Here is a 56,942-nt window from a genome sequence, read left to right on the forward strand (position 1 = left end):
GCGGCCGCGACCCTGAAACTGGAACCGTTGCTCGACCGTTACCCCCGCGAATTGTCGGGCGGCCAGCGCCAGCGTGTCGCGATTGGCCGTGCTATCGTCGGAAACCCGGATGTCTTCCTGTTCGACGAGCCGCTGTCGAACCTCGATGCCGAACTGCGCGTGCATATGCGTTCCGAGATCGCCGCCCTGCACAAGCGTCTTTCCACCACCATGATCTATGTGACGCATGACCAGATCGAGGCAATGACGCTTGCCGACAAGATCGTGGTGCTGCGCGACGGGCGGATAGAGCAGGTGGGTTCCCCGCGGGAGCTTTATGAACGGCCGTCGAATGTCTTCGTCGCGCAGTTCATCGGCAGCCCCAAGATGAACATCCTGCCTGCCGCCGATGCGCCGTTGCTGTGTGCCGGTCTGGCGGCTCCGCAATCAGCCGAAACGCTCGGTATCCGGCCGGAACATCTGACGGTGGTGGAACCGCGAGATGGCGTTCTGCGCGGGACTGTGAGTCTCTGCGAATATACGGGCGCGGTGACGCTGCTGCATGTCCTGCTGCCCGATAACCGGATTTGCCTGGTCCTGCATGATGAGGGGGAGGTCCCCGCCGTCGGCGGCGAGATCGGTCTTTCGGCGGAGGCATCGAACATCCATTTCTTCGACGGGCAGGCTCAAGCCATCAGAGCCTTGCCCCATTGAACCGCAGTTCGCGCCGATTTCCGGGACTTGGCTCATGGCTATATGACACGGAAGAAATGCGTGCCATCGCGATCAAGTTGCGCCACGAGGCCATATTCCCATTCGAGATAGTCCTCCATGGCTTGACGCGGCGCGTCCGTGCCCTCGTAAGGACGGCGATATCTATCGATGCGAGGAGATGCCAAGCGTTCCTCGCCCTCTATCACCGGTAATCCCTTGGCCAACCATCTGCCGGTGCCGCCCTCGAGGACGTATACCTCGGAGGAGGTGAGTGCCTGGATGTCGGCAGCCGCGAATTTGGCCAATGTGCCGGAGGCGCAAGTGACCACAATTCGCTCGGCGGCCCCGATGGCTTTGAGCGCATGTTCGATCTGCGCGCGCAGAGCCCACCAGGCGCCAGGAATGTGACCTTTGACATAGTTTGCCGAACTGCCGACATCGATGACGAGCGTGTCTCCGTCGGCCAGCCATTTTCGAAGGGCATCCGGTGAAACGGTGGCTGCGGATGGGGCTGGAATGGTATTCGCCCGATCATCGTCGCGCTCGCTACACTCGCTGTCGTCAACGGGGGTGATGACATATGTCTCCCAACCCATTTGCGAAAGCCATGATGCCGTCATGTCGGCGCGGGTGCCGTCATCATCCGAAAGCAGAATAAGCGCGCCGCGAACCGGAGCGGTATGGTCGGTTTCCTGCACAAGCTGTCCGCCAGGAACGTTCACGAACCCGGGCAAGTGACCACGCTGATATTCCTCGGAAGGTCGCACGTCGATGCGGTAGACGGTGCGATCCGGGCTTGCCAAACCCTCCGCCTCTTGCAACGAAATGCGGCGGACGCCGGCGCGCTCCGCCACTGCGCGGGCATCTGCCCGTGCCAGCGTGCGTGCGTGGGGCGAGGCTTCAGGAAATTGGCGCGTTGCCCCCCGATCCAATGTCAAACCTGCAAGCGTCCAACCGATCGTGCCGTTACGCAGGCCAGCAACCGGATTCGGGATACCCGCATTGATCAAGGATTGTGTCCCGATAATCGAGCGTGTCCGTCCCGCGCAGTTGACGATCACGGTTGTGTTCGGGTCGGGGGCAAGGTCGCGCACCCGAAGCACAAGTTCGGCTCCCGGCACCGACGTACCTGTCGGAATACTCATCGTGTTGAACTCGTCGAAGCGACGCGCGTCCAGAATGACGGGAGGCGTTTCGGAAACGATCAGGCGCCGCACTTCCTCGGCCGGTAGCAAAGGTGTGTGGCGGTGCGCTTCGACGAGTTCTCCGAAGGATTTCGACGGCACGTTGACATCGATAAAAGTTTCATAGCCCGCTTCTTCCCAAGCGGCGAGGCCACCTTCGAGCAGATGGACGTTGCTGTATCTCCAGCCGGCGAGTTTGAGCGCGGCAAGCGGCGCAAGATCGCGATATTCGTCCTTGCCGTAGAGCACGATCAGAACGTCGCGGCGGGGAATGCGTCGAGGAACGTCGAGCTCGAGTTTTCCGAACGGGAAGTTCGCGGCCCAGAGCGGGTGGCCTTTGGCAAAGGGGTCCTCTTCCCTCAAATCGGCGAGCAGGATTTCCCGCCTTGCCAGCAACTCGGCGCGGACCTGAGCCGGAGAGAGCGTCGGGAAAGCCGGGGAGGCGGCGGCGGGCGAAGACAATATTTGGTTCATTGCATGCGCTCCGGTACGAAAGAGATGAGATGGCACATCAGAAGAATGCGCCCGTCGGCGGCAGGCGCCCGCTCAGGAGATTCTGGCCGAGCAGACGTTCCTTGTAGAGCCGGGGATTATGCGAGGCGATGACCTTGATATTGCGCCAATGCCTGTCGAGCGCCCCCTTTTGCGATACGACCGAGCCGGAGCCTAGGTCGATCAGCCAGCCGGCAATCTGGGGTGCAAGATCGTCGATGACGACCTTCGCTTCCGCAGCCGACAAGGACGCAGCCAGAACGGCATCGTATTCCGCTGCTGTTCCATGGCTGTCCCATGCATGCTGGAGACTGGCGATCGTCCGGTCGATCGTCGCCTCGATCGAGGCTGCATAGGCTCTGATCCGCCCAAGATGCGCCTGTAGAACAGGTTCGTCGGCGGGATGGTCTGCCTCGCCGTGATAGAAATTGCGGCCGCGCGTGCGAAGCACATCCACCGCATCCAGTGCAATCCGTCGCGCCACGCCGGCAATGCAATTGGTGAGATAGACCTGATGGAAGGTGAAGCGCCAGGGTGCTGCGCCTTCACGCGGCGGCGGGTCTTGAGGATAGACCTGCTTGGCCGGAATGGTCGCCGCATTGAATTTCGCGGTGCCGGAGCCGGTCAGCTTCTGGCCGAAGCCGCCCCAGTCGTCGTCTCCGTCGACACCATCTCCGCGATAGAGAACATATTGCACCGCCGCGTTCTCGCGGCTTTCGACGGCAAGGCCGACGAAGGCGTCGTTGTAGAGATTGCCGGTCGCATAGACCTTCCGCCCGGAGCCGCGATAGGCCTGCAGGGCATCATCCCATTCGATCCGCGACAGGACCTTCGACGACAGCGCCCCGGCGGCGGTGGCATCGCTGTCGGCAAAGCTCAACCCGACCGTCTTGCCCTCGGCGGCAAGCGCCAGCACATGGGCATGAAACGGATGCCCCGGCTGGCGCAAGGCTGCTTCGACTTGCCAGAGATGGTTGCGGAAGGCGTGCGCGATGTTGGAATCGGCTGCGGCCAGATCGCGCGCGACGGAAAACAGCTCAGACAGCGAAGCTCCAGCACCGCCGGCATCTTTCGGCAGGCGCAGAGATCCAATGCCGAGCGCCTTCAGTTCGGCGATCTCTTCGTGGGGAAGGCGGCGATCCACTTCCCGCTCGACCGCCGTCTTTGCGATATGCTCGATCGCGGGTGCGAGGCCGAGCGATGATGCGTAAGGTGAAACGAGCCGGAGGGAGGCCCCTCCGAATTTGCTGATATCAGACATTCAGTACAATTCCTTGAACGCTCAGACCGCGGCCGCAAGCCCGTTCCGCGCCTTGGCATCGAAACGCGGCAGGCCGAGATTGTCGCGAAGAGTCCGGCCTTCATAGGCGCTGCGATAACGGCCGAGCTTCTGCAAGACCGGGATGACCTCGTCGGCGATCAGGTCGAGGCCGGTGGGCTGCACGTCGATGTTCAGATTGAAGCCGTCCGCACCCTTCGTGTCGATCCAGTGAAGCATGTCCTGAGCAAAGCCTTCTGGTGTGCCGACGAAGACGCGATGGCCGCCGGTGATGTTCGAGAACAGCAGTTCCCGGATGTTCCAGCCGTTCTGACGTGCTTCCTTTAACATTTCCGCGCGATGCCAGCGCGAGGCGATCGGCACCAGGGATTCGTTCGCCTCGCTTTCGGCGAAGGGGATTGGCGCATCGAGATCGGAAAGAAGCGACACATCGACGGCCATATGCCGCGCCAGCTCTTCGCGGAGCGCGATGGAATCGAGACGGTCGTCCAGGCTGCGCTTGTGGCGCTTCGCCTCCTCCTCGGTCGAGGCAAGGACCGGAAACAGTCCAGGCATGACAAGCAGATGATCGGGGTCGCGTCCGAAGCTTTTCGCCAGTGTCTTCACCTCGGAATAGAAGGCGCGCGCGCCTTCGATGATCCGCTGGCCGGTGAAGAGCGCATCGGCATAGCGCGCTCCGAAGGCGCGGCTGTCGGAGGATTGGCCAGCTTGGAAAATCACCGGCCGGCCTTGCGGCGTTTCCGGTACGGAAGAAGCGCCCCGAGCGGAGAAATGCGTCCCCTTGAAGTCCAGCCGGCGCAGCCGCGACGGGTCGAGATAAACCGTGCTATCCGGGTCGCCGACCAAGGCTTCCTCGGGCAGGCTGTCCCAGAAGGCGGTGACGATCTGGACGAATTCCTCGGCGCGTTTGTAACGCTCCGCCTGGTCCCAGCCTTTTTCCGCTCCATAGGCGTCGAGGGCGGGGGGATTTTGGGAGGTGATGATGTTCCAGGCCGCGCGGCCGCGGCTCACATGGTCGATCGAGGCGATCTGTCGGGCGATGGTATATGGATGGCCGAAGAGCGTCGTCGTGGTGCAGACGAGCCCGACATGTTCGGTATGTGCTGCCAGATTGGCGACGAGAACCGCCGGATCGAGCGCCCGCCACGGACGGGTATAGGCTTCGCTGACCAGGCCGCCCGGATTGTCGGCCAGAAAGATCGCGTCCATCAACCCGCGTTCTGCCGATTTCGCAATCGCGGTGAAATGATCGATGTCGGTCGAAAGATGACGCTTGTCTTCGAATGTCTTCCAGGCAGCATCGTGCCGGCCGGAAGCCAGGACGTTCACGCCGAGACGGATATGTTGCCGTGACATCTACATTCCTTCCTTATACCTGGACGCTATAGTCGGCGACCTTCAGATGCGACTTGATGATCTTGCGGTCGGCGAGCCAATCCGCGGCGCGCTGGAACTGGGCGATGAACTCGGCGTCTTTCGGCTCGTAGAATTTGTTGATCCGCTTCAGACCGGCGAGGTAATCGCGCACCTCATTGGCATACTTGCCTTCCGCCTGCGCGATCCGTTCGGATTCGGCGGCATTCTGTGACTGCCACTCGCCTTCCTTGTAGTAGGCGTCGAGGACGGCGCGCACCAATTCCGAGTTCTCCTCCGAGAACGTGCGGGTGGACACGAGGGAGCTGTAGTCGATCAGGAAATCGAGATCGGTGCCCTCGTTGAAGATGTCCTTGGCATCGTTCTCGAAGCGGGAGATGTCGACTCCGGGCGACCACATCGACCAGGCATCCACCTTCCCCTGGGCAAAAGCGGGGGCTGCGTCCGGAGGATTGAGATAGACGAATTCGACCTTGCTGGTGTCGATGCCGTTCTTTTCCAATGCGGCGACGACAAGAAACTCGCCGAGGCCAGCTTTGTTGACGGCGACCTTCTTTCCGACCAGATCCGCGACGGTATCGATGCCGCTTGTTTTCTTCACGATCACCGCCGTCGAACGCGGCGAATAGACATTGAAGGCATTGAAGACGAGTGGCGAGCCGGCCAGCATGGCGGCAAGCGCGGGCGTCGTCGATCCCCAGAAGCCGAAGTCGGCGCTGCCGCCGACCACGGCCTGCAGCGAAGGCGCATGGTTCGGGAAGGGACCGACCCATTCGACCTTGATCCCCTTGTCCGCAAGCTCTTTCTCGAGGACGCCGCGCTGCTTGGAAATGAGGGGAATACCGCCGCGGCCCCAGCCAAGACGCACGATATCTGTATTGCGCGTCAGCTTCTTCGGTTCTTCGGCGAGCGCGGGTGTCAACTTCGATGCCGCGGCGCCAGCCAAAAGCAGGCCACCCGCCTGCAAGAGGGCGCGGCGGTTCGGTTGGTATTTGGTCATGGAGATATCCTGGGTTTGGATTTGGTTGAAGGAAGGGTCAGTGCGTTGTCACGCCCAATTCGTCGAGGAGCAGCGGCCTCAGTTCGCCCGGAGCATGCTCGGCGGGCCGGTAGGAGGCAGCGATCTGTCCGGAACGCATGACAAGAATGCGGTCGGCGAGGACGACAGCCTCATCCACATCATGGGTCACGATCAGTACGCCCGGGCGATGCCGGGAGACCAGTTCGCGGACAAGCACATGCATCTTGATGCGGGTCAGCGCATCGAGCGCGGCAAACGGTTCATCAAGCAGGAGCAGTTTCGGATCGCGTACCAAAGCCCGAGCAAGCGCGACGCGCTGCGCCTGTCCGCCGGACAGATTGCGCGGCCAGTCGTCTTCCCGCCCGGCAAGCCCGACTTCCCCAAGCGCGCGTGAGGCGCCGTCTTTGCCGATCGCCTTTTCGTTGCCGAGCGCGACGTTCTCCCAGACCGAGGCCCAGGGGAGCAGGCGATGCTCTTGGAAAACCACCGCCGGTCGGCCGGGTGCTTCGATGCGCCCCGCATCCGGGGCATCGAGGCCGGCAAGGGCGCGCAACAGAGTGGTCTTCCCGCAACCGCTTTCGCCAAGAAGGGCGACGAACTCTCCCTTTCGTATTGTGATATCCAGGGACTTGATGACCAGACGCTCACCATAGCGCCGCTCCAACCCGGAAACGGAAACGGCCAGCGGCACGTTGAGAAACGGATCGCTCTCTGCCGGTGCGTTGATGGCAATCGACTTGGCAATGTTGACGAGCTTGTTCATCAGCGTGCTCCCTTTGCGAAATTCGGATGCCAGCCAAGCAACCTGGTTTCGAGCAGGCGCGCGAGCGCATCCGCACCGACGCCGATGACCGAGTAGATGATGATCGTCAGAAGGATCACGTCGGTTTGTAGGAACTCACGCGCGTCCATTGCCAGGAAGCCAATTCCCTTGGTGGTCGCCAGCGTTTCGGCAATCACCAGGGCTAGCCAGGCATGCGCCAGCGCATAACGGACACCGGTCAAAATGGAGGGCATGGCGCCCGGAAGAATGATCCGTCTGACAATCGCCGGCCAGTTCATACCGGTGACTTTCGCCAGTTCCATCAGTTTCGGATCGATCTGTCGTACGCCCAGAACCGTGTTGATGTAGATCGGGAAGAGAACGGCGAGCGACACGAGAAAAATCTTGCCGCCTTCATCGACGCCGAACCAGACGATGACCAGGGGGAGCATCGCCAGAAAGGGTATGGCACGGATCATCTGGATTGAACGGTCGAGAAGGGCATGCGCGAGCGGCGAAAACCCAACCGCGACGCCCAACGCGAACCCGATGCTGCCGCCAATCGCGAAACCCGCTGTGGCCCGCAGCAACGACGCCCCGAGGTGAACGAACAGTTCTCCTGTTATCGCAAGCTGCCAGCCGGTTTCGGCAACCCGGCTTGGAGCAGGCATCACCTGCGATGCGATCAACCCAAGCCTTGATGCGGCTTCCCAAAGGCACAGAAGCAGAAGCGGCGCCAACCAGGACAGCACCGAATACAATGTCGCTTTCCTGATTGCGAAGCCGGAGCGGCTATCGGCGGAAAAATCCTGCAGAGGCGAACTGATTTCAGCCATATCCCCGTCCCTTGATTGGAGTATTAGCCATAAACACTATCGATTTAGTAGAGATTTGGATGATAGGCCGTTCTGAACTTCGCGTTCAGTTGGAAAAGTTTGATGCGTGCTATTGGGGCCGCTGGGGAACAATTTTCCACGGAAGCGGAATTGCAGGTCGTTCGGCCGTCATCGCCGGCAGCCGGCCGTTCACCGGATTCGAGCGGTGCGGTTTTCTCGCTCCGACAGCCTCTTCACTCGACTAGAGCCGACGGTATCGTTGCGGGATAGAATTGCATCGGTTCAGATACGGTTCCCAGCATCATGGCATAGACAGCCATCGGCGGCGCGGCGCAATGCCGGGGGTTGCTTCAGGTCACCGGGAGAGAAGCATTCATGAAATGAGGTAAGCATCGTGCTTAAGCAGTTTTCTCACTCAACTCAGGCTGCCGACGGCCGATTTGCGTGCGTCTGGAAAGGTGCCGTTAACCTTTATTTTTTACCTCATTGATGCACCCACCTGTCTCGTATTTCGTCGGTCCCCCATGCAGTTCTCCCGTAGCAATTTTCAAAAGAGTTCTGGTTCGTCTCAGCCTGACGATGGTGAAGAGGAGACGGCGCCGGAGGTGTATTTCCCACGCCCGCCGTCGGTCGATCCCAATCAGGTGAGCATCGAGGAGGCGCCTTGGCAGTCCGCCTTTACGCTTGCGCCAAACGTAAGATTCACCCGCACGCCAGAAAGCGCGCTGACTCGCGCAAAACATGGTGGCGAGCAGGTTGAAGCCCCCGCAGAACAACGCTTCATCGAGATGTCGTCGGACGTTTATCTGACCTCCGCGTCTGGCCGGTACGCAGCCAATGAACAGCCTCCCGCCGGCGTGATTGCCGAGCTGGAACAAATTGCCTCCGTCATGCGGCAAGCGGTAGTCGAGGAGCGGGTAGAGATCGTAGAGGAGAGCAGCGAATTGGCCAGCGAAGCCATCACCATCGATCAGGTTGAGCCGGCTGTAATGACACGTCCGGAATTGGCAATCTCGGACCATGCCTTCTGGGAGGTCATGCCCTTCGATATCGAGGTCGAGGAGGCGACTGCTGCTGTCGAGAAAGCCCCCGCCCCGGCACATGAGGCGCCTCGACGCCTGCTCGATTCCTCCGTCAACTCGGTGACGGCCCTTTATCGCGAAGTCGCGCAAAGCGCTCGGCCCACCGCGGTGGCGACAAGATCCAGAAGCATCCAGCCGATGCCTTCATTCCGGCCTGCACCTGTCCAGCCATCGGCGCCGGCAGTCCTGTCTGCTGTGCGTGAGCCGGCGCCGGCCATGCAAACCGTTTGCCCCACCCTGGAGACCACTACGGCGACGGAACTGCCGCGACCCCGGCCTCGGGTTCCCGTGGTCGCGGAATATGAATTCCCGCCGATTTCCCTGCTTCAGCAGCCGGTGGGAGACCGCGGCCAGGCCATGCAGCCAGATGCGCTGCAACAGAGCGCCGGTCTCCTCGAAAGCATATTGGAGGATTTCGGCGTCCGTGGCGAAATCATAGACGTCCGCCCCGGTCCCGTCGTCACCCTCTACGAGTTCGAACCGGCTCCGGGAGTAAAATCCTCCCGGGTCATCGGCCTGGCAGACGACATCGCCCGTTCGATGTCGGCGCTCTCGGCGCGTGTTGCCGTGGTACCAGGCCGTAACGTCATCGGCATTGAGCTCCCGAACGCAACTCGTGAGACGGTCTATTTCCGCGAACTCATCGAATGCGAGGACTATTGGGAGACGAAGCATCGCCTCGCGCTCTGCCTTGGCAAGACGATCGGCGGCGAGCCGGTGATCGCCGAACTTGCCAAAATGCCACATCTGCTCGTCGCGGGCACGACCGGTTCGGGCAAGTCGGTTGCGATCAACACCATGATCCTGTCGCTCCTTTACCGGTTGCGCCCGGAAGAATGCCGGCTGATCATGATTGATCCCAAAATGCTCGAGCTTTCCGTCTATGACGGCATTCCGCATCTTTTGACGCCCGTCGTCACCGATCCGAGAAAAGCCGTGTTGGCGCTGAAATGGGCCGTACGCGAGATGGAGGACCGCTATCGCAAGATGTCCCGCCTCGGCGTCCGCAATATCGACGGTTACAATCAACGAGCGGCGCAGGCGCGGGAAAAGGGCGAGGTCATCACCGTTAGCGTCCAGTCGGGCTTCGACCGCACAACAGGTGAAATCGTCTACGAGGAGCAGGAACTCGATCTTTCGCCGATGCCCTATATCGTGGTGATCGTCGACGAAATGGCCGATCTCATGATGGTGGCCGGCAAGGATATCGAAGGCGCGATCCAGCGGCTGGCGCAGATGGCGCGCGCCGCCGGCATCCATCTCATCATGGCGACCCAGCGTCCGTCGGTCGATGTCATCACCGGCACCATCAAGGCGAACTTCCCCACCCGCATTTCCTTCCAGGTGACCTCCAAGATCGACAGCCGCACCATTCTCGGCGAACAGGGCGCGGAACATCTCCTTGGCCAGGGCGACATGCTGCACATGGCCGGCGGCGGACGGATTTCCCGCGTCCACGGACCCTTCGTCTCCGATGCGGAAGTGGAACAGGTCGTCCGCCATCTCAAGACGCAAGGACAACCCGACTATCTCGGTACGGTGACCGAGGACGAAGGCGAGGGCGACGAGGAGGGCGCGGTTCAAGAGGCCGTCTTCGACAAGGGCGCGATTGCCGGCGAGGATGGCGACGAGCTTTACGAGCGGGCGGTCAAGATCGTCATGAAGGATCGCAAATGCTCCACCTCCTATATCCAGCGTCGCTTGTCGATCGGCTATAACAAAGCCGCCTCCCTGGTCGAGCGGATGGAGCAGGAAGGCCTGGTCGGTCCGGCCAACCATGTCGGCAAGCGCGAGATCATCAGGGGACCGGGCATGGCCGTTCCGGACGATACCGAATGATGGGGCAGACGCGCCGACTGTGAAGATAAAGCTGCCGCTCTGTCCATCTCGCCCGTTGGCAGTCAAGGAATGAGCGGCCGCTCCATCAGGCCTTCAGCCAGTCGGGCGCCAGCCGGACATATTTGATGGCTCGGCGATGGAAGGTGAAGGCAAGGTGCAACGTGCCGTCCTGATCCTCCAGAAGCACCGGATAGGAAAGCTCCTTATTCTGGCCGTCCACCGAGTTGTTCGAAAGGCACGTGCCGGGGCCCTCTTCCACCAGCTTGCGGACGGGAAAAGTTCTTCCGTCGTCCGATGAGAAGCAGAGCGTCAGCGGTGCGCGCGGCACGCCCCAGATGGGCTCGATCCCGCCGTCAGAATCGGGCCGGTCGTCCTCCTCACCGAGTTCGTCATAAAGGGATGCGCGCCGGTCTTTGGAATAGGCGGTGGAGATTGGGTTGCAGAGGAGCGCAATCCGACCATCCCGCAGGCGAATGGCATTGATGGAGGAATTGTTGTTGGGAACATCCGTCGCTTCCGGCACGCTCCAGGTTTCGCCGCCATCCTCGCTCGTTGTTCGATAGACGAAATCGGCTTGCCGCCGGCGGAAGAAGGCTGCCATTTTCGAGCCACCAAGGGGCACGATTGTCATGTGCACGCAGCCGAGGGACTGCGGCACGTGAACGACGCGCCAGGTGATGCCCTTGTCGTCGCTGATCGCCAAGGCCGCCGTGTCGTGGCTGCCGTTCCACTTGGCTCCGTCCTTCGCCTTGCACAGGAAGAGCGGCAGGAGAAGCGCGCCGTCGCCTCGGCGTGCGATCGGCGCGCGAATGAAGGTGCCGCGCGGCAGTGGCAGAGTTTTCGAGCTGCCGGATGTCACGCTTTCGCTGGCAAGACGCAGCGGGCGAGACTTGACCTCGCTCCCCTCCTGGTTTCCCGAAACCTGCGAGGTATGGAAGAGGACGAGCCCGCCATCATCATCCACCCAGAGCACCGGGTTCTGCTCCGAGCGCGCGGGATCATCCGTCACTTGCGATGGAGCAGTCCAGCGGTCGCTGCCGGGGATCAGCCGAGTGACGTGGATCGAAATATCGGATTTGCCCTCGAGCGTTCCCCCGAACCATGCACAGCCGAGGTTGCCGTCCGGCAGCCATGCCAGGAAGGCGGCATGATTTTGAATTGCCGGGGAGGGAAGGAAAGCCTCAGAGCGCCCGCCGCCAAGATCGGTAATCACCCCGTTCATCCGACCCTCGATTTCCTCCGGGGACATCGTTCTCTCCTCCTCAAATCGGACGCTATGATGGGGAACATCTGCATTATCCCAAATGTTGTCAAGTTGGAATTTCATGTCTATGTCGACGCCTACTACTTTTAATCTATTGGAAAACATGGATGAAAATCCAAAATCTGTCACCGGGTAGTGCTTGATGAATGACGATTTCATGTTACCAGTTGACATGTTGGCAAGAAAAACGTCAATCTTGGCGCATTGGAAAATGGAGGTTCAGCGGCAAACCGGCCTGCCGGCACAAATTTCTCGCAAGAGCACCGGGTGACGGCAGTCCACATCTTTACAGGGTGTCAAGCCGCGGCAGCCGCGGAGGAAGCCATCGTCCATAAGAATAATCGCGCTCGCCGCAGTGGCGATGATCGACGATGACGCGCATATCTTGCCGGTGGCCTGATCGACAGGTTTTCCGGCGAAAGCTTTGGTGTTAACCCGCCGTGATCAGGGAGGATCACTATGAAACGCAGTCTCATGTTATTGGGCGCCGCTCTCCTGAGTGCCGTTCACCTAGCCATGCCGGCATCGGCGCAAAACGCCTCCAGGGACGTCACCATCGTTCTCGGCGAGGGCGTCGACCTCATGGAGCCGTGCATGTCCACCCGCTCGAATATCGGGCGCGTGCTGCTGCAGAACATCAATGAAACCCTGACGGAATTCGATGTCGTCGGCGACAAGGGGCTGATGCCGCGGCTGGCGGAAAGCTGGGATCAGCAGAACGACAACACCTGGCGCTTCCATCTGCGCAAGAACGTCAAGTTCTCCAATGGCTCGGATTTCGACGCGGAGGATGTAAAGCATTCGATCGACCGCGCCATGAGCAAGGATCTGAGCTGCGAGACACCTCGCTATTTCGGCTCGACCAAGATCACCGCGACCGTGGTCGATCCTTCCACGATCGATATCACCGCCGAGCCGAAACAGGCGATCCTTCCCCTTTTGATGTCGATCGTGACGATCGTACCATCCGACACGCCGGTGGAATTCGTCCGTGACCCGATCGGCACCGGCCCCTACAAGATGACCGCGTGGAATGTCGGCCAGAACATTGTGCTCGAGCGTCGCGGCGATTATTGGGGTGATGCGCCCCAGGTGGAGAAAGCCACCTACGTCTTCCGCACCGATCCGGCTGTCGCGGCAGCCATGGTGCAGACGGGTGAGGCCGACATCGCGCCGAGCATTTCGGTAACCGACGCCACCAATGCGGAGACCGATCAGGCCTATCCCAATTCGGAAGTCTTCTACATGCGCATCGATCAGGGCAAGCCGCCCCTTCAGGACAAGCGCATCCGCGAAGCCCTGAACCTGGCGATCGACCGGCAGGCCTTCGTCGGCACGCTGGTCCCGGCCGAGACCACGCTCGCCACCGCCATGGTGCCGCCAACGACGCTGGGCTTCAACAAGGACATCAAACCCTGGCCCTTCGATCCTGAGAAGGCCAAGGCGCTGGTAGCCGAGGCGAAGGCCGATGGTATCGCCGTCGATTCCAAGATCACGCTGATCGGCCGCAGCAATCTCTTCCCGAATGTGCTCGAAGTGATGGAAGCAATCCAGAGCATGCTCACCGATGTCGGCCTCAATGTCGATCTGCAGATGTATGAGGTGGCCGAGTTCGAAGACATCTACGGCAAGCCCTTCGCCGAAGACCGCACCGCGCAGCTCGTTGCCGCGCAGCACGACAATGCCCGCGGCGACCCGGTCTTCTCGATGTTCTTCAAGTATCACAGCAACGGGCCGCAGTCGGGCTTCTCCGATCCGAAGGTCGACCAGATGATCGAGGAGGCGACGGCTGCGACCGGCGAAGACCGCGCCAAAAAGTGGTCCGAGTTGTTCGCCTATCTCAACAACGATGTGGTCGCGGACGTGCTGCTCTTCAATCAGGTCAGCTTCGCCCGCGTCAACCCGCGCGTGGCCTTCAAGCCGACGATCGCGACCAACAGCCAGCTGCAGCTGTCCCAGGTCGGCTTCAAATAAGCGTAAACGGAAGGCGCGGCGGTCCGCTGCGCCTTCCTTCTGCATGAGGAGAAGGCAATGCGAAAACTCATTCTCGGCCGGGTTCTCTCGAGCTTCTTTTCGCTCGCCGCATTGGTCGTAATGGTGTTCTTCCTGTCGCGACTGACGGGCGATCCCGCGGCCCTATTCCTGCCGAGAGAGGCGACGCAGGAAATGCTCGACAATTTCCGGCGCCTGCACGGTCTGAACGATCCGCTGATCGTGCAATTCGGCCGCTATGTCTGGGATCTCCTCCATCTCGATTTCGGTCAGTCTCTACGCCAGGCCCGCCCGGCGATAGATGTTGTTTTCGAAGGCTTTGCCTGGACCTTCCAGCTCGCCGCCATCACCATTGCGCTCGTCTCCATCGCCGCGATCGTGATCGGGTCACTTGCCGCTTTCCGGCCTGGCGGCATATTTGACCGCTTCGCATCCGTGGTCTCTCTGATCGGGGCGTCCGCTCCGGACTTCTGGGTGGCGATCGTCGCCATCGTCGTTTTCGCCGTCAATTTCGCCTGGCTACCGACCTCTGGCACAGGAACCGTGTGGCATTGGATACTGCCGGTAGCCGTCCTGTTCATTCGTCCCTTCGGGCTCATCTTGCAGATCGTCCGCGGGTCGATGATCCAGTCCTTCGGATCGCTCTATGTGAAGACCGCGCGGGCAAAGGGCGTGGGCAATACGTCGATCATCTTCGTTCATACGCTGCGCAACGCCATGCTGCCGGTAATCACGGTGATCGGGGACCAGGCAGCCGCCATGCTCAACGGGGCGGTGATCATCGAGACGATTTTCGGTTTTCCGGGTGTCGGCAAGCTGATGATCGATTCCATCCTGCAGCGGGATTTCAACGTCGTGCTCGCCGCGATCATGGTGACCGCGCTTGCAATCTTCGTCATGAATCTCCTGATCGACATCGCCTACGCGATCCTCGATCCGCGCGTCCGGACCTAAGGCCATGACCATGACCCAGACTCTGCCGGGAACCTCAACGCAAGCCGAAGTCCAGCAGAAAGGCCGGATCAGGGGTGTGCTCGGCATGCTTTGGCGAGACAAGTTCGCCCTTGCCGCGACCATTTTCCTGTTGGTCGTCATTTTCTGCGCGGTGTGCGGCCCCATGCTGATGGGGGATGCCGCGCTGAGCCAGAACCTGCGCGGCCGCAACGCCCCGCCCTTCAGCATTGCGAATGGCTGGTTCTATGTGCTCGGATCGGATTCCCTCGGCCGGCCGCTACTTCCGCGCGTCGTGGTGGCCGCGCAGAACACGATGCTGATCGCGGCAGGTGCGGTGCTCTGCTCCTCAATCATCGGCGCGCTGCTCGGCCTGGTGGCGGGTTATGCCTCCAGTCGGGTCGGCAATGTCATTCTGCGCCTGGCGGACGTGATCATGTCCTTCCCCTCGCTGCTGCTTGCCGTCGTCGTGCTCTATATCCTGGCGCCTTCGGTGGGAAACCTCGTCATCGTGCTGGCGATCACGCGTATCCCTGTCTATCTGCGCACCACCAGGGCGGAGGTCATGGAGATCCGCCAGCGCATGTTCGTAGAAGCGGCCGAAGTCATGGGCGCTTCGCCGGCGCGCATCGTCTTCCGGCACATCCTGCCGATGGTGATCCCGACGCTGGTGACGATCGCCACGCTCGATTTCGCCTTCGTCATGCTCGCGGAGAGTTCGCTTTCCTTTCTCGGCATCGGCATTCAACCGCCGCAGATCACCTGGGGCTTGATGGTGAGTCAGGGCAGGCAATATCTTGCGACCGCGTGGTGGCTGGCCTTCTGGACAGGCCTCGCGATCATTCTCACGACCATGTCGCTCAACCTTCTCTCCAACTGGATGCGCATCGCGCTTGACCCCACGCAAAGATGGCGTCTCGAGATCGGAGGAAAGTCCAATGGCTGAGCATCTCTTGGAAGTCCGTAACCTTTCGGTCCAGTTTCATACCGCCGGCGGTACGGTCAAAGCGGTAAGCAACATAAGCTGGTATCTTGATCGCGGCGAGACGCTCGCCATTCTAGGTGAAAGCGGGTCGGGCAAGTCGGTCTCCGCTTCCGCCATCATGAACCTGATCGACATGCCGCCCGGCGAGATAACCAACGGGCAGATCCTCTTCGAGGGCAGGGACCTGCTGACGATGCCGATCGGCAAGCGCCGGATGATCAACGGCAAACGCATAGCCATGATCTTCCAGGATCCGCTAGGCCATCTGAACCCCGTCTATACCGTCGGTTGGCAGCTTGTCGAAACCATGCTCGTACATGGCGCCGGAAGGGACGAGGCCGAACGCCGGGCGCTGGAATTGTTGAAGCGTGTCGGCCTTCCCTCGCCGGAAGCGTCAATGAAGAAATACCCGCATCAGTTTTCCGGAGGTCAGCGCCAGCGCGTCATGATCGCGATGGCGCTTGCCATGAAGCCGGACATCGTGATCGCCGACGAGCCGACCACCGCCCTCGACGTGACCGTTCAGGCCGAAGTCCTCTCGCTGCTCGATGAACTTCAGAAGGAAACCGGCATGGGCCTGCTCCTCATCACCCACGATCTGGGGGTGGTCGCGGAGGTCGCCGATCGCGTCGTGGTGATGAATGGCGGTGAGATCGTCGAGACGGGAACGCCGAGCGAGGTCTATCACAACCCGCAGCATCCCTACACGAAGAAGCTGATATCCGCTGCGCCCGGCCGTGGCGCGATGCACGAACCTCAAGGCCGCGGTGAGGCGCTGCTGAGAGTGTCCGGCATGGAAAAGGCCTACGGCGCCTTCAAGGCTTTGGATGGAGTATCTTTCGACCTCCAGCCGGGAGAAACCATGGCGGTGGTCGGCGAGAGTGGCTCGGGCAAATCGACGCTGGCCCGGTGCCTGCTTCGGCTGGAGGAGGCCGATAGCGGCCAGGCGCTCTGGAAGGGCCGCGATCTCCTGTCCATGTCGCGCAAGGAGCTCTTCGGCCTGCGTCGGCAGATCCAGATGGTCTTTCAGGATCCGACCCAATCGCTCAATCCGCGCATGTCCGTTTACGAGCTGATCTCGGAGGCCTGGGTCATTCATCCCGAAATCCTTCCCAAGGCCCGATGGCGCGAGCGTGTCGACGAATTGCTGGCGCAGGTGGGCCTCCTGCCCGAGCATGCCCGCCGCTATCCTCACCAGTTCTCCGGTGGCCAGCGCCAGCGTATCGCAATCGCCCGTGCGCTGGCGCTCGAGCCCCAGCTCATCATCTGCGACGAAGCGGTATCGGCCCTCGACGTCTCGATCCAGGCGCAAGTGATCGCGCTTCTCGACAAGCTACGCCGCGAATTGAAGATCGCCTTCATCTTCATCGCGCATGATCTGCCGGTCGTCCGGGATTTCGCCGATCATGTCATGGTGATGAAGTCGGGCAAGGTCGTGGAGCGCGGTACGGCCCGCCAAATCTTCGAAAGCCCTCGGCAGGATTATACGAGGCGGCTTCTGGCTGCAGGTCTCGATCCGGACCCTGAGGTGCAGCAGCGTCGCCGCCTGGAGCGTGAGGCAATTATCGCCTGAGGATAATGGCTTTCCAGCAGAAACGGCGCCTGTGGGGCGCCGTTTCACATGAGGCTTGCTCTTCAGGCGCGATAGGCCGTCCTGTAGATCGCCAGGATATCGCTGACAGCGAGCTCACGCGGGTTGAAGTCCAGAAGGCGGCGGATGGCGTGAGCTTCTTTCGCCATCGTCTCCAGATCGCTTTCAGGCACGCCGTGGGAAGACAGCGCCATGTTGAGGCCGAACCCCTTGCAGAAGGCCTGGGCGCCTTCGAGGACATCATGCGCGGTATTCGCCTCGAAGCCCAGTGCCTGACAGACCAGTGCCGTCTTCTCCGGCACGGCCTCATGATTGGCCGCGAGAACATGCGGGAAGATCAATGCGTTGGCGACCCCATGCGCGATCTTGTGCCGGGTTCCAAGCGGATAGGAAATGGCGTGCCCCGCCGTCGTGTTGACCGGGCCAAGGCAGACACCGCCGTAGAAGGCCGCAAGCGAAAGCCCAGCCCGGGCCTCGATATCGCTGCCGTTTCTGACGGCGCGGGGCAAGTACCTGCCCACGAGCCGGATGCCTTCGAGAGCATAGGCATCGATGAGCGGGTGGGAACGCTTGCTGGTGAAGGCCTCCACGCAGTGGGCCATGGCATCGATCCCGGTCGCGGCCGTTATCATGGGCGGTACGGTCATCGTGAGAACCGGATCGATGATCGCGAGATCCGCCAACATCTGCGGGCTTTCGGTGGCAACCTTGTTCATGGTCGCCGGATCGGTGATGAGCGCGCGGGTACCCACCTCGCTGCCGGTGCCCGCGGTGGTGGGGATCTGGATGAGCGCCATCCGGCGAGGGCTCGCGCGGTTTAATCCGGAAATATCGTGCAGCGATTTTCCAGACCCGCACAGCACGGCCACCAGCTTGGCCAAATCCATGGCGCTGCCGCCGCCGAAGCCGATCACCGCATCGGGAGCGCACGCCTGCGCTGCCGCAACCGCTTCCATGAGATTCGGCAGGTCGGGTTCGGGCATGGCCTTTCCGAATGTCGTGGCGCCTGAAATCCCCAAAAGATCCGTCCGGGTGGCATTGAACGTATCCGACACGATAAAGGGCCGGGAAATTTTCTTCTCCGCCAGCCATGAGGCCAATGTCGCGATTGTCCCTTCTCCGAAGCGCACCATCGCAGGTCGCAGCATTTCGAGCGGTCGACTGATTGCCGTCATTATGTCCTCGCATCCCTGATATCGCGTAATCACTGTCGATTGCGTTTGCAGCGGCTGCCGGCAATCTCCCGAGATTTCTCATTTGCTCCAAGCCTGGGTGAAATGAAAAGATTTGTCAATTAGTATTGAAGAGCCTTGCGCAATCTGCTTCGAGCGGCGCCACATCGCAGATTGTGTGGTTGGGGAGGTCCATTAAAAATATCAATAAATCAACATGATGGTGGATAATTCCAGGTGGTTCTCCAGGGGTTTTGTCGCTGGTAAAGCTGTCTTGGGAGCTCCGTAGCTGGTAATTTCTGCGCTTACAATGTTGACAACTTTACCAGAAGGCGCGAAGGTCCCTTAGGCAGCCGGCCGGATTGGCGGTCCGGCCTTTTTTCAATTGGCCGAAATGGAAAAACTCTTCCGCAATCGGCGACTGCGATTTGATAAACCTGGGAGATCCTATGGCTCATAGCGAAACCTTCGTTGCGCTCGTCACCTGCTTCAACGACGATGAAACGGTCAACTTCGAAGCGACGCGCACCCAGGTCCGCCGGCAGGTTGCCGCCGGCAACAACATCATGTGCGCGGGCACCAATGGAGATTTCTCTGCCCTAACTTTCGAGGAGAAGGTCAGGTTGACGGAGGAGGTGGTGGACGAGGTTGCCGGTCGTGCCAAGGTCATCGTCAATGCCGGGATGCCCGCGACTTTCGAAACCAAGCTGCTCGCAAAGGAGTTTGACCGCATGGGCGTGGACGGAATTGCCGTCATCACGCCGTTCTTTATCGCCTGCACGCAGGATGGCCTGATCCGGCATTTCTCCTCGGTCGCTGATGCGGTCGCGACCCCGGTCTATCTCTACGACATTCCGGCGCGAACCCAGAACCATATCGAGCCGGAGACCGCGCGAAAGCTTGCCGGACATGGCAATATCGCCGGTATCAAGGATTCGGGCGGCGCGCAGGAGACCCTGGAGGCCTATATGGCCATAGGCCGGGATGTGGAGGGGTTCGATGTCTATTCCGGCCCGGATCACCTGGTGCTCTGGTCCTTTGAGCAGGGCGCCAAGGGTTGCATTTCCGGTCTTGGCAACGTCATGCCTGAAGTCCTCGCCAGTATCAGCCGGGCTTTCAACGCAGGCGATGTTGCCGAAGCGCAGCGGCAGCAGGAGATTTTTGCCGGCTTTCGGAAGGATCTCTACGGCCTCGGCTATCCGCCGGCGCTGGTTAAACGCGCGCTCTATCTGATGGATCATTCCGTCGGCGCCAGCCGCCAGCCCGCGCTTTTGCCAGATCCGGAACAGGACCGGAAGATCGCTGAGATCCTGCGGAAATATGAATTATTCGCCGGTACGGCGGCGTGAGCGCTGTCGTTGCCACTATATCACCCGGTTTGAAATATCGGCTCCTCGTGAGCTGCATCCGCCCCTACAGCAAGCCGATCAGGCCTCAGCCTGTCCGGTTTCCTCTGCATCATTGTCCATCGCGAGATTGATCATGCTGCCGCCGAAAAGTCGGTCGCGGGAATTACGTATGTGCTGAAGCATTGCCTTTTCAGCGCCGCCGGCATCGCGTGCCCGGATTGCTTCATAGATCGCGCTGTGTTCGGCATAAGCCTGTTCAAGCCCGCGTGGACCATCGGACATCAGCGACTGTCCATGCATCTTCATGCCGACCTGGATGTGTTCGCGAAGAGCCCGTAGCGAGGTTTCGTAGAAGTGATTGTTCGATGCGTGGATGACCGCCATGTGGAAGGCATAATCCGCATCCTCGCGATGCTTGAACGAGCCGGTCGCCGCATCCAAGAGATCGAGCGCCTCCTTGATTTTCCGCAGCGCTGTCCGGTTGTGGCGAAGTGCTGCATGATAGGCGGCGTCGGTCTCGATGGTGATCCGGAATTCGTAACAGCGCTGAATATCGGCGATCGTTTCCACCCGGGCAAAGCCGAGTGCCGCCTGCTGGGGCTTGCGCACGTAGCTGCCGGCCCCCTGTCGCGAATAAAGCAGGCCTTCCTCGCGCAAGCGCTCTAAAGCGTTGCGCAAAACAGGCCTCGAAACGCCGAATTCCTCGGCAAGCGCGAGTTCTGGCGGCAGCTTCTGGTTGGCCGGATACTCGCCATTGACGATCCGGCTGTAAAGGAGATGGTAGATGCGATCACCGAGCGACGAGCGTTGTTTAGCCCGCTCCGGTTTCGCTGCACGTTCTTGCGAAGTGGTCGTCATGGTTCGCTTTCAGCTGCCGTGGAAATATCTTCCAACGATTCTACGGAAGATGCCAATCGGAGAAGGGTATCGGCATCTCCGAACCCGCCGGATTTTGTAATAATTCTCGTGGTTTTGCCACGGAGGACGGCGCTCGCAAGGGGAACGCCGGGAAGAATCTCGTCAAGAACATCGAGCCGCTCGACGCCGAGGCGCTCCAGAAGCGCGTTGGCGGTTTCTCCGCCACAGGCGAGCAGGGTTGCAGGTTGCGTCGTCTCGATGAGAGCGGAAATTCCATCGGCGAACAAGCCGCCCGCGAGCTCGGCCGCAACAGCGGCATTTCCGGAGGTCATCTTCGCGATCGTCAGGTCCGATCCGGGCTCGGCTCCCGCCGGCACCCGTCCATTCTCGGCGATCAGGAAGCCCACGTCCAGCTTTGAGCAAAGCCTTTCGACCTGCGCCTCTGTGATGGGGTCCCGCGAGCCGATAACAAACAGTGCCGGACGCGGAAGCCGGATTTCCGAAGGTGCCTTGCCATGCGGTTTCAGGTGCCGGGCCAATGCCGCGGCAAGTCCGCGCGCCCCGACAAATAGTGTCGTCTCGGAGCGCGCGAGGCCAACGCAATGAACGAGATCCGTATCGCTCTTTGCCTCGGGGATGGCGAGGGGCATTTCCGTTTCGGCAACACGGGAGGCCACGGAGATTGGCTCAATGACGCCGGTTCCCGTAAGATATCCATCGGTAACAAACCGCCCCATCTCCGGAATGGCCGGCGAGACGAGAAGGCAGGTCCGGCCTGTGCCCTCGGCCAGCAGGCGGGCTTCCAGCCCGACGTGACCCTTCAGGCGGGAATCCACCTTCTTGAAGATGTAATCCGGAAAGGGAGGTTCGAGCGCGGCAAGAACGGCGGCGATCGCATCCCGCGCCTGGTTTTGGCCACCTTCCCGCGAGCCGGTGCTGACTGCGCAGACATCGATATCGGACAAGTCGGCCGAGACTAGGGCTTCCGGATGCCGAAGGACGCAGCAGCGCATGCCGCGGGCCGCGAACATTACCGCGGAATCCAAGGCTCCTGTCAGATCGTCTGCAACGATGAGCGCGAGCAAGCTTCCGGTTCCTCCATGCAGGTAAACATGTAAACAGAAAATGCCTTCGGTTCAATCCTAGAGAGAAATCGTCGATTGAGAAAGCCTTTTAATTCAGGAGGTATTTTTAATCGCTGGTTCGAATTTTTCGACCGTTGAAAAGTTGACAAGTTAAGAAAACTGCTGCCAATAAGAAGGATAATAGGAGGAATGTCATGACCCAGGATACGTCACGCGCGCCGATCGCCATCACGATGGGAGATCCTTCGGGCGTGGGTGCCGAAGTCATCGTCAAGGCAATCGCCGATATTCCAGTAGGCAAACGGGGTGGCTTTGTCGTCATAGGCGATGCCGACACCGTGGAGCGTGCGGCCAAGGTCTGCGGCGTGGATCTTGCTTTCCATCGATATGGTACTGTCGGCGCTTCCGGCAGTCTCGCGCTGCGCCACGTTTCGGTGGAGGGGCTTCCGGGTGAATTCGGAGTTCTTTCCCCTCGATGTGGCGAGGCAAGCTTCCGCTATATCGAAGCGGCGGTCCGAATGGCCGAGGCAGGGGAGGCTGCCGGCATCGTCACCGCCCCTATCAACAAAGAAGCGCTCAATGCGGCGGGCCATCACTATGATGGCCATACGGGCATGCTAGCGGCGCTGACCGGCTCCAAGTCCTCTTGGATGCTGCTTGCGTCCGAGCGCCTGAAGGTCATCCATGTCTCGACCCATGTGTCGCTCCGCACCGCGATCGAGCGGGCAAAGCCGGAACGAATTCTCGCGACCATCCGCACCGGACATGAGCACCTGAAGCGGATGGGCTACGACAATCCACGAATTGCCGTCGCCGGCATAAATCCCCATTGTGGCGAGAGCGGCCTGTTCGGGACCGAGGACGATGATTCCATTCGTCCCGGAGTTGAGGCGGCAATTGCGGAAGGCATCAATGTGGTGGGGCCGATCTCGGCGGATACGGTCTACCACCGCGCCTATCAAGGCGCTTTCGACCTCGTGATCGCGCAATATCACGATCAAGGCCATATTCCGATCAAGCTCGTTGCCTTCGACAGCGCCGTCAACGTTTCGCTCGGCCTTCCGATCGACCGGACCTCGGTCGATCATGGGACGGCCTTTGATATTGCGGGCACCGGCAAAGCCAATCATGTGAACATGCTGGCCGCGCTCGACTACGCGGCACGCCTTGCCGCCAACCGGCAGCACAGGGCCGCGGCATGAGTTTCGCGGCAAGGCTCAGAAACCGCGAGCGGATCGTCGGTTATTGGACGCAGCTCCCCGTGCCGGCGGTGCAGGAGCGGATTGCGCGTCATGGCTATGACTATGTCTGTTTCGATGCGCAGCATGGTTTTCTGGATTACCAGGCAGTTCTCAATGGGCTGATCGCCATCGACGCCGGTGCCGCACTCGGCAAGAACGATTGCGCCGGGCTGGTTCGTGTGGCGGCAAACAACGTGGCCTTGATCGGCCAGGCTCTCGATGCTGGCGCGCGGGGTGTCATCGTGCCCTTGATCGATACCGCCGATGAGGCGCGCGCCGCCGTCCGGGCCTGCCGTTTTCCACCCTCGGGTCTGCGTTCCTACGGGCCTATGCGTGCGGGCCTTCGCTCGGGACCGGAAACGGACAGAATGAACGATGAGGTTGCCTGCATCGTCATGATAGAGACCGAAGAGGGCCTTAAAAACCTTGAGAAAATCTGCTCCGTGGACGGTGTGGACGGCATCTATGTTGGCCCGGCCGACCTGATGCTGGCGCTTGGCGGCCGAACGATCGGCGATTCCGAGAAGGCTGCCGAATTCGAAGACGTACTTACCCGGATTGCGGAGGTTGCCGCGAAGGCCGATATCGCCGCAGGCATCCATACAAGCGCCGGCGATCTTGCGGCGAGACGGCTTGCCGAGGGCTATACCTTCGCCACCATCTCCTCAGACCTCAACCATATGGACAAAGCGGCTGCAGATCATTTGAAGTTCGCGCGAAATTGATGTCCGCCAGACCGGGGCCCAGCCGTGACCGATCGGGCCAAGCTGGTCGGAACCCTGCACCAGAACCTGCCGGAATTTGTCGGAAACAATCGTGCCGGAAAGCGGGGCGTAAGCCGAAATCAGACTCTTGGCAGTGGTGATGAGATTTGGCGTCATGCCGTAGAGGTCAGGACCGAACATGATACCGAGCCGACCGAAGCTGGTCACGACTTGCGCCGGTACGCAACTATACTCAGACTCTCAACACTCATTCCGTGATATAGGCCCGCCTGAATGTCAATCTCCGGGCCTTGATCCGGAAGTCGCCCAGGCGCTGGTCGAGAAAGCCCGCCAGGCGGGGAGCGAAGGTTGAATTTGGACTCAGATTATCGATATGGTATCTAGAAACCTAATCTAGAAAGGGATGCGCCATGAGTCTGAGCATCAAGACGGAGGAAGCCGATAGGCTGGCGCGTGAGTTATCCCGCCTTACCGGTGAGACCATGACCGAGGCCATCACCAAAGCCATGCGGGAGCGGCTGGAGCGCCTGCGCGCCGAGCAGGCGGCTAATAGCGATTACGTCGCACGCATGAAGGCTTTCGTACGCGAACGCACTGACCGCTATGATCGTCGTCCGGTTACCAAGCGGGAGTGGGATGAAGCGGTCGGAGACACGCCCGAGGAACTCGGCTTTTCTCGATGATTGTCGTGGATTCATCCTCCATCATCGCGATCATGTTTGATGAGGCGGAAGCGCCTGCCTGTATGACCGCACTTCAGAAGAACGGTCCACGTCTCCTCTCGGCAGTGAACTATGTCGAAGCTGGTACTGTCATGGCGGGCAGGATCAGAAGTGGGGATCGCCACAAAGCGATTGCTGATCTGCACGCTTTCCTGACCGACTTCGACATCGACATCGCCCCGGTCGATGACCGCCTGGCCCGCGCGGCGATGAAGGCGAGGATCGACTATGGTCAGGGGTTCGGCACGCGCGGTGGGCTGAATTTCGGCGATTGCTTCGCCTATGCGCTGGCAAAACAGTATTCCGCCCCATTACTCTATGTCGGCAACGATTTCGCATTGACAGACATTCAATCGGCTCTGGAGCCATGATCTAGCCGGCAGGAAAACAGAGGCGGTGGACGATGAGGATGTCATCGCCGCTCCCGTGACGACGTCTCCTGGATCATGCCTCAGGTCGTCATGCTTCCGTGCGCCTGGCTGACTCGCTCCGTTCCACACGGGAGGCCGACGAAACATCCTGCGAATTACCCGTGCATCGGCTCAGCATGAGGCGCATGACGTGCCTTCAATCGGCGACCGCGTCCGGAACCACGACAAGCTTTCCGACGAAGTTCTTGGCCATGAAGTCGCTCTGGGCCCGGTGGAAATCCGAAAGCCTGTAGATCCCTCCGACGAGCGGGCGGATCTTGTCGCTTTCGATGTAACCGACGAGCCGGCGGAAATCGGCACGGCTTCCCTGGCTGGAGCCGTGTAGCTCGAGTTGTTTCAAGTACATGGTCCTCAAGTCGAGCTGCACGACCGGTCCGGCGATCGCGCCTGCCGTCGTATAGCGACCTTCCGGCCGGAGGATCCTCAGGAGGTCGTTGAACATCGGGCCGGCCACCAGATCCGCCACCACATCGATCGGGGCGCCACCGATCGCTTCAGCGACGGCTTCCACCAGATTGTCCTGGCCGCGCGTCACCGCCGCCTCGGCGCCGATATCGAGCACCGCTTCCTCCTTGCCGGGGCCGACGATTGCAATCGGAATGGCGCCGCGAGCGCGGGCAAGCTGGATAATGGCCGAGCCAACACCCCCGGAAGCGCCGGTGATGAGCACCCGCTCGCCGGCGGCGAGCCTTGCTCTTTCCAGCATTCGCTCGCCGGTCAGGTAGGCGCAGCAGAAGGTCGCAAGCTCGATATCGCTCATGCCGGTCTCGACCACATGGGCGTTCTCAGCGGGTAATGCCATGTATTCCGCATAGCCGCCATCGCGGCCATGACCCATGTAATCGATATCCGCCAGGCTGTCGTCGTCGCGATTGTAGATCGAAAAGTCGACCATCACCCGCTCGCCGATACGGGAAGGATCGACGCCTGCGCCAACCGCCACCACGTGACCGACCGTATCGGTGCCCTGAATGCGCGGAAAGGTGAGGGTATTGCCCTGCCGCCGCCATGTGGAGACAGCGGCGGGGTCATCCTCCGTGCCATAGGCGCCCTGACGCACCCAGACGTCGGTATTGTTCATGCCGCAGGCCGTGACGCGGATCAGCACTTCACCGGCTGCCGGTTTCGGCACCGGCACGTCCTGCCGGTACACGAGCTTATCCAAACCGCCATGGCCGGTCAGCAGAACGGCCGCCATCGTATCGGGTATCGAGATCATTGGTCGGCCCCGTCAGCGATTTGCGAAGACGTTGTCGATCGCATCGGCCGTGGCCTTCACCACGATATCCGCCTCCTCGCGGGTGAGGCAGAGCGGTGGCGCAAAGCCTAGGATATCGCCCTGCGGCATCGCCCGGCCAATGACGCCGCGTTCGAGCAACGCCGTTGCGATCTGCGGGCCGATCTTGAGCGCGGGTTCGAAGAACCTGCGGTCGTCCTTGTCTTCGACGAATTCCACGGCGGCCATCAGACCGTCGCCGCGAACCTCGCCGACATGCTTATGGTCTCCAACGGCCTTGGTCAGTTGGGAGCGGAAGTAGGCGCCGGTCTCTTTAGCATTCTGCACGAGGTCCATCTCGTCGATGAGCTCGAGGTTCGCAATGCCGGCTGCCGCGCAGATCGGATGGGAGGAATAGGTCCAGCCGTGGCCGATCGCACCAAGCTCGTCGGAACCCTGCACGAGCACCTGCCAGAACTTGTCGGAAACGATCGTGCCTGAAAGCGGCGCGTAAGCCGAGGTCAGGCCCTTGGCAATGGTGATGAGGTCCGGCTTCATGCCATAGTGATCGGAACCGAACATGGTACCCAGCCGGCCAAAGCCGGTCACGACCTCGTCGGCGACAAGCAGAACATCGTATTTTTCGAGCACCGCCTGGATCTTTTCCCAATAGCCTTTCGGCGGCGGTACGATGCCGCCAGTGCCGAGGATCGGTTCGCCAATGAAGGCCGCGATGGTCTCCGGGCCTTCGGCGAGGATCAGCTCTTCCAGCTTGTCGGCGCAATATTGCGAGAACTGTTCCTCGCTCATGGAGCGGTCGGGGCGGCGGAAATAATAGGGTGCTTCGGTGTGAAGAACCGGCACGCGCGGCAGGTCAAAGGCTTTGTGGAAGAGCTCGAGCCCGGTGAGGCTGCCGGTCATCACGCCGGAGCCGTGATAGCCGCGCCAGCGGGAGATGATCTTCTTCTTTTCCGGCCGTCCGAGGATGTTGTTGTAGTACCAGATGAGCTTGATGTTGGTCTCGTTGGCATCCGAACCGGAAAGCCCGAAATAGACCCGGCTCATGCCCGCCGGAGCCCGGTCGATGATCATCTTGGCAAGCGTGATGGAAGCTTCCGTGCCGTGGCCCACATAGGCATGGTAATAGGCAAGGTCCCGCGCCTGTTCGGCGATCGCGTCGGCGATCTTCTGGCGGCCGTAGCCGACATTGACGCAGTAGAGGCCGGCAAAAGCATCGAGGCTGGTGCGGCCGTTCCTGTCGGTGATGTAGACGCCTTCGCCGCTGCCGATCACCCGCGTCGGCGTCTCGCCACGCGCGTGCATGCCCATATGGGTCGACGGATGGAAGAAATGGTCCCGGTCCCAGGCGGTGAGTTCGTTGTTTCTCTCGAGCATGGCATGTCCTTTCATGAATGCGTTCAGCCTGCGGTGTCGATGCAGAGATATTTGAGTTCGGTGAAAGCCTCGATGCCGTGGCGGGAGCCCTCACGCCCAAGGCCGGATTGCTTCCAGCCGCCGAAGGGTATCGGCCCGCCGGTGATCTTCACCCGGTTGATGGCGACCATTCCGTATTCGAGGGCGCGACCGAGGCGCATCTGACGCGCGCCGTTTTGGGTGACCACATAGGCGACCAGGCCGTATTCGGTGTCATTGGCGCGGACGATGACCTCCTCCTCGGTGTCGAAGGCGGTAACGGCCGCGACCGGTCCGAAGGTCTCCTCGCGCATGATGTCCGCATCTTGTGGCACATCGACGATAAGCGTCGGTTCGAAGAAGAGCGGACCGACGCTGTGGCGCTTGCCGCCGGCAATCAGCCTTGCGCCTCGACCGAGCGCATCCCTTACCTGCGCCTCGACCTTCATCACCGCGCGCTCATGCATCAGCGGGCCGATGTCTGCATCATCCGTCAATCCGTTGCCGACCTTGAGGGCAGCGATCCGTTTGGCAAAGGCCTCGTTGAAGGCTTCGAGAATGGACCGCTGTACGAAAATTCGGTTGGCCGCCAGACAATCCTGACCCGAGGTTGCGAACTTGGCGGCGATCGCGATATCGGCCGCTCGATCAATGTTCGCATCCTCGAAGATGATGAGAGGCGCATGCCCGCCGAGTTCCATCACCAGATGCTTCATGGTCGGCGCGCATTGGGCGGCAATCAGGCGGCCGATCTCCGTCGATCCCGTAAAGCTCATGGCCCGGATCCGCGCATCCTCGCAGAGCCTGCCGACGATGGTTGCGGCATCGCCCGTCACCACGTTGAAGACGCCAGGCGGCATTCCGGCACGCTCGGCCAGTTTGGCAAGCGCCAGCGCAGAAAGCGGCGTCTCGGAAGAAGGATGGGCAACGACCGTGCAGCCGGCAGAAAGGGCCGCTGCCGCTTTGCGGGTCACCATGGCGGAAGGGAAGTTCCAGGGCGTTGCGATGCCTATGACGCCAAGCGGCTCGCGCCGCACGATCATCTCCGCGCCGGGAAGATGGCTGGTGACGCTTTCCGCGTTCACCCGCTTGCCTTCCTCCGCGTACCACTCGATGAAGGAGGCCGCATAATCGATCTCTCCGCGCGCCTCGGCAAGCGGCTTGCCCTGTTCGAGGGTCATCAGAAGGGCGAGGTCCTCCTTGGCGCCAAGCATCAGCCTATGCCATTCCTTCAGGATCGCGGCGCGTTCCTGGGGCAGTTTCGAGCGCCAAGCAGGGAATGCTGCCGCGGCGGCGTCGATCGCGAGGCTGGTCTCATCCACTCCGAGGCTCGCCACCCAGGCAAGCGTTGCGGACGTCGCAGGATCGGTGACCTGAAAGCTCCGGCTGTCGGAACCCGCCACCCAGCGGCCGTTCACATAGGCAAGATCACGCAGGAGATGGCGGTCGGAGAGGCGCGTCAAAGCATCATGAAAGGCGGGACGTGCGAAAATTGCGGTCATGGCCAACTCCTCCTTCAAGGGCGTGCCAAGTGTGGCCCCACCTCAAGCGAGAGATTGTCCATTCCACGGGGTGGAAATAGAGAGATTGTCTAAACTCGCGGGCCTGCCCGGAGAGTCTGTCTATCGTCGGCGCTTGCCGAAAACAGGGCCGAAACCGGTACGCCGGCCTCCTCCTTCACGGTCTTGGTGACGATATAGGTAAAATATCGCTCGATACCGAGTTCCCGGTCCAAAAGCCCATCGATCAGGCGCTGATAGGCGTCGATATCGGCCGTCACGACCTTGGCGATATAGTCGACCCCGCCGCCGACTGACCAGCACGCGGTGATCTCGGGAATGGCGGCCACGGCTCGTTCGAACCTATCGAAATCACCTTGGCGATGATTGGCGAGCGTGATCTCCATCATGACGCTGGCGATCGGCGCGATCTTGCGCGCAGCAAGGCGCGCATGATAGCCGGCGACGATGCCCGCCTTTTCGAGCTTACGCAGGCGCATCCAGCAGGGTGTCGGCGATAGTCCGACCTTCTCGGCCAGCGCCAGCTTGGTGATACGGCCGTCGGCTTGGACCGCCTCCAGGATTTTCAGGTCGATTGCGTCGAGCTTCATCGGGTGCCTTGTCGTGCATTGTTGAGAATGACAATGAAAACTCGTTTTGCCATTGTCAATTGAACTGATTTTAAGCACAGTCGAAATCATGACAAATTGGCGCCCCGATCCATCCCAGCTCCGCCGCCCGGCCTATCTTTCGCTCGCCGAGCAGATCGCGCGTGCGATCCAGGAGGGCAAGCTCGCCAATGGGACGAAGCTGCCGACGCATCGTCGCATGGCCGACGATCTCGATCTTTCGGTCCAGACGGTTAGCCGCGCCTATGACGATCTCATCCGTCGGGGGCTGATTTCCGGGGAGATCGGCCGAGGCAGTTTCGTGCAGACGCGTCCGCGCGAGCCGGAGCCACCCTATCTGCCCGAAAGGCTGGGCGAGGTCATCGATCTTTCGATCTTGAAGCCCGTCTGCGAGCATTTCCATCTGGAAAAGATGCGCGAAGCCTTCGGCTGGCTTTCGGAAAACCTGCCGCCAAGTTCGGCTCTGTCGTTCCGGCCGAACATGGTGTTTCCGCGTCACCGGGCAATCGGTGCGGAATGGCTCTCCCATTGCGGGCTGCAGGTTTCACCGCTCAACGTCAGTCTCACCAATGGCGCGACCTCCGGCATGACGGTTGCGTTGATGAGCGTCGCGCCGCCCGGATCGATCGTCGCGACTGAGGCGATCAGCCATCATACGCTCGTGCCTCTCTCTACCTATCTCGGCATTCACCTTGAAGGACTGCCGATCGACGACGAGGGCATGATCCCCGAGGCGCTGGACGAAGCCTGCCGCACAAGCCCTATCCGGGCGGTTTTCCTCCAGCCTTCTGTCATCAATCCGAGAGCGACCTTGATGAGTGCGAAACGCCGTGAGGCACTTGCCGAAGTCGCCAGGAAGCACGACATCGCGATCATCGAGAACGATATTCTCGGTCCCTTGGTCACCGACCGATCGCCGCCGCTGGCGGCGTATGCGCCAGAACGCACGCTCTACATCACCAGTTTCACCAAGATCACCGTGCCCGGTCTGCGCATCGGTTATCTCGTCGCGCCGGACCGCTATGTGGCAGCCGTCGCCAACCGGCATCTGGTATCGAACTGGATGGCAACCCCGGCGATTGCCGAGATCGCCACGCATTGGGTAAGCGACGGCACCGCAGCGGCGTTGGTCGAGTGGCAGCGCCGGGCTCTGGCCAGCCGCCACGATATTGCCCAGGAAACGCTTGCGGGGCTGCGCTACTATTCGCATCCCCAAAGCCTGCATGTCTGGCTGCCGCTTACCGATCCGCATACCGAGGAAGGATTCGTGTCGCAGGCCAGGCTGCGCGGGGTTGCCATCGCGCCGGGAACCTCCTTCCGCACCGCCGGTCAGGGCGGGGCGTCGGCCGTTCGTATTTCGCTCGGCTCGACGTCGGAAGCGGATCTGAGAACCGGGCTTGGTGTGGTCGCTTCGCTTGCCCAGGGAAATCCCGAGGCGCTGCTGCTTGCGATTTGAGGCAAACGCCTGCCGAATGGGCAGACGCACAAATATTGTCATGATATTATTTTCCGAATTGACATGATTTCCTGGCGCCGTCATCGTTAGCCCATTGCTTGTCTCAACAGGGAGAGACATGAATGGCGTCGCCTATCATCCGCATCGACAACATCGTGAAGAGATACGGTCCGCTGACCGTCCTCGATGGCCTGTCGATGGATGTCATGCCCGGAGAGAAGCTGGCACTGATCGGCCCCTCGGGTTCGGGCAAGACGACGATCCTGCGCATCCTGATGACGCTGGAAACGATCAGCGGCGGCCATATCGAGGTCGACGGAGAGCAACTCTACCACATGAAGAAAGGCGCCGATCTGGCGCCGGCTGACGAGGCTCACTTGCACCGAATGCGCAAGAAGATCGGCATGGTCTTCCAGCACTTCAATCTATTTCCCCACAAATGCGTGCTCGACAACGTGACGCTGGCGCCGATCCTGACGCAGGGCGTGAAAAAGGCCGATGCCGAGAAGCGGGCGATGGAGCTTCTCGATATGGTGGGCATGGCCGACAAGGCCAAATCCGTACCGGCGCAGCTTTCCGGCGGCCAGAAGCAGCGCGTCGCGATCGCCCGCGCTCTGGCTCTGTCTCCCAAGATCATGCTGTTCGACGAGGTGACCTCGGCGCTCGATCCTGAGCTGGTGGAGGAGGTCTTGAACGTCATGAAGCGGCTTGCCGCCGAGAGTGACATGACCATGCTGCTGGTGACCCATGAAATGGGCTTTGCCAGCGATTTCGCCGACCGCGTGCTCTTCTTCGATCGCGGCAAGATCGTCGAGGAGGGCAAGCCGCAAGAGATCTTCCGCAATCCGAGGCAAGAGCGCACGCAGACCTTCCTGCGCAAGATCATAGCGGCAGGGCACCGCGTCTGACCGCAAGCGCGGCGACATTGCCCGAACAAATAAACGGGAAAAAACCAGAGGAGAATTGGGAACCATGAAAACAGGATTTCTCGCAGCCGCAAGCCTTGCGGCGCTCATGTCCGTCGCCGGCGGTGTGTCGGCATTCGCCGCGGACCTGGAGGAACTGAAGGAACAGGGGTTTGCCCGCATCGCCATCGCCAACGAGCCGCCCTATACCGCAGTCGGCGCCGACGGCAAGGTTTCGGGCGCTGCTCCGGATGTGGCGCGCGTCATCTTCGAGCGCCTCGGTGTCAAGGACGTCGTGGCATCGATTTCCGAATACGGCGCGATGATCCCCGGCCTTCAGGCCGGCCGTCACGACGTCATCACCGCTGGCCTCTTCATGAAGCCGGAACGCTGCAATGCGGTCGCCTATTCCGAGCCGGTCCTGTGCGACGCCGAAGCCTTCGCCGTCAAGAAGGGCAACCCCATGAAGTTCGCGAGCTACAAGGATATCGCCGATAATCCGAATGCCAGGATCGGCGCTCCGGGTGGCGGCACGGAAGAAAAGCTCGCGCTCGAAGCCGGCGTTCCGCGCGATCGCGTCATCGTCGTGCCGGACGGCCAGAGCGGCATCAAGATGCTGCAAGACGGCCGCATCGACGTCTACTCGCTGCCGGTCCTCTCGATCCACGATCTGATGAGCAAGGCAAACGACCCTAACCTCGAGGTCGTGGCTCCGGTCCAGGGTGCTCCGGTCTATTGCGACGGCGCGGCCTTCCGCAAGCAGGACGTGGCGCTTCGCGACGCCTTCGACGTGGAACTGAAGAAGCTGAAGGAATCGGGAGAGTTCGCCAAGATCGTCGAGCCCTACGGCTTCTCGGCAGCCGCCGCGATTTCGACCAACCGCGAGAAGCAGTGCGCCGCCGCGCAGTAAGCTTATCTCTCACCCCGACCCTCTCCTCGCAAGCGGGGAGAGGGAAGGCTGGACGCCCCGGCGGTCTTGCACATCGACCTTCCACCGCCAGCCTGGGAAAGGGGCCGGCGGGCGGATGAGGGCAATCCCATCAGAAGACTAGGAACTCGGACCCGATGATCGACTGGTCAGGCTATTTGACGCTGATCTTGGAAGGCGCGCTGGTGACGCTGCAGTTGACCGTGATGGGGTCCGCTCTGGCGCTGGTGATGGCTTTCCTTGCCGGACTTGGGCGCCTGTCGCGCTTCTTCATCGTGCGGGCGCTTGCCACGACCTATATCGAATTCTTCCGGGGTACCTCGATCTTCGTGCAGCTCTTCTGGGTCTATTTCGTGCTGCCGTTTGCGGGACTAACGCTGACGCCGCTGCAAGCGGGCGTATTGGCGCTCGGCCTCAATGTCGGGGCCTATGCGGCCGAGGTGGTGCGCGGCGCAGTCAAGGCGGTAGGTCGCGAACAGACGGAAGCATGCGTCGCGCTCAATCTCTCCCGCTATCAGCGCATGCGCCATGTCATTCTGCCCCAGGCGCTTCCTCTGATGCTGCCGACCTTCTGCAACAATGCCATCGAGCTTCTGAAAGGAACGGCTGTCGTGTCGCTGATCTCGTTGACCGATCTGACATTTCAGGCCCAGGTCGTGCGTGCCCAGACCGGCAATACGCTCATCCCGTTCACGACGATCCTCATCCTCTATTTCGCAATGGCCTGGTCGATCTCGATTGGCATGCGCTGGCTGGAGCGGCGCATGAGCCGCAGCCTCGATGGCGTGAGGACCTGACGATGGAATGGGATTGGGAATTCGTCTGGCAGATCATGCCGACCCTTCTCGAAGGGTTCAAGATCACCATTCTGGCGACCGTTCTCGGGGCGGCGGTGGCCGCGGTGCTGGGGCTGGCCATCGCGATCGCCCGGCGTTCGCCGGTTACCGCGCTATCGCGCACGGTGGGCTTCGTTTGCGAATTCATCCGCGGAACGCCGCTTCTAGTGCAGCTCTATTTCATCTTCTACGTACTGCCGGACATCGGGATAAGATTGCCGCCCCTGGTGGCTGGCGTCATCGGCATCGGATTGCACTATGCCACTTATACCGCGGAAGTTTACCGTGCCGGTATCGAGAACGTGCCGCGCGGCCAATGGGAGGCGGCCAAGGCCGCCAATCTCACCACGCGGCAGGCCTGGATACATGTCGTGCTGCCGCAGGCCGTGCCGCCGATGATCCCGGCGCTCGCCAACTATTTCATCGCCATGTTCAAGGAAACGCCGCTGCTTTCGGCCATCACCGTGCTGGAGCTGATGAACCAGGCGAAAAGCATCGCCAACAGCAATTACCGCTATATCGAGCCGATGACGCTGGTCGGCGTCTTCTTCCTCGCCGTCAGCTTGGTTTCGGTCGTCGGACTGCGCTGGCTCGAGGAGCGCTACGCCCGGATGGATGACTGACATGACTTCCATTGACGTACATCTTGCCCGACACAGGCCTCGCCTCGACGACCGGCCGCTTCGAAAGCGGATCGGACTCGTCATCCTGGCGACCGACCATACGACGGAGGTCGATTTCCAGCGCATGGTCGCCGGAGAGCGTGTTGGCGTCTATGTGAGCCGTATTCCCTATGCCAACCCGACGACGCCCGAAAACCTGATGAAGATGCAACCGGTGCTGACCGAGGGCGCCTCGCTCATTCTGCCCGACGAGACACTGGATGCGGTCATGTATTCCTGCACGTCCGCCTCCGTGGTGATCGGCGACGAGAGGGTCGAGCAGGCAATCCGTGCGGCAAAGCCCGGAGTTCCCGTGGTGACGCCGACTGCGGCGGCCGTCAAAGGGCTGAAGGCCGTCGGTGCCAAGCGGATTTCGATCCTCACGCCCTATACGGTGGAGACAAGCCGCCCGATGGCCGACTATTTCGCTCGGCTCGGCTTCACGATCGACCGGTTCACATGCCTCGGTTTCGAGGACGACCGCGAAATGGCGCGCATCGCACCGGACGAAATCGTCTCGCTTGCCCACGAGGTGACGGCGCCGCAATCGGATGCGCTCTTCATCTCCTGCACGGCTGTCCGCGCGGCCCAGGTGGCGGCCCGGATCGAAGCCGAAATCGGCAAGCCCATGGTGAGCAGCAATCTCGCGACCGCCTGGGCCTGCCTGCACCTTTGCGGCGAGACGGCAGCGCGTCCTGAACTGGGGACGCTGATGACCAAGTCCTATCCGGAAGGCTGATGCCATGAGTGTGGGGAGCCTGCCGGTCCGATTTGACGATATCCGCGCCGCCGCGGCACGCATCGGTGAGCGCGTGTTGAAAACGCCAGTGGTGGAATCGGCCGCGCTCAGTGAGATTGCCGGTGTTCCGGTTCATCTGAAGTTGGAACACCACCAGACGACCGGCAGCTTCAAACTCCGCGGTGCCACGAATGCGGTTCTCTCCCTGACTGTGGAGGAGCGTAAACGGGGTGTCGTTGCCGCTTCCACAGGCAATCACGGCCGCGCTCTCGCGTTTGCGGCAAAGGCGGAAGGCTCGCTCGCGACCATCTGTATGTCCTCGCTCGTGCCGGAGAACAAGGTTTTGGAAATCCGTCGCCTCGGCGCCAATGTCCGCATTGTCGGTCGGTCTCAGGACGAGGCGCAGGAGGAAGTGGACCGACTGGTGGCAGAAAAAGGGCTGGTCATGGTGCCGCCCTTCGACCATCCGGCCGTTGTCGCCGGGCAAGGGACGCTCGGCCTCGAACTATTCGATCAGCTTCCCGACGTCGAAACCGTTCTCGTGCCTCTGTCCGGCGGGGGATTGGCGGCAGGTGTCGCGGCCGCGATCAAGGGACGGAGGACCTCGGTGCGGGGCGTCGGCCTGACGATGGAACGCGGAGCGGCGATGAAGGCGAGCCTCGACGCCGGCATGCCGGTACAGGTCGAAGAACTGCCGAGCCTTGCGGATTCGCTCGGTGGCGGCATCGGTCTCGACAATCGCGTCACCTTCGCCATGTGCCGCGACCTTCTCGACGATGTCGTCCTGCTTTCGGAAGCCGAAATCGCTGCCGGCATGCGGCATGCCTATGCGGTCGAGCGTGAAGTGATCGAGGGCGCTGCCGCCGTCGGTATCGCAGCACTCCTGGCAGGCAAGATCATGGGCCATGGCCCGGTCGTTGCTATCCTTTCAGGCCGCAATGTCGACATGGATCAGCATCGGCGGATCATCAACGGCGACACCATCTGTGGAAAGGACGCCGCATGAGCCGGATGGTCATTCTCACCGAAAGGGATCTACGCGACCTGGTTCCGCTTGATCGCGAGGCGATCGCCTGCGTCGAGGATGCTTTCCACGCGCTCGCCACCAAGCCGGTTGCCATGCCGCCGATCCTGCGCCTCGACATTCCCGAGCATCGCGGCGAGGTGGATGTGAAGACGGCCTATGTGCCGGATCTCGAAGGTTTCGCCATCAAGATCAGCCCGGGCTTCTTCGACAATCCGAAGATCGGCCTGCCGAGCACCAACGGCATGATGGTGCTGCTGTCGAGCCGCACGGGTCTCGTGCAAGCCCTCCTGCTCGACAATGGCTACCTGACCGACGTGCGCACCGCCGCCGCCGGCGCGGTGGCGGCAAAACATCTTTCGCGGCCGGATTGCGCCGTGGCGGCAATCTTCGGTGCGGGCATGCAGGCGCGCCTGCAACTTGAGGCGCTGACGCTGGTCCGGCCGATCCGGGAGGCGCGCATATGGGCCCGGGAGTTCGGCAGGGCCGAGACGGTCGCTGCCGAGCTGACCGCGAAGCTTGGTCTTCCGGTTCGCGCCGAAGCTGATCCTCAAGCCGCGATCGGTGGTGCCGATGTCGTCGTCACCACCACGCCCTCCGAGACGCCGATCCTGAAAGCCGAATGGCTTCGGCCCGGCCAGCACGTGACGGCAATGGGCTCGGATGCCGAGCACAAGAACGAGATCGATCCGGCGGTCATCGTCAAGGCGGACGTCTATGTCGCCGATCGTCTGACGCAGACCCGCCGGCTTGGTGAGCTCCATCACGCTATCAAGGCGGGGCTCGTCGCCGCCGATGCGCCATTCCCAGAGCTTGGTCAGGTCGTCGCCGGCCGTGGCTCCGGCCGCCAAAGTGGCGGCCAGATCACGCTCGCCGATCTCACCGGCACGGGTATCCAAGATACCGCTATCGCCACGCTCGCCTTCGCGCGGTCAACCGCCGCAGGCGTGGGCGCAACATTTGAAAGCTGAACCGGCCTGGGACGCCGGAGGAGAAGGAAAGAAACATGAACCAGCCCAATCTCAAATTCTCGCTCGGCGAATATGCCGCGCGGCTGGAAAAGACACGGCGCGCCATGGAGGAGAAGGGGGTCGACCTCTTGATCGTCAGCGATCCCTCCAACATGGCCTGGCTGACGGGCTATGACGGCTGGTCCTTCTATGTGCACCAGGCGGTCATCGTGCCGCCGTCCGGCGAACCGATCTGGTTCGGCCGCGGTCAGGATGCCAACGGCGCCAAGCTCACCGCCTATCTGAAGCACGAGAACATCATCGGCTATCCCGATCACTACGTGCAATCGACCGAGCGTCATCCGATGGATTACCTGTCGGCTAAGCTTGCCGAACGTGGCCTCGACAAGCTGACGATCGGCGTGGAGATGGACAATTACTGGTTCTCAGCGGCCGCCTTTGCTTCGCTGCAGAAGCATCTTCCGAATGCGCGTTTCGCCGATGCGACAGCCCTCGTGAACTGGCAGCGCGCAGTGAAAAGCGAGACCGAGATCAAGTATATGCGCAATGCCGCCCGCATTGTGGAGGCCATGCATCAGCGCATCTTCGACAAGATCGAGGTGGGCATGCGTAAATGCGACCTGGTCGCGGAAATTTACGATGCCGGTACGCGCGGCGTCGACGGTATCGGCGGCGATTATCCAGCGATCGTGCCGCTTTTGCCGTCGGGCGTGGAAGCCTCCGCGCCGCATCTGACCTGGGACGACCGGCCGATGCTAAGAGACGAGGGTACGTTCTTCGAAATCGCCGGCTGCTATAACCGCTATCACGTGCCGCTGTCGCGAACCGTCTTCCTCGGCAAGCCGACGCAAGCCTTCCTGGACGCGGAAAAGGCGACGCTCGAGGGCATGGAGGCCGGTCTCGCAGTCGCAAAGCCCGGCAATACCTGTGAGGACATCGCCAATGCCTTCTTCGGCGTGCTGAAGAAATACGGGATCGTCAAGGACAACCGCACCGGCTATCCGATCGGGCTTTCCTATCCGCCGGATTGGGGCGAGCGGACCATGAGCCTGCGGCCGGGCGACCGCACGGAACTGAAGCCCGGCATGACCTTCCATTTCATGACCGGTCTATGGCTAGAAGACATGGGCTTCGAGACCACCGAAAGCATTCTCGTCACCGATACCGGCGTCGAATGCCTGGCAAACGTGCCGCGCAGGCTGATGGTCAAGGATTGAGATAATGAGCAACTTGGCTTTGCGGCCGTCACCGATCAGCCCTACGGTGGATCTGGATGCCGAAGGCGTACAGCACGGTTTCTTGCGGCTGCCCTACAGCCGCGATGATTCCGCATGGGGATCGGTGATGATCCCCATTACGGTTATCCGCAACGGCGACGGGCCAACGGCGCTCCTGACCGGCGGCAATCACGGCGACGAATACGAAGGGCCGATCGCGCTCTTCGATCTCGCCCGCAGCCTTGAGGCAGAGGATGTCAGCGGCACGGTGATCATCGTGCCGGCGATGAATTATCCCGCCTTCCTGGCCGGCACCCGGACCTCGCCGATAGACAAGGGCAACCTGAACCGCAGCTTTCCGGGTCGTCCGGACGGGACGGTGACGCAGAAGATCGCCGATTACTTCCAACGCGAACTGCTGCCCCGCGCCGATATCGTGCTGGATTTCCATTCCGGCGGCAAGACGCTGGACTTCCTGCCTTTCTGCGCCGCACATGTCTTGCCGGACAAGGAACAGGAAGCCCGTGCCTTCGAACTGGTGAAGGCGTTCTCGGCGCCATATTCGATGAAGATGCTCGAGATCGATGCGGTCGGCATGTACGACACCGCCGCCGAGGAGATGGGAAAGGTCTTCATCACCACCGAGCTCGGCGGCGGAGGAACTGCCACGGCGAAAAGCGCCGGGATTGCCAAGCGCGGCGTCATGAACACGCTGCGCCGTGCGGGTATCGTCGCAGGGAGCCCCGAGAGCAGTTCCACGACCTGGCTCGACATGCCGGATGGCGATTGCTTTTCCTTTGCGCAGGAGAACGGCTTGATCGAACCCGTCTTCGATCTCGGCGACCAGATAACCAGGAACGCCGTTGTCGCACGCATTTATCCGACAGGACGAACGGGTGCGGCTCCGCATGAAATCCGCGCCAAGATGGACGGCATTCTCTGCGCCCGGCATTTCCCAGGCCTCGTGAAAGCTGGGGATTGTGTATCGGTGATCGCCGTCGTCGTTGGCTGAAACAGCGCTCTCTAGAAGCCTAAAGCATTGCGCAATGCCATGCCTTCCTGCAGGCGAAGGTCGAGATCGGCTTCGATATGATCGATGTGGTGAAGCATGAGCTGGCTCGTGCGCGCCGCATCGCGCTTCTCCAACGCTTCGACAATAGCGGCGTGCTCGCCGTGGCCGCAGCTCGAGATGCCGGAACGCCCATAGATGGCGATCACCAGCGAGGATCTGGCGACCAGTTCGTCCATGAAACGCTCGAGGATCGTATTTCCGGAAAGTCTGGCCAGCATCAGGTGAAACTCGCCGGATGCCTTGATCTCGGCACGCCGCGCCGCAGGGCCACGCTCGTTCATATAGCGCGCCTCTTCATCCAGCAGCCGGCGGAACTGCTCGATATCCTCGGCGGTGATGCGTTCCACCGCCGCGGCGATGATGCCGGGCTCGATAAGACGCCGTGAGGCGAAGATCTGACGGGCCTCTTCCGGAGACGGGTTCGAGACGAAGGCGCCGCGGTTCCTCTCGATCGTCACCAAGCCCTCGAAGGCGAGTATCTGAAGTGCTGCGCGGGCGACCGTTCGGCTGACGTCGAACAGGGAGCCGACCTCGGCTTCCGAAAGCTTGGTGCCTGGTGCAAGCCGCCTGTCGATGATCGCGTCGCGCAGGGCTTCCCGGATCGCGGCCGAGCGGTCCTCGGGCGCTGCTTCGGTGAGAACGATTTTTTCGCCGATATTCATGTTCAGGTCCGCTGTCTCAGCGTTTGTATCGCGGCCCCGCGGCAAAACCAAGCGGCTTTTGTCAGCGATACAGAAGAAGATTGCATACAATTTTTGCAGTAGATCGAAGACAGCCGCTTGTTTTTTGCGCATTGCGCAAGCCATCGAAACCGCCGCCGTCCCGTCGCTCCCGGAAGTATACGCTTCTTCAAGGACTTGATGGATTTGGCATGCTCCATGCATCGCGGTAGCCGACGCAAAGGAGCGTGCGGATGAGTAAAGCAGCCGAAATCGATATCGCCTCTGTCTCAAAAATCTATGGTTCCACGACGGCCGTGCAGTCCATAAGCCTGAAGATTCCGGCAGGCAGTTATTGCTGCCTGCTCGGGCCCTCCGGCTGCGGAAAGACCTCGACGCTGCGCATGATTGCCGGCCACGAAACGATATCGAGCGGCGATATACGGCTCGGAAATACCGTGGTAACCGATTTGCCGCCGGCGCGCCGCGGCACGGCCATGATGTTCCAGTCCTATGCCCTGTTTCCCCATCTCGATCTGGTCGACAATGTCGCCTTCAGCCTCAAGATGAAGGGTGTCGATAGGGATCAGCGCCGCGCAAAGGCGCTCGATATGCTGCGCCTGATGCAGCTTGAAGCCTATGCGACCCGCCGCCCGGCCCAGCTTTCCGGAGGCCAGCAACAGCGTGTGGCGCTCGCCCGTGCGCTCATCACCGACCCAGAGGCGCTGTTGCTCGATGAGCCGCTTTCGGCGCTCGATCCCTTTCTCAAAATCCGCATGCGGGCAGAACTCAAGAAGCTCCAGACCTCGCTTGGCATCACTTTCGTGCATGTGACGCACAGCCAGGAAGAAGCCATGGCGCTTGCCGATCTTATCGTGGTGATGAACGACGGCCGCATCGAGCAGGCCGCCCACCCGCGCATAGTGTTCGAACGCCCAGCGACACCTTTCGTGGCCCGCTTCATGGGTGACCACAACGTGATCTCCGGCCGGGTGATCGAACACAAGGCCGAGCGTCTTCTTCTCGGTGTTCCTGGGGGCGGAGAATTCCTTGCTGATGGGGGGGCGCAGACCCTTCGCGATGCCGCAGATATCGCCATTCGCACCGATCGTGTCCGGATCGGCCAGCCGGCGGAGCTGGGCCTCGGTTTCACTGGATCGGTCACCAACATCGAATATCGCGGCTCCTCGGTGAAACTGTCGGTAAACGGCGACGGCATCGAGGATTTCACCGCCATCTTGGGTGACACGGAATATTTCGCCCACCCCGTGAAGGTCGGCGAAGCGATCCCGCTCGCCTGGGAGCGCCAGGACGCCATCGTTCTCGGCAGCCCGAAACGTCACTGATATCGAAACAAAAACCCAACAGAGGAGAACAGCAATGATCGATACTCAAAAGAAGAAGGCCAAAGGAATCTCCCGCCGATCGCTCCTGAAGACGGCGTCTGCGGCGGCAGGTCTGGCTGCCGGCTCCGGCGCGATCACCGGATTTCCCACCATCTGGGCTCAGAACCCGATCACCTTGCGCCAGTTCGGCACCGGCGTCTCGAACCTGAATGCGATCGCACAAAAGTGCAAGGAAGACCTCGGAATCACGCTTGAGATGACGGCCACGGATTCCGACGCCGCCGCGCAAAGGGCCGTCACGCAGCCGAATTCCTACGATGTCGCCGACGTCGAATACTGGATTGCCAAGAAAGTCTATCCGGCAGGCGTCCTGCAGCCGATGGACGTGAAGAAGCTGAAATATTTCGACAAGATCGTGCCGCTCTTCGTCAACGGTAAGCTGACGCCCGAAAGCGTCGTCGCCCAGGGCACCGCGCCTCACACCGTAGGCTTTGTCGAAAGCCAGGAGGCAAAGACATTCGCCACGGAACCGACCGAGTGGATGACGATGGTGCCGACCATCTACAATGCCGATACGCTCGGCATCCGCCCGGATCTTGTCGGTCGCGAGATCACCACCTGGGCGGACCTCATGGATCCGGCCTACAAGGGCAAGACCTCGATCCTCAACATCCCTTCGATCGGCATCATGGATGCTGCCATGATCATGGAGGCGATGGGCGAGCTCAAATATGCCGACAAAGGCAACATGACCACCGAGGAGATCGACAAGACGATCGACTTCCTCATCAAGGCCAAGCAGGACGGCCAATTCCGCGCCTTCTGGAAATCGTTCGACGAGAGCGTCAATCTGATGGCTTCCGGGGAAGTGGTCATACAATCCATGTGGTCGCCCGCTGTCGCGGCCGTCCGCTCCAAGGGCATTCCCTGCGTCTATCAGCCGCTCAAGGAAGGCTACCGCGCCTGGGGCGGCGGGCTGGGACTTGCCGCGCATCTCAAGGGTGCGCAGCTCGACGCGGCCTATGAATATATCAATTGGTACCTCTCCGGCTGGGTCGGAGCCTATCTGAATCGACAGGGCTATTATTCGGCGGCGATGGAAACCGCAAAGCAACATATGAGCGCCGACGAATGGGGCTTCTGGGTCGAAGGCAAGCCTGCCCAGGGCGATATTCTCGGCCCCGACGGCAAAGTCATGGAAAAGGCAGGCGCAGTGCGCGATGGCGGCTCCTTTGAGGAGCGCATGGGCAAGGTCGCCTGCTGGAATTCGGTCATGGACGAGGACCGCTACATGGTCCGCCGCTGGAACGAATTCATCGCGGCTTGAGGCATTCGCCAACCTGTTCCCTCCCCGCCAAGCGGGGAGGGAAGCTTGGCACGCCCTGCTACCCTTCCAAAGAAGAAGATGAAATGGCGACGATGACCTCCTCGGAAACGGAAAAGATCGAAAGCACGGGAGCCAAAAGCCTCCGTTTGCCGTCGGGATTGATCTCTTATCTTCAGGCAGCGCCGCTTGCAGCCATTCTCGGCGCCTTCCTGCTCGTGCCCATCCTGATGATCGCGGTCGTCAGTTTCTGGGACTACGATTTCGCCCGGATGTACCCGGATTTCGTGACCTTCAACTATGCCGAGACGCTCGGCTCCTGGGTCACGTGGAAAATCTATCTCAACACGCTGAAATTCGCCCTGCTCGTCTGGGCGATCACGTTGTTCGTCGGCTTCTGGGTCGCCTATTTCCTCGCCTTCCATATCCGCACTTCTGCCATGCAGATGGTGCTTTTCCTCGTCTGCACCGTACCTTTCCTGACCTCCAACATCATCCGCATGATTTCCTGGATTCCGGTTCTCGGACGCAATGGTCTGGTCAACACGACGCTCATCGACGCGGGGATCATTCCGCAGCCGATCGAATGGCTTCTCTATTCCGATTTCGCGGTGGTGCTGGCCATGGTGCATCTCTACGCGCTGTTCATGGTGACGCCGATCTTCAACACGCTGATGCGTATCGATCACTCCCTGATAGAGGCGGCGCGCGATGCCGGCGCCAGCGGCTGGCAGGTTCTCGTCAACATCATCATTCCGCTTGCCAAACCCGGCATGGCGATCGGCACGATCTTCGTCGTGACGCTGGTGATGGCCGATTTCTCCACCGTGCAAGTCATGTCGGGCGGGCAGAGCGCCTCCATCGCGCTGATGATGAGGAACCAGATGTCGCTACTCCAATACCCGGCGGCTGCGGCCAATGCCGTGGTGCTTCTCGTCCTCGTTCTTTTGATGGTCGCGGGCATCCTGCGCATCGTCGACATCCGCAAGGAGCTTTGATCCATGTATCGTGAGAAACGCTCCAGGGAGTTCTATATCCTCGCCATCTTCTTTTCCGTTTTCGTGCTTTTTCTCTATGGGCCTCTGTCGGCGATCCTCATCCTCTCCTTCCAGGGGCCGAATGGCGGATTGACCTTTCCATTGAACGGCACGTCGCTGCATTGGTTCGCCAACCTGCTCGAAACCCAGGCGGTCGGCGATTTCGGAGGCTCCTTCCGCCGTTCGCTGGCGCTCGGCCTGATGGTAATGGCCGTCACGGTGATCGTGTCGCTGCTCGCGGGCCTCGCCTTCCGCCGCCGTTTCATCGGCTCGACCGCGCTCTTCTACCTGGCGGTTGCTAGCCTCGTCGTGCCGTCGATCATCATTTCGCTCGGCATCGGCGTGCTCTTCCAGCAGTTCGGCCTCCAGCCCTCCTGGTACACGTCCGCCTTCGGCGCGCATCTCACCTGGACGCTGCCTTTCGGCGTGCTCATCATGTTTGCCGTCTTCAACCGTTTTTCGCCCGCCTACGAGGAAGCTGCGCGCGATCTCGGCGCCACCTCCTGGCAGACCTTCCGCCATGTCGTATTGCCGATGATCGCGCCGAGCCTCATCGGCGTCGGACTGTTCGGCTTCACGCTTTCCTATGACGAGTTTGCCCGAACGTTGATGACGGCCGGCACCTTCAATACGCTGCCGCTCGAAATCTACGGCATGACCACCAATGTGACGACACCGGTGCTCTACGCGCTGGGTACGGTGACGACGCTCTTTTCCTTGCTTGTCATCGCCGGCACGCTGGGGTTCATCGTTCATCTTAACCGGCGCCGGACTAGGGCCTAAGACCGATGCGTATCCTCGTCGTCAATCCGAATACCACCGCCAGCATGACGGCCAAGATCGCGGAGTCCGCCCGCCAGGTCGCCAATGCCGGGACGGACATTCTGGCCGTAACCTCGTCCATGGGGCCTGCTTCGATCGAAGGCTATTACGACGAAGCCCTGGCATTGCCGGGCCTTCTGCTGGAAATCGCCAGGGGCGAGCGGGAGGGCGCCGATGCCGCGGTCATCGCCTGCTTCGACGATACGGGCCTCGATGCCGCCCGCGCGCTGGCGAATATTCCGGTGGTCGGCATATGCGAGGCCGCGCTTGCCGCAACCGCCTTCATTGCGCAACGTTTTACCGTGGTGACGACAATGGAGCGCTCCCGCCTGCCGGTCGAGGCGCTGGTGCACCGCTATGGCATGTCCTCCCGAGCAAAGGTACGCGCCGCCGATATTCCGGTGCTTTCGCTGGAAGATCCCAATTCCAATGCTCGCGTCCGCCTGTGCGGAGAAATCGCAGCAGCGCTGGAGGAGGATAAGGCCGAGGCGATCGTACTCGGCTGCGCCGGCATGGCCGATCTCGCCATCGCGCTCAGGGCGGAGTTCGGGGTGCCGGTCGTTGATGGCGTGGCCGCCGCCGTCAAGCAGGTCGAGGGGTTGGTGGCTCTTGGCCTTTCCACGGCGAAAGGCGGCGCCTATGCTTCACCCCTCCCGAAATCCTACAAGGGCATGCTCGAGGATTTCGAGCCCCGGAAACTCGGCCGATCATGACGACTGCTCCAACCACTCGATCGCTCACCCTTTTTGAAACGGAAACATTGATGGATTGGGCGCGCATCGAAGGCTGGAACCCCGGTCTTGCCGACGCCTCCGCTTTCCACGCGGCCGATCCCCAAGGCTTTATCGGCTGTTTCGTGGATGACGAGATGGCGGCAGGCATATCAGCCGTGAGATATGGCGACGACTTCGGTTTCATCGGGCTCTACATCGCCCATCCAGGCTATCGCGGCAAAGGCTATGGCCGAAGGGTTTGGGATGCCGCGATGGCACATCTTGAAGGCCGGACGGTCGGCCTCGACGGCGTTCCCGAACAGCAGGCCAACTATCGGGGCATGGGGTTCGAGCCGCATTACGAGACCTTTCGCTGGAGCGGCAGCATACCGGGAGCGGCGTGCAGGGATGTGGCCGCGGCCTCGCCGGATATGAGAAAAAGCATTGTCAGCTATGATCGGCACTTCTTTCCCGCTGAAAGAAGCGGCTTTCTTGCGCAATGGTTGACGCCGCCGAGACTTGCCATGGTGATGGTCCGCGACGGTGTCGTACATGGCTATGCCGTCTGCCGAAAATGCCATGACGGCTTCAAGATCGGCCCGCTATTTGCGGACACCGCGGCCGATGCGGAGTGTCTGCTGAAAGCCTGTGCGGCGCAGACCGCAGGCCGAACCATTCATATCGACGTGCCGGTCTTACAGGCAGAGCTCGCCGGGATCTTGGAAGCCAACGGCTTTTCAAAGGGGTTCGCAACCGCTCGCATGTATCGTGGCCCGGCGCCGCCGGTGCGGATGTTAGGCGTTTTTGCGGTCTCCACTCTGGAGCTCGGCTGATTGCGAGCGGCCGGATGCTATGTGCCGCATCCGCGAGATCACTGTCACGACGCCTTCATATCGCTCTTCTACGGAATAGCTGCGGTAGCGTGGTTGTATTCCCGGGTCGTCGAACTGTTTGAACCCCACTAAAGATGCAGAAAGCAAGCCTCCGTCACGCCTATGGAAAAGCACGCGAGCCGCCATAGATTCCGGTTTACAGGGATGGGTTTTGTTCTAAGCTCACCGCAACTATTGCTCGCGAGGGAGATGCAGCCATGAGCGATGTCGTTGGGAAGACACCGATGCAATATCTTGAAAAGGCGATGGGATCGCTTCGCGATTTGGGCTTGGTCCCGGAGCGGAACGGAGAGGCGCCAATCGTCGGCTTGCTGGAGAAGATCAGCGATCTGGAACCCGACAAGGTCGCTGTGATTACCCGCACGCTCGACCAGATGAGCTTCTTCAACGAGGTGGTGCGCGAGCAGATCTCGCAGATGTCGATCGGCGAGCGCTACGAGAAGATCACCAAGGGCTTCAATTCCATCCGTGACGATGCAAAGCGCATGGTCGACCAGATCTCCGATGGCAAGCTCGATATTTTCGAGCGTTCCACCAATGTCTGGATGAAGATTTCCCGCGGCGATGTCGCTGCGCGGTTCGATGAGATCAAGGACACCTATCTCGAGGTCGCCAAGGATACCAAGGAAAATATCGAGCGCGAGCATGTGATCCTGGAAGCCTATCGCGACTTCCGGGGCGCGTTGAAGCAGGCGGAGGTCTCCGCGCTCGAGGTTCTCAAGACTGCCGAAGCCAAGCTCGAGGACGCCAAGGGTGTCTTGACGAAAGCCTCCGATGAGGTGGCAGGCTTCACCGCCAACGATCCCGCCGGCCGCGCCAAGCTCGAGCTTGCGCGTGACGAAAAGCTGCGGGTGATGCAGAACGAGGAAGGCCGCTATCAGATCGCCAAGGATTTGGCCGACAATCTGACGATCGGCTACAATACTTCCGAGGTCATCATGGCCAGACTGATGCAGACGACCAATGCCAAGGAGCGGGTCTATCAGCAGTCGGTGTCTTTCTTCTCGACCAATGAATCCGTTCTGACCGCGCTTAAAGCGTCCTTCACGGGCCTCTTCGGCCTGCATGAATCCACTCAGACCCTCAACGAGATGAAGGAGGGGGTCTCCAAATCGATCGAGGTTCTCGCCGAGATCGGCGGCAAGGTGCAGGAAGAAGCGATCAAGGCGGGCTACGGTCCCACGATCCGCGCCGATGCGGTCAAGAAACTCGTTGATTCCGTGGTCAACTTCCAGGAACATTCGACTGAGATCATCGCGGAAATGCGCAAGCTGGCGACGCAGAATTCAAACGAAATTCGCGATGCCGTGGAGGACGGCAAGCGGCGCATTGCGCGGCTTGCGGAAAGGGGCAATGCGCTGCTGATCGATGGCTAACGTCCAATCCGCCGAACCGCCGCCCAGCATTCCCGGCGGCCAAGCTCCGGCGCCGAAACTCGATGACCTGATGCTGGCGATGGATGTCGTCGATACGCTCCGTCACCAGGAGGGTCTTGTCGCCAAGGAACTGGCCCAGGAAGAGCGCGATGACGAGCTGAAAAAACGGCTTCGCCAAATCTATGAGGGACAGGGGCTGGAGGTCACCGACCGCATCCTCGACGAAGGTATCAAGGCACTGAAGGAAAGCCGGTTCGTTTACGAGCCGCCGCCGCCGAGCTTTGGCCGTACCCTCGCAAATCTTTGGGTGCGCAGGCACACTGTGGGCAAGGTCGCGGCTTTCGTACTGTTGCTTGCGATCGCCGGGGTGGGCTGGCAGGCCTGGAACTGGCGTGCGGAACGCCAAGCCGCCGACGCCACGCGGATCGAACTGACGGAGACCTTGCCGCAGGCACTCGCCACCGCGGCGGAGGGGGCTTCGAGAGAGGCTCAGGAACCGCAGGCCCGGGAGATGATCGACCGGCTTAGGGGTGATGGTCAGGCTGCGATCGCTGCCGGCGATGCCGCGGCTGCCCGTGCGGCAATTTCCGGATTGGGTCAGCTTCGCGAGCGGCTTTTGCGCGAATATACATTGCGCATCGTCTCCCGGCCGGGGGCGGATACGGGCGTCTACCGCATTCCGGACGTCAACCAGGCGAGCCGCAACTACTATCTGATCGTAGAGGCGGTCACTCCCGACGGACAGACCTTGAGCCTGCCCGTCGCAAGCGAGGAAACCGGCCGCACCGAGAATGTAACGCAATGGGGCATCAGAGTACCCCAGGCGGTCTTTGACGCCGTGCGCCGGGACAAGATGGATGATGGCATCGTCCAGAACAGCAGACTTGGAGAAAAACGACGCGGCATGCTCGATCCCGGCTATCTGATGCAGGTCTCGGGCGGCGCGATCACGAAATGGTAGGGCAGATGATCTCGGGACGTGAAACATTGTCCTCCATAGAGCGCGCTATTCTCGGGGTTCGCTCGCAAGAGGATCAGCTGGTCGCAACGCTTCGCTCCGCGGAGGAGGAGGCCGCGCGGCTGCGGACGCTGAAGGCGGATAATTTCAAGGCGCTTGCCGAAATCCGCCTGGAGTCGCTGGCGCGCGACCAGGTTGTGCAAGACCTGAACGCCGCGGAACAGAGGGCCCTGGAACTCATCGCCCGCCGGCGCAACAGGCTTGCGGAGTTCGCCGATCGGCGCGCCAAGGCGACGGTCGCCGCAACGGTGGCAGAAGCGGACCGTGCTGAAAAGGCCAGGGTCGTGGAGGCGGTCGGCGACCGGATCGATCAACTCACAGCCAAGGTGGAAGCCGCCATAAAGGCCGATCCTGCCTGGATCGCTCAGCAGCAAAGGGTGGCGGAAGCGCAGGTAAAGGCCCAGGCAGCCGCCGACAAGGCCGTCCAGTCCGAGGCGGATCGGGAAAGCAAGGGCAATCCTTATCAGAAGGACCCGCTGTTCATGTATTTGTGGCGCGCCGGCTACGGAACGTCCGAGTACCGCGCAGGCTCCATTACCCGGTATTTCGATGGCAAGATTGCACGCCTGCTCGGCTATCAAAACGCCCGGGCCAATTATCACATGCTCAACGAGATACCCCTGCGTCTGCGAGAGCATGCCGATCGCGTCGCGGAAATGGTTGACGCGGAAATTTCCAAGCGAAGTGCCATCGAGCGCCGGGCGCTCGAGAACGACGGCATCGTGAAGCTGGAAGAGGAACTCGAGGCCGCGGAAAAGGCGCTGGACGAGGTCGAGACGGCACTTGAAAAGGCAAGATCCGACCTTGCAGCCTTGGACGAGGAGCAGGCGGGCGAGACCGAAGCGGCGGGCGATGCCGATTACCGGCAGGCCGTGCAGATACTGGCCGAAAGGCTGAGCAGAGAGGATCTCCGCGTCCTCTATGCGGAAGCAACCAGGACGCCGACCCCGGCAGACGAGCAGATCGTGCAGCAGCTTGGCAAAATCGACGAGGCGATCGCTCGTGCGGACGCTGAGGTCCAGGATGTCCGCAGAACTACGGCCGAACTCGGTAGGAAACGGATAGAGCTCGAGCGCGCACGTGGCCACTTCCGCCAGCGAGGATATGGCGATCCCCTGGGTGAGTTCACGAATGAGGACATGATCGGCACCGTCATCGGCGGCATCCTCAAAGGAGCCCTTTCATCCCGCAATCTAGAAGACGTTTTGAACGAGGGCTTCCGCCGGCGAATGCCCCGGTCTCCCGGCGGCTTCGGCGGCGGCTTGCGGCTGCCCAGAGGCGGCAGTTGGGGCGGCGGTATGGGCATGCCGCCAATCCGCCCTCCCTCGGGAGGAGGCGGCTTCCGGACCGGCGGCCGCTTCTGAGCCGCTTGCGGAGCGAGTCTTCAGGCTCCCTGTTCGCTCAGCTTTTTGTCGAGCATCTCGAAATAGCCGACCAGGCGCTGCATGGCCTCGGGCGTCAATGCGACGATCTGCCGACGTCCGTCGGCCGGGTCGTTCACGCGCCGGACAAGCCCGGCCTGCTCCAGCTCCAGCAATCGCCTTGAGGCCGTCGATATCGGCACGCCGGACGCCATGTACAGATTGGTGAGATATATGACATCGTTCTGCAGTTGATACTCTAGGAGATAGAGCAGCATCTGCCAGACGGGATCGGCGAAGAGTTCATCGTTGAACATTTTCTCGCGCAGCTGCCGGGTACGGATCAACGTGAGCAGGCGCTGCGTATCGGTCTTTGCATCGGGCGGGTTTTCTGTCCGCGCTGCCGATGCGGCAGATCCCTTCGTGTCGGTCCCCTGGAGCAATGTGCCAAGCCGTCGGACTTCCTCGCTCAGCTTGTCGAGCGAATAGGGCCAATCGTCCCGACCCAACCGCCTGCGGCGCTGCGCATTGGAACGCATGATGGCGCGTCCGACTGCTTCCAGCAGCTCGTCGCGGCGAATTGGCTTATGCAGGAAATCGACGGCATCGAGCCTGAGTGCCTCAACGGCTATGTCGAGCGTGGCATGTCCCGTTACGAACAGCACCTGTAGCCAGTCACGATCGGCAAAGCGGCTACGGATCGCCTGCAGCAGCGATATGCCGTCCATCTCGGGCATCCGGATGTCGCTGACGACGACGGCAATCGCGGCATTGTTTTCAAGCTGCCGAAGCGCTTCCGATGCGTTGGGCGCGAGCAGACATTTATGCCCCGCATCCGTCAATATCGAGGAGGTGATTTCAAGCAAGGGTTCCTCGTCGTCGACGAGGAGGATCTGGGTATCGAGCTGCTTTTCGGCAAATTCCATCAGTGCCGCCTTTCCGCTGTCATCTCGGTTGTCCTTTCTTCCTCCGGCTTTTCGGCCTTGGGAAAGAACAGAAGGAATTCGGCGCCCTCGGCGCCATTGCGTACTTCCAATCGCCCGCCGAGGCTCCTGGCCATCCCGTAGCTCAGGGCAAGTCCGAGGCCGGTGCCCTTGCCGACAGGCTTGGTTGTGAAGAACGGTTCGAACACGCGGTGGATCGCATCGGTTGGAATGCCCCCGCCACTGTCGCGAACGCCGAGGCAAGCGAAGCCATCATCTGTCTTGCTGAGATCGATCGCGATCCAGTCCTGTATGTCTTTTCTGTGTGGGTGCTTTTCGAGGATGGCATCTCTCGCATTGAGCAACAGGTTGATCAGGATCTGCTCCAGAGCCGTTATCTCTGCCGTTATCCAGATCGTGCCGGCTTGATAGTTTTTGCGAAGCGCGATGCCTGCGTTTTCGATCTGCCGGCCGGCGATGGTAAGCGCACCCTCGATCCCCTCCACGGGGTCGAGCGGATAGGTGCTGCCGTCGCTGCGACGCCCATAGATGCGCATGTGGTCGATCACCCTCGACGCGCGTTCGGCCTGAGCCGTCATGGCGTCAAGATGTTTCCTGAGAAAGGCCGCATCCGCATTTTTCTGCAGCAGCCGTGCCTGGATATGATCCAGCGTCAGGACGATGGCGCCAAGCGGTTGATTGATCTCATGGGCAAGCCCCGTTGCCATTTCTCCGAGAGTTATGAGCTTGCCGGACTGGTAGATGGCAAGCTCGGCCTCCCGCCGTTCGGTGTTGTCGAAGCCGATCGCAACGAGGTTGCGCACGGAGCCCGCCGAATCCCGGATGGCGGTGACGGTCCATGAAAGTTCGCGCATCCGGCCGTGCTGGTCCATGGTCCGGACGCCCGTTTCCAACGGCAGATGCTCGATGATTTCATCGACGCCCCTATTCAAAGCCGTTGCGAGCCGAAACTGGCCGCTCTCACCAGTTTCAACGCGGCCGAACAATTCCTGGAGTGCAGGGTTGACCACGATGGGCTTTCCGGCGGCATCGGTTACCGCCACCAACGCGCCGCCGGTATTAAGAATTGCCTCGAGAAACACGCGCTCCTGCTGCTCACGCTCCATTTCGATACGATTGTGAATGAGGAATTTCTGATTGCGGATATACTTGCCGAGCATCACGCCGAGGGCGACAAGGGCGCCGCCGAGAGCCGTAAGCGCGCTGGCAACGATGAGGGCCGGGCCGCGCCACGCTTCATAGACGGCCTCGACCGGCGTCCCGACATAGGCCAGCAGAGGCGCGGCGGTGGGCTTGCTGTATGCGAAGATCTGCCGAATGCCAGTGAGTGGTGAGTTGGCGATGCGGATATCGCCCCCCGAGACGTCATGAAGAAGAGGCTTGATATTGCTTCCGATGACGCTTTGGTTGTTGGAAATGCGGATGATGCCGTCTTCACCGACCAGGCCGATCACCCTTCCGTCTTCCTGCGGCAGGTTCACATAGAAGTTGTAGAGGGACGCCTTGTCGATCTCGATAAGCACATAGCCGGCGAAATTGCCGTCCAGATCATTGATTCGCTGGGCAAAATCCATCGCCCACGTCCATTGGCTTTCTGCGATGCCGGAGGAAATTCTATACGATGGGCTGAGATGCCGTGGCAGTCCGGGCTGAATGCTCAATGCCCGATAGGTAGCTGTTTGAGAGAGGTCCTCACCGACGGGATGAGCCGGGTTGCTGGTGGCAAAGACCCTGCCGCTGGCGTCGACGAGGACGATCGCCTTTGCGGCGGGTTCGGCGGCGGCCCGTCGGTTCAGGACCTCAGAGAAGAGGTCTGGAGGAACGATCGGATCTGATCTGTCTTCGATAACGGCCTTGGCCAGGGCCTCGAGCTTAACGAAAGTGAGCGTTGTTTGCTCGGCCAACGCACCAGCGAGATTGAGATTGTTCTTTGCAGCGGTTTCGAAACTATTATTGTAGTCGCGCCAGCTCATGAAAACCGCGAGCGCGACGGCGATGAGGAGGACGACGCTTGCACCCGTCCAATAGGCAGTCAGCGCCCAGCGGGCAGTCTGATTAAACGCCTTCATTCTTCCTCGATCAGGGGCGCTGCGTCGCCCGTGGAAGCGGTAGCCACAACTCCGAATTGATAGAATACAGGGGGTCCTTTGCCAACAAAAATCGCATTGTCACTGGAAGCCTGTTTGCAGGGACCGTCGGTCCCCGGGCGCCGATCCGTTTGTTTGTTCCGATGACATCAAATCATGGCGGTCGCCAGAACTTTCGGTTCCGATCCGGTGCCAAATAGTTTCATTTCCCAATATTCGGCCGCCGACATTCCTCAGGCCATGCGCGCCCGAAGAAGCTGCTTCAATCGATCAACCTCGCGAGCTTCAAGATTGGGAGGTCCCGTCAGCGAAATCCAGCAGTCAATATAATGCTCGGGCGCATAGACATGCCCGAAACCGAGCGGCGACGAGGTGGCGATCGCCATGTCGAACAGGAGCTGCAGCATGGTCACGATCGGTAACCACTGCAGATCGCGCGAGACATCGGGCCCGCGCGGCTCGCGCATCCAGGCCGGCTCCTTGAACGCGGAAGCCGGCTCGAAGAAAACGATCGGGTCGCTCGCATATTGCAGATAGATGAACCTGATCGGCCCCCATTCGGCATCCGCTTCCGCCAGGTGGTTCGACTGATTGGTGAAGCGAATGGTCGAACCATCCCGAAAGCGGGGCAGCCATGCGGGCGAGGCAGGATTTCTTTGTGCCGTTACCGAGCGCCATCTTGCGCTCCTAAAAGGAGGCCCGGCCCATAACGCTCCCTGGAATGGGTCGGCCACGACGTCGTAAATGTCGGTGGCGAGTTGTGAGTTGAATGCACCGAGACTCAAGCCGTAAAGATAAAGCTGCGGACGGCTCTGCCTCGGCAGGGTCTTCCAGAAGCTGTAGATCTCCTTGAAAAGCGCTTGCGCCGACTCCTGCCCGTCATCCGGCTCGACGAGAAGAGAAAGCCAACTCGTCAGGTAGGAATATTGCAGCGCGACGCTCGCCACGTCTCCCCGGTGCAGGTATTCGAGCGAATCCATTGCGGCGGGATCAATCCATCCCGTTCCGGTCGGCGCGATGACCACCAGTATCCGCCGCTCGAACCCGCCCTGTCGCCGGAGTTCTGCCAGGGCAAGCCGCGCCCGCGCTTCCGCGGTATCGGCATTGTTCAATCCCACATAGACGCGGATCGGCTGAAGGGCGGCTTCGCGCCAGAAGTTGCCGATTTCCGGGGCGCCTGGACCGGCGGATACATAATGCCTTCCCTGCCGCCCAAGTCCTTCCCAGGAGATCAGCGAGGACGCGCTTCCTGTCGTGTCGGATCCTGGTTGCAGGGTACCCTCGTCGATGAGCGCATCGAGCCGCTGGAACGAAGCGTCGGCGGCATCGAGCGCCAGGCGCAAAAGCACGCCCTGGCCGAGAGACCAGAAGATGGCGAAGGCGATCAAGATGCCCAGGAGCAGCGAAACTCGCCGGGGAACATACCGCTTGAGCAGGGCGGAGAGCCGGATGCACAGCCACTGGAATATCCGCCCCAGGATAAGCGCAGCAAGGAAGGTGACTGAGGCGACGGCGGCCAGCCGGAACGGATCGGCACTGTCGAGCGGCGGCATTGCCCAGAGCGTTCGGATCGAATTCTGCCAGCCGACCGCGTGCCAGAGAAACCAGATGCAGAGCAGCAATCCCGCCGCGGCCACGAGGCCCTTCAGCCGCTGCTCGCGGTCTTCCGGATAGGGGAGCTCAAGGTAGCGCCATAGCCAGAAGAGGCCGACACCAATCATGTATCCGGTTGCCGCGCATACGCCCGAAAGCGCGCCTTGGACCAGATAGGACCGCGGCATGAGGCTCGGGGTAAGCGACATTGCGAAGAAGATCAGCCCGACGAGCATCCCGGTGGCGGAGAGGGAACGAAACATCGTGATGAAGGGACGCAGCATGTCAGTCTCTCATTGGATAGTCCGATGGTACTGGCGAAGGATGACGGCAACAGGCCCGAGCTTTTTACGCGGCACCGAATGCCTATGTCGAGACGGCGCGGACCGAAGCGTTGTCTCACCTTCAAGGAGGCTTCGGAAAATGTGCAGATGAAGCCTTCCATCGAGGCGAGGTGAGCCTCGTGCGACCACCCACGACTGGACCGGAAGCTCGGAAATCTCGGCGGTTCGGGCATGTGGAACCAGCCGTTGGAGAGCGGCCGCGATAACAAAATTTGATTTTTTTATGGACATTCAAAGATCGTTCCCATAAATAAGGGCAACCTTTCGCTGCGGGGATCGTCGCTTCCAAAGCAACAATCAAGCATCCTCGCCTATCATAATCGCTGTCTCTCGCGATAGAATTTTCGTATGTAGAGGCAAGCGAAATTCTGTGCTGGCGGAAATAAATTCCGCTGAAAAATGCTGGATACAATACTTGATGAGCGTAGAGATTTACTTTCTGCGCCGTTGAGTTTTGACGAGAAGGAGAGTGCCTCCGCTGTCGAGCCGGGGCCTGTAGTTTTATGGTTTTTGCAACTGAAAATGACGCATCGGTGGAACCGAGTTCGACCAAGATCAGTATCAAGAACGTCTACAAGGTTTTTGGTGAGCGGCCGGAAAAGGCGCTTGATCTTCTTAGGCGGGGCAAGACCAAATCGGAGATTCTCGCAACAACGGGCTGTTCGATCGGTGTCAATGATGCGAGCTTCGATATCAAGGCGGGCGAGATCTTCGTCATCATGGGACTTTCCGGTTCCGGAAAATCCACGTTGCTGCGCCTCCTCAACCGCCTGATCGAGCCGACGTCCGGAAACATCGAGATCGATGGCCGGGATATCACCAATATGTCCCGCCGCGAGCTGATCGACGTCAGGCGTCGCGATATCAGCATGGTCTTCCAGTCCTTTGCGCTGCTGCCGAACCGCACCGTGCTCAACAACGCCGCCTTCGGGCTGGAGGTTGCAGGCGTCGGTGAGGCCGAGCGAAAAGAGAAGGCGAATGCCGCATTGGACGCCGTCGGGCTCGCCGGCTACGCAGATAGCCGCCCGGACCAGCTCTCAGGCGGCATGAAGCAGCGTGTGGGCCTTGCCCGTGCGCTTGCCAGCGAGCCGACCATTCTCCTGATGGACGAGGCGTTTTCGGCTCTCGACCCGCTGATCCGCGCGGAAATGCAGGACGAGCTCGTTCGCCTTCAGGCCGAACACAGCCGCACGATCGTCTTCGTCAGCCACGATCTCGATGAGGCGATGCGGATCGGCGACCGCATCTGCATCATGCAGAACGGCAATGTGGTTCAGGTGGGCACGCCCGACGAGATCGTGCTCAATCCGGCCAATGACTATGTCCGCTCCTTCTTCCGCAATGTCGATGTCAGCCAGGTCTTCAAGGCCGGTGACATTGCCCGCAAGACGCAGGTGACCATTATCGAACGGCAGGGTGTCTCGGCCGCTGCGGCCTTGGAGCGAATGAAGAATTTCGATCGCGAGTTCGCCATCATCGTCGGTCGTGACAAGACCTATCATGGCGTGGTGAGCCAGAGCTCGTTGATCGAGAAGGTCCGCGGCGGCGCCGCCGATCCCTACCGTAGCGCCTTCCTGCCCGAAGCCGCGCCGGTTTTCGCCAGCGAGCCGCTGTCGAACGTGCTGGGCAAGGTTGCCGCCAGCGCCTGGCCGGTGCCCGTGGTGGATGACGATAACCGCTATATCGGTTCGATCAGCAAATCGGCCCTTCTCGAGACGCTCGACCGCGCCGGCTGAACACCAGCAGAACGGAAAGACACATGAACTTCGATCTCGGTGACGGCATCGATGCCGCCGTCAATTACATTCTCGACAATTTCGCGCCGGTCCTCGATTTCATCGCGGCCGCGATCGGTCTGGTCACCGGCGGCATCCAGGATGCGCTGCTCGCTATTCCAATGCCCGTAGGGATTGCCATTTTCGTAGCACT

At 60.9% G+C, this 56,942-nt stretch carries 50 protein-coding genes and 1 pseudogene (1 of these 51 running past the window's edge); 32 read left to right on the forward strand and 19 right to left on the reverse strand.

The window, feature by feature from the left end:
• On the forward strand, positions 1-693 hold a 693-nt coding region (locus ACE04I_RS05620; RefSeq protein WP_487206723.1), incomplete at its 5' end, for an ABC transporter ATP-binding protein.
• Positions 694-731: 38 nt separating this feature from the next.
• Here the strand turns inward: ACE04I_RS05620 and ACE04I_RS05625 are convergent.
• From ACE04I_RS05625 to ACE04I_RS05650, 6 genes are read right to left on the reverse strand one after another with little or no spacing between them, the layout of a single operon-like run.
• Positions 732-2,351 carry a rhodanese homology domain-containing protein gene (locus ACE04I_RS05625; protein WP_046793229.1) on the reverse strand — a complete coding sequence of 540 codons (1,620 nt, stop codon included), beginning with the start codon at positions 2,349-2,351 and terminating at the stop codon, positions 732-734.
• A 37-nt stretch (positions 2,352-2,388) separates the two neighbouring features.
• Positions 2,389-3,630, reverse strand: a complete 1,242-nt coding sequence (locus ACE04I_RS05630) for an acyl-CoA dehydrogenase family protein (RefSeq protein WP_046793230.1) — start codon at positions 3,628-3,630, stop codon at positions 2,389-2,391.
• Positions 3,631-3,651: 21 nt separating this feature from the next.
• On the reverse strand, positions 3,652-5,004 hold the full coding sequence (locus ACE04I_RS05635) for an NtaA/DmoA family FMN-dependent monooxygenase (RefSeq protein ID WP_046793231.1): 1,353 nt from the start codon (positions 5,002-5,004) through the stop codon (positions 3,652-3,654).
• A 13-nt stretch (positions 5,005-5,017) separates the two neighbouring features.
• On the reverse strand, positions 5,018-6,022 hold the full coding sequence (locus tag ACE04I_RS05640; RefSeq protein ID WP_046793232.1) for an NrtA/SsuA/CpmA family ABC transporter substrate-binding protein: 1,005 nt from the start codon (positions 6,020-6,022) through the stop codon (positions 5,018-5,020).
• Between the two features lie 37 nt (positions 6,023-6,059).
• Complete coding sequence (locus ACE04I_RS05645; protein ID WP_082118257.1) at positions 6,060-6,806, reverse strand: ABC transporter ATP-binding protein; 747 nt, start codon at positions 6,804-6,806, stop codon at positions 6,060-6,062.
• Positions 6,806-7,642, reverse strand: coding sequence for an ABC transporter permease subunit (locus ACE04I_RS05650; RefSeq protein WP_487206724.1), 837 nt, complete (start codon positions 7,640-7,642; stop codon positions 6,806-6,808). The genes ACE04I_RS05645 and ACE04I_RS05650 overlap by 1 nt, the downstream gene beginning before the upstream one ends.
• A gap of 524 nt (positions 7,643-8,166) precedes the next feature.
• Between ACE04I_RS05650 and ACE04I_RS05655 the strand changes: the two genes are divergently transcribed.
• Positions 8,167-10,563, forward strand: a complete 2,397-nt coding sequence (locus ACE04I_RS05655) for a DNA translocase FtsK (RefSeq protein ID WP_082118258.1) — start codon at positions 8,167-8,169, stop codon at positions 10,561-10,563.
• A gap of 85 nt (positions 10,564-10,648) precedes the next feature.
• Here ACE04I_RS05655 and ACE04I_RS05660 read toward each other — a convergent pair whose 3' ends face one another.
• Complete coding sequence (locus tag ACE04I_RS05660) at positions 10,649-11,812, reverse strand: sialidase family protein (protein ID WP_487206725.1); 1,164 nt, start codon at positions 11,810-11,812, stop codon at positions 10,649-10,651.
• A gap of 474 nt (positions 11,813-12,286) precedes the next feature.
• On the opposite strand from ACE04I_RS05660, the gene ACE04I_RS05665 reads away from it, so the two are divergent.
• The 4 genes from ACE04I_RS05665 (at position 12,287) to ACE04I_RS05680 (ending at position 17,328) form a co-directional block, all read left to right on the forward strand.
• Positions 12,287-13,801, forward strand: a complete 1,515-nt coding sequence (locus ACE04I_RS05665) for an ABC transporter substrate-binding protein (RefSeq protein ID WP_046793236.1) — start codon at positions 12,287-12,289, stop codon at positions 13,799-13,801.
• Between the two features lie 57 nt (positions 13,802-13,858).
• A complete protein-coding gene (locus ACE04I_RS05670; protein ID WP_046793237.1) occupies positions 13,859-14,773 on the forward strand; it encodes an ABC transporter permease in 915 nt (304 codons plus the stop codon).
• Positions 14,774-14,858: 85 nt separating this feature from the next.
• A complete protein-coding gene (locus tag ACE04I_RS05675; protein WP_487206760.1) occupies positions 14,859-15,716 on the forward strand; it encodes an ABC transporter permease in 858 nt (285 codons plus the stop codon).
• On the forward strand, positions 15,709-17,328 hold the full coding sequence (locus ACE04I_RS05680) for an ABC transporter ATP-binding protein (RefSeq protein ID WP_046793238.1): 1,620 nt from the start codon (positions 15,709-15,711) through the stop codon (positions 17,326-17,328). Before ACE04I_RS05675 ends, ACE04I_RS05680 begins: the two co-directional genes overlap by 8 nt.
• A 62-nt stretch (positions 17,329-17,390) precedes the next feature.
• On the opposite strand, the gene ACE04I_RS05685 is transcribed toward ACE04I_RS05680, so the two are convergent.
• A complete protein-coding gene (locus ACE04I_RS05685) occupies positions 17,391-18,521 on the reverse strand; it encodes an iron-containing alcohol dehydrogenase (protein WP_046793239.1) in 1,131 nt (376 codons plus the stop codon).
• Positions 18,522-18,967: 446 nt separating this feature from the next.
• Between ACE04I_RS05685 and ACE04I_RS05690 the strand changes: the two genes are divergently transcribed.
• Positions 18,968-19,867: a dihydrodipicolinate synthase family protein gene (locus tag ACE04I_RS05690; protein WP_046793240.1), complete on the forward strand. Its 900-nt coding sequence runs from the start codon at positions 18,968-18,970 to the stop codon at positions 19,865-19,867.
• Positions 19,868-19,945: 78 nt separating this feature from the next.
• On the opposite strand, the gene ACE04I_RS05695 is transcribed toward ACE04I_RS05690, so the two are convergent.
• Both ACE04I_RS05695 and ACE04I_RS05700 read right to left on the reverse strand, forming a co-directional pair.
• Positions 19,946-20,725: a FadR/GntR family transcriptional regulator gene (locus ACE04I_RS05695; RefSeq protein WP_046793241.1), complete on the reverse strand. Its 780-nt coding sequence runs from the start codon at positions 20,723-20,725 to the stop codon at positions 19,946-19,948.
• Positions 20,722-21,810 (reverse strand): four-carbon acid sugar kinase family protein, encoded by a 1,089-nt coding sequence (locus tag ACE04I_RS05700; protein WP_487206726.1) that lies wholly within the window; start codon positions 21,808-21,810, stop codon positions 20,722-20,724. Before ACE04I_RS05700 ends, ACE04I_RS05695 begins: the two co-directional genes overlap by 4 nt.
• Before the next feature lie 194 nt (positions 21,811-22,004).
• On the opposite strand from ACE04I_RS05700, the gene pdxA reads away from it, so the two are divergent.
• The gene (pdxA, locus tag ACE04I_RS05705) at positions 22,005-23,012 is read left to right on the forward strand and encodes a 4-hydroxythreonine-4-phosphate dehydrogenase PdxA (RefSeq protein WP_487206727.1); all 1,008 of its coding nucleotides are present in this window, start codon (positions 22,005-22,007) and stop codon (positions 23,010-23,012) included.
• Positions 23,009-23,776 (forward strand): HpcH/HpaI aldolase family protein, encoded by a 768-nt coding sequence (locus tag ACE04I_RS05710; protein WP_487206728.1) that lies wholly within the window; start codon positions 23,009-23,011, stop codon positions 23,774-23,776. Before pdxA ends, ACE04I_RS05710 begins: the two co-directional genes overlap by 4 nt.
• A gap of 18 nt (positions 23,777-23,794) precedes the next feature.
• Here the strand turns inward: ACE04I_RS05710 and ACE04I_RS05715 are convergent.
• Positions 23,795-23,998, reverse strand: a pseudogene (locus ACE04I_RS05715) (aspartate aminotransferase family protein); the annotation flags it as partial.
• A gap of 188 nt (positions 23,999-24,186) precedes the next feature.
• Between ACE04I_RS05715 and ACE04I_RS05720 the strand changes: the two are divergent.
• Together ACE04I_RS05720 and ACE04I_RS05725 are read left to right on the forward strand one after the other, a co-directional pair.
• Entirely contained in the window at positions 24,187-24,459 is a 273-nt protein-coding gene (locus tag ACE04I_RS05720) for a type II toxin-antitoxin system VapB family antitoxin (RefSeq protein ID WP_046793245.1), read from the forward strand.
• Positions 24,456-24,869, forward strand: a complete 414-nt coding sequence (locus ACE04I_RS05725; protein WP_487206729.1) for a type II toxin-antitoxin system VapC family toxin — start codon at positions 24,456-24,458, stop codon at positions 24,867-24,869. Before ACE04I_RS05720 ends, ACE04I_RS05725 begins: the two co-directional genes overlap by 4 nt.
• Before the next feature lie 196 nt (positions 24,870-25,065).
• Here the strand turns inward: ACE04I_RS05725 and ACE04I_RS05730 are convergent, their stop codons facing one another.
• The 4 genes from ACE04I_RS05730 to ACE04I_RS05745 all read right to left on the reverse strand — a co-directional run bounded on the left by ACE04I_RS05730 (position 25,066) and on the right by ACE04I_RS05745 (position 29,668).
• Positions 25,066-26,145, reverse strand: coding sequence for an alcohol dehydrogenase family protein (locus ACE04I_RS05730; protein WP_487206761.1), 1,080 nt, complete (start codon positions 26,143-26,145; stop codon positions 25,066-25,068).
• Between the two features lie 15 nt (positions 26,146-26,160).
• Positions 26,161-27,540, reverse strand: a complete 1,380-nt coding sequence (locus ACE04I_RS05735; RefSeq protein ID WP_487206730.1) for an aminotransferase — start codon at positions 27,538-27,540, stop codon at positions 26,161-26,163.
• 23 nt (positions 27,541-27,563) lie between these two features.
• Complete coding sequence (locus tag ACE04I_RS05740; RefSeq protein ID WP_487206731.1) at positions 27,564-29,060, reverse strand: NAD-dependent succinate-semialdehyde dehydrogenase; 1,497 nt, start codon at positions 29,058-29,060, stop codon at positions 27,564-27,566.
• Positions 29,061-29,149: 89 nt separating this feature from the next.
• Positions 29,150-29,668: an Lrp/AsnC family transcriptional regulator gene (locus ACE04I_RS05745; RefSeq protein ID WP_487206732.1), complete on the reverse strand. Its 519-nt coding sequence runs from the start codon at positions 29,666-29,668 to the stop codon at positions 29,150-29,152.
• Between the two features lie 88 nt (positions 29,669-29,756).
• On the opposite strand from ACE04I_RS05745, the gene ehuR reads away from it, so the two are divergent.
• The 10 genes from ehuR to doeB all read left to right on the forward strand — a co-directional run bounded on the left by ehuR (position 29,757) and on the right by doeB (position 39,436).
• Positions 29,757-31,142 (forward strand): MocR-like ectoine utilization transcription factor EhuR, encoded by a 1,386-nt coding sequence (ehuR, locus tag ACE04I_RS05750; protein WP_046793249.1) that lies wholly within the window; start codon positions 29,757-29,759, stop codon positions 31,140-31,142.
• A gap of 122 nt (positions 31,143-31,264) precedes the next feature.
• Positions 31,265-32,050, forward strand: coding sequence for an ectoine/hydroxyectoine ABC transporter ATP-binding protein EhuA (gene ehuA, locus ACE04I_RS05755; protein WP_046793250.1), 786 nt, complete (start codon positions 31,265-31,267; stop codon positions 32,048-32,050).
• Between the two features lie 64 nt (positions 32,051-32,114).
• Positions 32,115-32,957, forward strand: coding sequence for an ectoine/hydroxyectoine ABC transporter substrate-binding protein EhuB (gene ehuB / locus ACE04I_RS05760; RefSeq protein WP_046793251.1), 843 nt, complete (start codon positions 32,115-32,117; stop codon positions 32,955-32,957).
• A 155-nt stretch (positions 32,958-33,112) separates the two neighbouring features.
• On the forward strand, positions 33,113-33,772 hold the full coding sequence (ehuC, locus tag ACE04I_RS05765; protein WP_046793252.1) for an ectoine/hydroxyectoine ABC transporter permease subunit EhuC: 660 nt from the start codon (positions 33,113-33,115) through the stop codon (positions 33,770-33,772).
• Positions 33,773-33,774: 2 nt separating this feature from the next.
• Entirely contained in the window at positions 33,775-34,434 is a 660-nt protein-coding gene (gene ehuD, locus ACE04I_RS05770; protein ID WP_046793253.1) for an ectoine/hydroxyectoine ABC transporter permease subunit EhuD, read from the forward strand.
• A gap of 1 nt (position 34,435) precedes the next feature.
• Positions 34,436-35,212 (forward strand): ectoine utilization protein EutA, encoded by a 777-nt coding sequence (gene eutA, locus ACE04I_RS05775; RefSeq protein WP_046793254.1) that lies wholly within the window; start codon positions 34,436-34,438, stop codon positions 35,210-35,212.
• Positions 35,213-35,216: 4 nt separating this feature from the next.
• The gene (eutB, locus tag ACE04I_RS05780; RefSeq protein WP_487206733.1) at positions 35,217-36,218 is read left to right on the forward strand and encodes a hydroxyectoine utilization dehydratase EutB; all 1,002 of its coding nucleotides are present in this window, start codon (positions 35,217-35,219) and stop codon (positions 36,216-36,218) included.
• The gene (gene eutC, locus ACE04I_RS05785) at positions 36,215-37,207 is read left to right on the forward strand and encodes an ectoine utilization protein EutC (protein ID WP_487206734.1); all 993 of its coding nucleotides are present in this window, start codon (positions 36,215-36,217) and stop codon (positions 37,205-37,207) included. Before eutB ends, eutC begins: the two co-directional genes overlap by 4 nt.
• 35 nt (positions 37,208-37,242) lie before the next feature.
• Positions 37,243-38,424 (forward strand): ectoine hydrolase DoeA, encoded by a 1,182-nt coding sequence (gene doeA / locus ACE04I_RS05790; RefSeq protein ID WP_487206735.1) that lies wholly within the window; start codon positions 37,243-37,245, stop codon positions 38,422-38,424.
• 4 nt (positions 38,425-38,428) lie between these two features.
• Positions 38,429-39,436, forward strand: a complete 1,008-nt coding sequence (gene doeB / locus ACE04I_RS05795) for a N(2)-acetyl-L-2,4-diaminobutanoate deacetylase DoeB (protein WP_487206736.1) — start codon at positions 38,429-38,431, stop codon at positions 39,434-39,436.
• Positions 39,437-39,447: 11 nt separating this feature from the next.
• On the opposite strand, the gene ACE04I_RS05800 is transcribed toward doeB, so the two are convergent.
• Complete coding sequence (locus tag ACE04I_RS05800) at positions 39,448-40,158, reverse strand: GntR family transcriptional regulator (protein ID WP_046793691.1); 711 nt, start codon at positions 40,156-40,158, stop codon at positions 39,448-39,450.
• A gap of 251 nt (positions 40,159-40,409) precedes the next feature.
• Here ACE04I_RS05800 and ACE04I_RS05805 point away from each other — a divergent pair, with 251 nt between their 5' ends.
• The 9 genes from ACE04I_RS05805 to ACE04I_RS05845 all read left to right on the forward strand — a co-directional run bounded on the left by ACE04I_RS05805 (position 40,410) and on the right by ACE04I_RS05845 (position 50,048).
• The gene (locus ACE04I_RS05805; protein ID WP_487206737.1) at positions 40,410-41,501 is read left to right on the forward strand and encodes an ABC transporter ATP-binding protein; all 1,092 of its coding nucleotides are present in this window, start codon (positions 40,410-40,412) and stop codon (positions 41,499-41,501) included.
• 34 nt (positions 41,502-41,535) lie between these two features.
• A complete protein-coding gene (locus ACE04I_RS05810) occupies positions 41,536-42,828 on the forward strand; it encodes an ABC transporter substrate-binding protein (protein ID WP_046793260.1) in 1,293 nt (430 codons plus the stop codon).
• 83 nt (positions 42,829-42,911) lie between these two features.
• A complete protein-coding gene (locus ACE04I_RS05815) occupies positions 42,912-43,823 on the forward strand; it encodes an ABC transporter permease (RefSeq protein ID WP_046793261.1) in 912 nt (303 codons plus the stop codon).
• Between the two features lie 3 nt (positions 43,824-43,826).
• Positions 43,827-44,645 carry an ABC transporter permease gene (locus ACE04I_RS05820; protein WP_046793262.1) on the forward strand — a complete coding sequence of 273 codons (819 nt, stop codon included), beginning with the start codon at positions 43,827-43,829 and terminating at the stop codon, positions 44,643-44,645.
• A gap of 5 nt (positions 44,646-44,650) precedes the next feature.
• Positions 44,651-45,397: an aspartate/glutamate racemase family protein gene (locus tag ACE04I_RS05825; protein WP_046793263.1), complete on the forward strand. Its 747-nt coding sequence runs from the start codon at positions 44,651-44,653 to the stop codon at positions 45,395-45,397.
• On the forward strand, positions 45,394-46,230 hold the full coding sequence (locus tag ACE04I_RS05830) for a GNAT family N-acetyltransferase (RefSeq protein ID WP_487206738.1): 837 nt from the start codon (positions 45,394-45,396) through the stop codon (positions 46,228-46,230). Before ACE04I_RS05825 ends, ACE04I_RS05830 begins: the two co-directional genes overlap by 4 nt.
• Positions 46,231-46,487: 257 nt before the next feature.
• Positions 46,488-47,666: a hypothetical protein gene (locus tag ACE04I_RS05835; RefSeq protein ID WP_046793265.1), complete on the forward strand. Its 1,179-nt coding sequence runs from the start codon at positions 46,488-46,490 to the stop codon at positions 47,664-47,666.
• The gene (locus ACE04I_RS05840) at positions 47,659-48,627 is read left to right on the forward strand and encodes a DUF6384 family protein (protein WP_046793266.1); all 969 of its coding nucleotides are present in this window, start codon (positions 47,659-47,661) and stop codon (positions 48,625-48,627) included. The genes ACE04I_RS05835 and ACE04I_RS05840 overlap by 8 nt, the downstream gene beginning before the upstream one ends.
• Positions 48,628-48,632: 5 nt before the next feature.
• The gene (locus tag ACE04I_RS05845; RefSeq protein WP_046793267.1) at positions 48,633-50,048 is read left to right on the forward strand and encodes a coiled-coil domain-containing protein; all 1,416 of its coding nucleotides are present in this window, start codon (positions 48,633-48,635) and stop codon (positions 50,046-50,048) included.
• Positions 50,049-50,068: 20 nt separating this feature from the next.
• Here ACE04I_RS05845 and ACE04I_RS05850 read toward each other — a convergent pair whose 3' ends face one another.
• The 3 genes from ACE04I_RS05850 to ACE04I_RS05860 all read right to left on the reverse strand — a co-directional run bounded on the left by ACE04I_RS05850 (position 50,069) and on the right by ACE04I_RS05860 (position 54,953).
• Positions 50,069-50,971 carry a response regulator gene (locus tag ACE04I_RS05850; RefSeq protein ID WP_487206739.1) on the reverse strand — a complete coding sequence of 301 codons (903 nt, stop codon included), beginning with the start codon at positions 50,969-50,971 and terminating at the stop codon, positions 50,069-50,071.
• Positions 50,971-53,058, reverse strand: coding sequence for an ATP-binding protein (locus tag ACE04I_RS05855; RefSeq protein ID WP_487206740.1), 2,088 nt, complete (start codon positions 53,056-53,058; stop codon positions 50,971-50,973). The genes ACE04I_RS05850 and ACE04I_RS05855 overlap by 1 nt, the downstream gene beginning before the upstream one ends.
• A 251-nt stretch (positions 53,059-53,309) precedes the next feature.
• The gene (locus ACE04I_RS05860) at positions 53,310-54,953 is read right to left on the reverse strand and encodes an alpha/beta hydrolase (protein WP_046793269.1); all 1,644 of its coding nucleotides are present in this window, start codon (positions 54,951-54,953) and stop codon (positions 53,310-53,312) included.
• 563 nt (positions 54,954-55,516) lie between these two features.
• Between ACE04I_RS05860 and proV the strand changes: the two genes are divergently transcribed.
• On the forward strand, positions 55,517-56,749 hold the full coding sequence (gene proV, locus ACE04I_RS05865) for a glycine betaine/L-proline ABC transporter ATP-binding protein ProV (protein WP_046793270.1): 1,233 nt from the start codon (positions 55,517-55,519) through the stop codon (positions 56,747-56,749).
• Between the two features lie 23 nt (positions 56,750-56,772).
• A protein-coding gene (locus tag ACE04I_RS05870) for an ABC transporter permease (protein ID WP_046793271.1) crosses the window boundary here: on the forward strand, positions 56,773-56,942 show its 5' portion. The gene runs 712 nt beyond the window's last position; the window shows 170 of its 882 coding nt (coding positions 1-170); it begins with the start codon at positions 56,773-56,775; its stop codon lies beyond the right edge, outside the window.

This window comes from Rhizobium moroccans, assembly GCF_057559155.1.

Bases quoted from the DNA above. Each gene is read 5' to 3' on its own strand.
- eutB (WP_487206733.1), top strand. From the start codon at position 35,217: ATGAGTGTGGGGAGCCTGCCGGTCCGATTTGACGATATCCGCGCCGCC.
- ACE04I_RS05645 (WP_082118257.1), bottom strand. From the start codon at position 6,806: ATGAACAAGCTCGTCAACATTGCCAAGTCGATTGCCATCAACGCACCG.
- ACE04I_RS05825 (WP_046793263.1), top strand. From the start codon at position 44,651: ATGCGTATCCTCGTCGTCAATCCGAATACCACCGCCAGCATGACGGCC.
- ACE04I_RS05840 (WP_046793266.1), top strand. From the start codon at position 47,659: ATGGCTAACGTCCAATCCGCCGAACCGCCGCCCAGCATTCCCGGCGGC.
- ACE04I_RS05695 (WP_046793241.1), bottom strand. From the start codon at position 20,725: ATGACGACCACTTCGCAAGAACGTGCAGCGAAACCGGAGCGGGCTAAA.
- ACE04I_RS05720 (WP_046793245.1), top strand. From the start codon at position 24,187: ATGAGTCTGAGCATCAAGACGGAGGAAGCCGATAGGCTGGCGCGTGAG.
- ACE04I_RS05745 (WP_487206732.1), bottom strand. From the start codon at position 29,668: ATGAAGCTCGACGCAATCGACCTGAAAATCCTGGAGGCGGTCCAAGCC.
- eutA (WP_046793254.1), top strand. From the start codon at position 34,436: ATGACTTCCATTGACGTACATCTTGCCCGACACAGGCCTCGCCTCGAC.
- ACE04I_RS05680 (WP_046793238.1), top strand. From the start codon at position 15,709: ATGGCTGAGCATCTCTTGGAAGTCCGTAACCTTTCGGTCCAGTTTCAT.
- ehuA (WP_046793250.1), top strand. From the start codon at position 31,265: ATGGCGTCGCCTATCATCCGCATCGACAACATCGTGAAGAGATACGGT.
- pdxA (WP_487206727.1), top strand. From the start codon at position 22,005: ATGACCCAGGATACGTCACGCGCGCCGATCGCCATCACGATGGGAGAT.
- ACE04I_RS05660 (WP_487206725.1), bottom strand. From the start codon at position 11,812: ATGTCCCCGGAGGAAATCGAGGGTCGGATGAACGGGGTGATTACCGAT.
- ACE04I_RS05800 (WP_046793691.1), bottom strand. From the start codon at position 40,158: ATGAATATCGGCGAAAAAATCGTTCTCACCGAAGCAGCGCCCGAGGAC.
- ACE04I_RS05640 (WP_046793232.1), bottom strand. From the start codon at position 6,022: ATGACCAAATACCAACCGAACCGCCGCGCCCTCTTGCAGGCGGGTGGC.
- ACE04I_RS05650 (WP_487206724.1), bottom strand. From the start codon at position 7,642: ATGGCTGAAATCAGTTCGCCTCTGCAGGATTTTTCCGCCGATAGCCGC.
- ACE04I_RS05670 (WP_046793237.1), top strand. From the start codon at position 13,859: ATGCGAAAACTCATTCTCGGCCGGGTTCTCTCGAGCTTCTTTTCGCTC.
- ACE04I_RS05690 (WP_046793240.1), top strand. From the start codon at position 18,968: ATGGCTCATAGCGAAACCTTCGTTGCGCTCGTCACCTGCTTCAACGAC.
- ACE04I_RS05835 (WP_046793265.1), top strand. From the start codon at position 46,488: ATGAGCGATGTCGTTGGGAAGACACCGATGCAATATCTTGAAAAGGCG.
- ACE04I_RS05625 (WP_046793229.1), bottom strand. From the start codon at position 2,351: ATGAACCAAATATTGTCTTCGCCCGCCGCCGCCTCCCCGGCTTTCCCG.
- ACE04I_RS05630 (WP_046793230.1), bottom strand. From the start codon at position 3,630: ATGTCTGATATCAGCAAATTCGGAGGGGCCTCCCTCCGGCTCGTTTCA.
- doeA (WP_487206735.1), top strand. From the start codon at position 37,243: ATGAACCAGCCCAATCTCAAATTCTCGCTCGGCGAATATGCCGCGCGG.
- ACE04I_RS05710 (WP_487206728.1), top strand. From the start codon at position 23,009: ATGAGTTTCGCGGCAAGGCTCAGAAACCGCGAGCGGATCGTCGGTTAT.
- ehuB (WP_046793251.1), top strand. From the start codon at position 32,115: ATGAAAACAGGATTTCTCGCAGCCGCAAGCCTTGCGGCGCTCATGTCC.
- ACE04I_RS05815 (WP_046793261.1), top strand. From the start codon at position 42,912: ATGGCGACGATGACCTCCTCGGAAACGGAAAAGATCGAAAGCACGGGA.
- ACE04I_RS05725 (WP_487206729.1), top strand. From the start codon at position 24,456: ATGATTGTCGTGGATTCATCCTCCATCATCGCGATCATGTTTGATGAG.
- ACE04I_RS05685 (WP_046793239.1), bottom strand. From the start codon at position 18,521: ATGACGGCAATCAGTCGACCGCTCGAAATGCTGCGACCTGCGATGGTG.
- ACE04I_RS05860 (WP_046793269.1), bottom strand. From the start codon at position 54,953: ATGCTGCGTCCCTTCATCACGATGTTTCGTTCCCTCTCCGCCACCGGG.
- ehuR (WP_046793249.1), top strand. From the start codon at position 29,757: ATGACAAATTGGCGCCCCGATCCATCCCAGCTCCGCCGCCCGGCCTAT.
- ACE04I_RS05805 (WP_487206737.1), top strand. From the start codon at position 40,410: ATGAGTAAAGCAGCCGAAATCGATATCGCCTCTGTCTCAAAAATCTAT.
- proV (WP_046793270.1), top strand. From the start codon at position 55,517: ATGGTTTTTGCAACTGAAAATGACGCATCGGTGGAACCGAGTTCGACC.
- ACE04I_RS05735 (WP_487206730.1), bottom strand. From the start codon at position 27,540: ATGCTCGAGAGAAACAACGAACTCACCGCCTGGGACCGGGACCATTTC.
- ACE04I_RS05855 (WP_487206740.1), bottom strand. From the start codon at position 53,058: ATGAAGGCGTTTAATCAGACTGCCCGCTGGGCGCTGACTGCCTATTGG.
- ACE04I_RS05635 (WP_046793231.1), bottom strand. From the start codon at position 5,004: ATGTCACGGCAACATATCCGTCTCGGCGTGAACGTCCTGGCTTCCGGC.
- ACE04I_RS05665 (WP_046793236.1), top strand. From the start codon at position 12,287: ATGAAACGCAGTCTCATGTTATTGGGCGCCGCTCTCCTGAGTGCCGTT.
- ACE04I_RS05850 (WP_487206739.1), bottom strand. From the start codon at position 50,971: ATGGAATTTGCCGAAAAGCAGCTCGATACCCAGATCCTCCTCGTCGAC.
- ACE04I_RS05830 (WP_487206738.1), top strand. From the start codon at position 45,394: ATGACGACTGCTCCAACCACTCGATCGCTCACCCTTTTTGAAACGGAA.
- ACE04I_RS05675 (WP_487206760.1), top strand. From the start codon at position 14,859: ATGCTTTGGCGAGACAAGTTCGCCCTTGCCGCGACCATTTTCCTGTTG.
- ehuD (WP_046793253.1), top strand. From the start codon at position 33,775: ATGGAATGGGATTGGGAATTCGTCTGGCAGATCATGCCGACCCTTCTC.
- doeB (WP_487206736.1), top strand. From the start codon at position 38,429: ATGAGCAACTTGGCTTTGCGGCCGTCACCGATCAGCCCTACGGTGGAT.
- ACE04I_RS05740 (WP_487206731.1), bottom strand. From the start codon at position 29,060: ATGACCGCAATTTTCGCACGTCCCGCCTTTCATGATGCTTTGACGCGC.
- ACE04I_RS05845 (WP_046793267.1), top strand. From the start codon at position 48,633: ATGATCTCGGGACGTGAAACATTGTCCTCCATAGAGCGCGCTATTCTC.
- ACE04I_RS05810 (WP_046793260.1), top strand. From the start codon at position 41,536: ATGATCGATACTCAAAAGAAGAAGGCCAAAGGAATCTCCCGCCGATCG.
- ehuC (WP_046793252.1), top strand. From the start codon at position 33,113: ATGATCGACTGGTCAGGCTATTTGACGCTGATCTTGGAAGGCGCGCTG.
- ACE04I_RS05820 (WP_046793262.1), top strand. From the start codon at position 43,827: ATGTATCGTGAGAAACGCTCCAGGGAGTTCTATATCCTCGCCATCTTC.
- ACE04I_RS05655 (WP_082118258.1), top strand. From the start codon at position 8,167: ATGCAGTTCTCCCGTAGCAATTTTCAAAAGAGTTCTGGTTCGTCTCAG.
- eutC (WP_487206734.1), top strand. From the start codon at position 36,215: ATGAGCCGGATGGTCATTCTCACCGAAAGGGATCTACGCGACCTGGTT.